The sequence below is a fragment of the Shuttleworthella satelles DSM 14600 genome (assembly GCF_000160115.1).
Lineage (GTDB): Bacteria > Bacillota > Clostridia > Lachnospirales > Lachnospiraceae > Shuttleworthia > Shuttleworthia satelles.
On record NZ_GG665866.1, the window covers coordinates 1,429,861 to 1,486,865 of the forward strand.

At 49.2% G+C, this 57,005-nt stretch carries 53 protein-coding genes, 2 tRNA genes and 1 pseudogene (2 of these 56 only partly in view); 17 read left to right on the forward strand and 39 right to left on the reverse strand.

Translation table 11 applies throughout. The features are described from left to right. The 3 genes from GCWU000342_RS06480 to GCWU000342_RS06490 all read right to left on the reverse strand — a co-directional run. A protein-coding gene (locus tag GCWU000342_RS06480; protein WP_006906545.1) for a GbpC/Spa domain-containing protein crosses the window boundary here: on the reverse strand, window positions 1–4,082 show its 5' end (the start). The gene continues 4,855 nt to the left of window position 1, outside the view; only the first 4,082 of its 8,937 coding nucleotides appear in the window; its start codon is at window positions 4,080–4,082; the stop codon falls past the left edge of the window. Between the two features lie 516 nt (window positions 4,083–4,598). Further along, on the reverse strand, window positions 4,599–4,793 hold the full coding sequence (locus GCWU000342_RS10205) for a hypothetical protein (protein WP_314057644.1): 195 nt from the start codon (window positions 4,791–4,793) through the stop codon (window positions 4,599–4,601). Window positions 4,794–5,008: 215 nt separating this feature from the next. Then, window positions 5,009–7,000 (reverse strand): GbpC/Spa domain-containing protein, encoded by a 1,992-nt coding sequence (locus GCWU000342_RS06490; protein ID WP_006906548.1) that lies wholly within the window; start codon window positions 6,998–7,000, stop codon window positions 5,009–5,011. A 560-nt stretch (window positions 7,001–7,560) separates the two neighbouring features. On the opposite strand from GCWU000342_RS06490, the gene GCWU000342_RS06495 reads away from it, so the two are divergent. Both GCWU000342_RS06495 and GCWU000342_RS06500 read left to right on the forward strand, forming a co-directional pair. Beyond that, entirely contained in the window at window positions 7,561–8,457 is an 897-nt protein-coding gene (locus GCWU000342_RS06495; protein WP_006906552.1) for a PucR family transcriptional regulator, read from the forward strand. A 217-nt stretch (window positions 8,458–8,674) separates the two neighbouring features. Beyond that, window positions 8,675–9,721, forward strand: a complete 1,047-nt coding sequence (locus GCWU000342_RS06500) for a Fic family protein (protein WP_006906553.1) — start codon at window positions 8,675–8,677, stop codon at window positions 9,719–9,721. A 309-nt stretch (window positions 9,722–10,030) separates the two neighbouring features. Here GCWU000342_RS06500 and GCWU000342_RS11050 read toward each other — a convergent pair whose 3' ends face one another. The 7 genes from GCWU000342_RS11050 to GCWU000342_RS06530 form a co-directional block, all read right to left on the reverse strand. Further along, complete coding sequence (locus GCWU000342_RS11050) at window positions 10,031–10,087, reverse strand: hypothetical protein (RefSeq protein ID WP_408640213.1); 57 nt, start codon at window positions 10,085–10,087, stop codon at window positions 10,031–10,033. 10 nt (window positions 10,088–10,097) lie between these two features. Then, window positions 10,098–11,282, reverse strand: coding sequence for a galactokinase (locus GCWU000342_RS06505; protein WP_045000417.1), 1,185 nt, complete (start codon window positions 11,280–11,282; stop codon window positions 10,098–10,100). Window positions 11,283–11,410: 128 nt separating this feature from the next. Further along, entirely contained in the window at window positions 11,411–11,641 is a 231-nt protein-coding gene (rpsR, locus tag GCWU000342_RS06510; protein ID WP_006906555.1) for a 30S ribosomal protein S18, read from the reverse strand. Between the two features lie 13 nt (window positions 11,642–11,654). Continuing rightward, window positions 11,655–12,101: a single-stranded DNA-binding protein gene (locus GCWU000342_RS06515; protein WP_006906556.1), complete on the reverse strand. Its 447-nt coding sequence runs from the start codon at window positions 12,099–12,101 to the stop codon at window positions 11,655–11,657. A gap of 39 nt (window positions 12,102–12,140) precedes the next feature. After that, on the reverse strand, window positions 12,141–12,431 hold the full coding sequence (gene rpsF, locus GCWU000342_RS06520; RefSeq protein ID WP_006906557.1) for a 30S ribosomal protein S6: 291 nt from the start codon (window positions 12,429–12,431) through the stop codon (window positions 12,141–12,143). Between the two features lie 217 nt (window positions 12,432–12,648). Continuing rightward, entirely contained in the window at window positions 12,649–12,981 is a 333-nt protein-coding gene (locus tag GCWU000342_RS06525; RefSeq protein ID WP_006906558.1) for a type II toxin-antitoxin system RelE/ParE family toxin, read from the reverse strand. After that, entirely contained in the window at window positions 12,978–13,283 is a 306-nt protein-coding gene (locus GCWU000342_RS06530) for a type II toxin-antitoxin system RelB/DinJ family antitoxin (RefSeq protein ID WP_045000781.1), read from the reverse strand. Before GCWU000342_RS06530 ends, GCWU000342_RS06525 begins: the two co-directional genes overlap by 4 nt. A gap of 507 nt (window positions 13,284–13,790) precedes the next feature. Here GCWU000342_RS06530 and GCWU000342_RS06535 point away from each other — a divergent pair. After that, the gene (locus tag GCWU000342_RS06535) at window positions 13,791–14,372 is read left to right on the forward strand and encodes a hypothetical protein (RefSeq protein WP_156784488.1); all 582 of its coding nucleotides are present in this window, start codon (window positions 13,791–13,793) and stop codon (window positions 14,370–14,372) included. On the opposite strand, the gene GCWU000342_RS06540 is transcribed toward GCWU000342_RS06535, so the two are convergent. From GCWU000342_RS06540 to GCWU000342_RS09970, 9 genes and pseudogenes are all read right to left on the reverse strand, one after another. Beyond that, window positions 14,369–14,593 carry a DUF951 domain-containing protein gene (locus GCWU000342_RS06540; protein WP_006906561.1) on the reverse strand — a complete coding sequence of 75 codons (225 nt, stop codon included), beginning with the start codon at window positions 14,591–14,593 and terminating at the stop codon, window positions 14,369–14,371. The two genes, GCWU000342_RS06535 and GCWU000342_RS06540, sit on opposite strands and share 4 nt — an antisense overlap. Before the next feature lie 75 nt (window positions 14,594–14,668). After that, window positions 14,669–15,499 carry an SIR2 family NAD-dependent protein deacylase gene (locus GCWU000342_RS06545; RefSeq protein WP_278081608.1) on the reverse strand — a complete coding sequence of 277 codons (831 nt, stop codon included), beginning with the start codon at window positions 15,497–15,499 and terminating at the stop codon, window positions 14,669–14,671. Window positions 15,500–15,568: 69 nt separating this feature from the next. Further along, window positions 15,569–16,417: a 16S rRNA (cytidine(1402)-2'-O)-methyltransferase gene (gene rsmI / locus GCWU000342_RS06550; protein WP_006906563.1), complete on the reverse strand. Its 849-nt coding sequence runs from the start codon at window positions 16,415–16,417 to the stop codon at window positions 15,569–15,571. Window positions 16,418–16,420: 3 nt separating this feature from the next. Next, window positions 16,421–17,185 carry a tRNA1(Val) (adenine(37)-N6)-methyltransferase gene (locus GCWU000342_RS06555; RefSeq protein WP_006906564.1) on the reverse strand — a complete coding sequence of 255 codons (765 nt, stop codon included), beginning with the start codon at window positions 17,183–17,185 and terminating at the stop codon, window positions 16,421–16,423. Window positions 17,186–17,677: 492 nt separating this feature from the next. After that, window positions 17,678–18,601: pseudogene (locus GCWU000342_RS10990) on the reverse strand (PSP1 domain-containing protein); the annotation flags it as partial. 3 nt (window positions 18,602–18,604) lie between these two features. Continuing rightward, on the reverse strand, window positions 18,605–19,597 hold the full coding sequence (holB, locus tag GCWU000342_RS06565; RefSeq protein ID WP_006906566.1) for a DNA polymerase III subunit delta': 993 nt from the start codon (window positions 19,595–19,597) through the stop codon (window positions 18,605–18,607). After that, window positions 19,561–20,205: a nucleoside/nucleotide kinase family protein gene (locus tag GCWU000342_RS06570; protein WP_006906567.1), complete on the reverse strand. Its 645-nt coding sequence runs from the start codon at window positions 20,203–20,205 to the stop codon at window positions 19,561–19,563. The genes holB and GCWU000342_RS06570 overlap by 37 nt, the downstream gene beginning before the upstream one ends. Before the next feature lie 438 nt (window positions 20,206–20,643). Continuing rightward, complete coding sequence (locus tag GCWU000342_RS06575; RefSeq protein ID WP_006906570.1) at window positions 20,644–22,326, reverse strand: aminotransferase class I/II-fold pyridoxal phosphate-dependent enzyme; 1,683 nt, start codon at window positions 22,324–22,326, stop codon at window positions 20,644–20,646. Beyond that, window positions 22,323–23,849 carry a D-alanyl-D-alanine carboxypeptidase family protein gene (locus GCWU000342_RS09970; RefSeq protein ID WP_006906571.1) on the reverse strand — a complete coding sequence of 509 codons (1,527 nt, stop codon included), beginning with the start codon at window positions 23,847–23,849 and terminating at the stop codon, window positions 22,323–22,325. The genes GCWU000342_RS06575 and GCWU000342_RS09970 overlap by 4 nt, the downstream gene beginning before the upstream one ends. Before the next feature lie 233 nt (window positions 23,850–24,082). Here GCWU000342_RS09970 and GCWU000342_RS06590 point away from each other — a divergent pair. After that, window positions 24,083–24,155 (forward strand) — tRNA-Lys (locus GCWU000342_RS06590). A gap of 55 nt (window positions 24,156–24,210) precedes the next feature. Here GCWU000342_RS06590 and trmB read toward each other — a convergent pair. The 6 genes from trmB to GCWU000342_RS10915 all read right to left on the reverse strand — a co-directional run bounded on the left by trmB (window position 24,211) and on the right by GCWU000342_RS10915 (window position 28,503). Then, window positions 24,211–24,876 carry a tRNA (guanosine(46)-N7)-methyltransferase TrmB gene (gene trmB / locus GCWU000342_RS06595; protein ID WP_006906573.1) on the reverse strand — a complete coding sequence of 222 codons (666 nt, stop codon included), beginning with the start codon at window positions 24,874–24,876 and terminating at the stop codon, window positions 24,211–24,213. Window positions 24,877–24,971: 95 nt separating this feature from the next. After that, window positions 24,972–25,334, reverse strand: a complete 363-nt coding sequence (locus tag GCWU000342_RS06600; RefSeq protein WP_006906575.1) for a VOC family protein — start codon at window positions 25,332–25,334, stop codon at window positions 24,972–24,974. A 112-nt stretch (window positions 25,335–25,446) separates the two neighbouring features. Beyond that, on the reverse strand, window positions 25,447–26,208 hold the full coding sequence (locus GCWU000342_RS06605) for a formate/nitrite transporter family protein (RefSeq protein ID WP_006906577.1): 762 nt from the start codon (window positions 26,206–26,208) through the stop codon (window positions 25,447–25,449). Window positions 26,209–26,514: 306 nt separating this feature from the next. Continuing rightward, a complete protein-coding gene (locus GCWU000342_RS10500; RefSeq protein ID WP_156784489.1) occupies window positions 26,515–27,513 on the reverse strand; it encodes a nucleotidyl transferase AbiEii/AbiGii toxin family protein in 999 nt (332 codons plus the stop codon). Between the two features lie 15 nt (window positions 27,514–27,528). Next, window positions 27,529–28,248 (reverse strand): DUF6577 family protein, encoded by a 720-nt coding sequence (locus GCWU000342_RS10505; RefSeq protein ID WP_006906580.1) that lies wholly within the window; start codon window positions 28,246–28,248, stop codon window positions 27,529–27,531. 72 nt (window positions 28,249–28,320) lie between these two features. Continuing rightward, window positions 28,321–28,503: a hypothetical protein gene (locus tag GCWU000342_RS10915; protein WP_006906581.1), complete on the reverse strand. Its 183-nt coding sequence runs from the start codon at window positions 28,501–28,503 to the stop codon at window positions 28,321–28,323. A gap of 331 nt (window positions 28,504–28,834) precedes the next feature. Between GCWU000342_RS10915 and GCWU000342_RS06625 the strand changes: the two genes are divergently transcribed. From GCWU000342_RS06625 to GCWU000342_RS06640, 4 genes are read left to right on the forward strand one after another with little or no spacing between them, the layout of a single operon-like run. Further along, window positions 28,835–29,431: a TetR/AcrR family transcriptional regulator gene (locus GCWU000342_RS06625; protein WP_156784490.1), complete on the forward strand. Its 597-nt coding sequence runs from the start codon at window positions 28,835–28,837 to the stop codon at window positions 29,429–29,431. After that, complete coding sequence (locus GCWU000342_RS06630; protein WP_006906585.1) at window positions 29,428–30,027, forward strand: MptD family putative ECF transporter S component; 600 nt, start codon at window positions 29,428–29,430, stop codon at window positions 30,025–30,027. The genes GCWU000342_RS06625 and GCWU000342_RS06630 overlap by 4 nt, the downstream gene beginning before the upstream one ends. Further along, window positions 30,024–30,722, forward strand: coding sequence for an energy-coupling factor transporter transmembrane component T family protein (locus tag GCWU000342_RS06635; RefSeq protein WP_006906586.1), 699 nt, complete (start codon window positions 30,024–30,026; stop codon window positions 30,720–30,722). Before GCWU000342_RS06630 ends, GCWU000342_RS06635 begins: the two co-directional genes overlap by 4 nt. Next, the gene (locus tag GCWU000342_RS06640; protein WP_006906587.1) at window positions 30,707–32,152 is read left to right on the forward strand and encodes an ABC transporter ATP-binding protein; all 1,446 of its coding nucleotides are present in this window, start codon (window positions 30,707–30,709) and stop codon (window positions 32,150–32,152) included. Before GCWU000342_RS06635 ends, GCWU000342_RS06640 begins: the two co-directional genes overlap by 16 nt. A 61-nt stretch (window positions 32,153–32,213) precedes the next feature. Here GCWU000342_RS06640 and GCWU000342_RS06645 read toward each other — a convergent pair whose 3' ends face one another. From GCWU000342_RS06645 to mnmG, 8 genes are all read right to left on the reverse strand, one after another. Next, window positions 32,214–32,654 carry a DUF3841 domain-containing protein gene (locus GCWU000342_RS06645; RefSeq protein ID WP_006906588.1) on the reverse strand — a complete coding sequence of 147 codons (441 nt, stop codon included), beginning with the start codon at window positions 32,652–32,654 and terminating at the stop codon, window positions 32,214–32,216. A 512-nt stretch (window positions 32,655–33,166) separates the two neighbouring features. After that, window positions 33,167–33,243, reverse strand: a tRNA-Arg gene (locus GCWU000342_RS06655). 151 nt (window positions 33,244–33,394) lie between these two features. Further along, window positions 33,395–33,775, reverse strand: coding sequence for a hypothetical protein (locus tag GCWU000342_RS06660; protein WP_006906590.1), 381 nt, complete (start codon window positions 33,773–33,775; stop codon window positions 33,395–33,397). Then, window positions 33,772–34,272: a DUF4446 family protein gene (locus GCWU000342_RS06665; RefSeq protein ID WP_242649980.1), complete on the reverse strand. Its 501-nt coding sequence runs from the start codon at window positions 34,270–34,272 to the stop codon at window positions 33,772–33,774. Before GCWU000342_RS06665 ends, GCWU000342_RS06660 begins: the two co-directional genes overlap by 4 nt. A 106-nt stretch (window positions 34,273–34,378) precedes the next feature. Then, window positions 34,379–35,398 carry a ParB/RepB/Spo0J family partition protein gene (locus GCWU000342_RS06670; protein WP_006906592.1) on the reverse strand — a complete coding sequence of 340 codons (1,020 nt, stop codon included), beginning with the start codon at window positions 35,396–35,398 and terminating at the stop codon, window positions 34,379–34,381. Next, window positions 35,399–36,169, reverse strand: coding sequence for a ParA family protein (locus GCWU000342_RS06675; protein ID WP_006906593.1), 771 nt, complete (start codon window positions 36,167–36,169; stop codon window positions 35,399–35,401). It abuts the gene before it with no gap. A gap of 799 nt (window positions 36,170–36,968) precedes the next feature. Further along, a complete protein-coding gene (gene rsmG, locus GCWU000342_RS06680; RefSeq protein WP_006906594.1) occupies window positions 36,969–37,694 on the reverse strand; it encodes a 16S rRNA (guanine(527)-N(7))-methyltransferase RsmG in 726 nt (241 codons plus the stop codon). A gap of 131 nt (window positions 37,695–37,825) precedes the next feature. Then, window positions 37,826–39,718 (reverse strand): tRNA uridine-5-carboxymethylaminomethyl(34) synthesis enzyme MnmG, encoded by a 1,893-nt coding sequence (mnmG, locus tag GCWU000342_RS06685; RefSeq protein ID WP_045000424.1) that lies wholly within the window; start codon window positions 39,716–39,718, stop codon window positions 37,826–37,828. Window positions 39,719–40,483: 765 nt separating this feature from the next. Here mnmG and GCWU000342_RS06695 point away from each other — a divergent pair. Both GCWU000342_RS06695 and GCWU000342_RS06700 read left to right on the forward strand, forming a co-directional pair. Then, a complete protein-coding gene (locus GCWU000342_RS06695; RefSeq protein WP_006906598.1) occupies window positions 40,484–41,443 on the forward strand; it encodes a MarR family transcriptional regulator in 960 nt (319 codons plus the stop codon). Continuing rightward, the gene (locus tag GCWU000342_RS06700) at window positions 41,427–42,185 is read left to right on the forward strand and encodes a hypothetical protein (RefSeq protein ID WP_006906599.1); all 759 of its coding nucleotides are present in this window, start codon (window positions 41,427–41,429) and stop codon (window positions 42,183–42,185) included. The genes GCWU000342_RS06695 and GCWU000342_RS06700 overlap by 17 nt, the downstream gene beginning before the upstream one ends. Window positions 42,186–42,239: 54 nt before the next feature. On the opposite strand, the gene mnmE is transcribed toward GCWU000342_RS06700, so the two are convergent. The 6 genes from mnmE to rpmH all read right to left on the reverse strand — a co-directional run bounded on the left by mnmE (window position 42,240) and on the right by rpmH (window position 47,050). After that, window positions 42,240–43,688, reverse strand: a complete 1,449-nt coding sequence (gene mnmE / locus GCWU000342_RS06705) for a tRNA uridine-5-carboxymethylaminomethyl(34) synthesis GTPase MnmE (RefSeq protein WP_006906600.1) — start codon at window positions 43,686–43,688, stop codon at window positions 42,240–42,242. Between the two features lie 185 nt (window positions 43,689–43,873). After that, entirely contained in the window at window positions 43,874–44,746 is an 873-nt protein-coding gene (gene jag / locus GCWU000342_RS06710; RefSeq protein WP_006906602.1) for an RNA-binding cell elongation regulator Jag/EloR, read from the reverse strand. Window positions 44,747–44,758: 12 nt separating this feature from the next. Beyond that, complete coding sequence (locus GCWU000342_RS06715; RefSeq protein WP_006906603.1) at window positions 44,759–46,045, reverse strand: YidC/Oxa1 family membrane protein insertase; 1,287 nt, start codon at window positions 46,043–46,045, stop codon at window positions 44,759–44,761. A 166-nt stretch (window positions 46,046–46,211) separates the two neighbouring features. Continuing rightward, the gene (gene yidD, locus GCWU000342_RS06720; RefSeq protein WP_006906604.1) at window positions 46,212–46,487 is read right to left on the reverse strand and encodes a membrane protein insertion efficiency factor YidD; all 276 of its coding nucleotides are present in this window, start codon (window positions 46,485–46,487) and stop codon (window positions 46,212–46,214) included. After that, window positions 46,484–46,834, reverse strand: coding sequence for a ribonuclease P protein component (gene rnpA, locus GCWU000342_RS06725; protein WP_044958596.1), 351 nt, complete (start codon window positions 46,832–46,834; stop codon window positions 46,484–46,486). The genes yidD and rnpA overlap by 4 nt, the downstream gene beginning before the upstream one ends. A gap of 72 nt (window positions 46,835–46,906) precedes the next feature. Beyond that, window positions 46,907–47,050 carry a 50S ribosomal protein L34 gene (gene rpmH / locus GCWU000342_RS06730; protein ID WP_045000426.1) on the reverse strand — a complete coding sequence of 48 codons (144 nt, stop codon included), beginning with the start codon at window positions 47,048–47,050 and terminating at the stop codon, window positions 46,907–46,909. 539 nt (window positions 47,051–47,589) lie between these two features. Between rpmH and dnaA the strand changes: the two genes are divergently transcribed. The 7 genes from dnaA to GCWU000342_RS06765 all read left to right on the forward strand — a co-directional run. Beyond that, entirely contained in the window at window positions 47,590–48,960 is a 1,371-nt protein-coding gene (gene dnaA / locus GCWU000342_RS06735) for a chromosomal replication initiator protein DnaA (RefSeq protein WP_006906607.1), read from the forward strand. A gap of 333 nt (window positions 48,961–49,293) precedes the next feature. After that, window positions 49,294–50,400: a DNA polymerase III subunit beta gene (gene dnaN / locus GCWU000342_RS06740; protein WP_006906608.1), complete on the forward strand. Its 1,107-nt coding sequence runs from the start codon at window positions 49,294–49,296 to the stop codon at window positions 50,398–50,400. A gap of 60 nt (window positions 50,401–50,460) precedes the next feature. Beyond that, window positions 50,461–50,676, forward strand: a complete 216-nt coding sequence (locus GCWU000342_RS06745; RefSeq protein ID WP_006906609.1) for an RNA-binding S4 domain-containing protein — start codon at window positions 50,461–50,463, stop codon at window positions 50,674–50,676. Then, complete coding sequence (gene recF, locus GCWU000342_RS06750) at window positions 50,676–51,773, forward strand: DNA replication/repair protein RecF (protein WP_006906610.1); 1,098 nt, start codon at window positions 50,676–50,678, stop codon at window positions 51,771–51,773. Before GCWU000342_RS06745 ends, recF begins: the two co-directional genes overlap by 1 nt. Next, window positions 51,774–53,702, forward strand: a complete 1,929-nt coding sequence (gene gyrB / locus GCWU000342_RS06755) for a DNA topoisomerase (ATP-hydrolyzing) subunit B (RefSeq protein ID WP_006906611.1) — start codon at window positions 51,774–51,776, stop codon at window positions 53,700–53,702. A 20-nt stretch (window positions 53,703–53,722) separates the two neighbouring features. Continuing rightward, entirely contained in the window at window positions 53,723–56,362 is a 2,640-nt protein-coding gene (gene gyrA, locus GCWU000342_RS06760) for a DNA gyrase subunit A (protein WP_045000797.1), read from the forward strand. A gap of 193 nt (window positions 56,363–56,555) precedes the next feature. After that, window positions 56,556–57,005, forward strand: the 5' portion of a protein-coding gene (locus tag GCWU000342_RS06765; RefSeq protein ID WP_006906613.1) for a fumarate hydratase. It continues 384 nt past the right edge of the window; only the first 450 of its 834 coding nucleotides appear in the window; its start codon is at window positions 56,556–56,558; its stop codon lies off the right edge, out of view.

The window sequence follows — 57,005 nt, forward strand, 5'->3', positions numbered from 1 at the left end:
ATGCTGGTGGTGTCTGTTCCGGTGAAGACATCCTTCTTGGGCTCCGTTGGGGTCGGGTTATGGGTCTTATTGGTATCAGACTCATTCACGCCGTCCTTGACATGACCCTGGTTGTCTACAGGATTTCCGTTGACATCGTCGTTGACCTTGACCTTAAAGCTTACGGTTACAGTCTGGCCGTTCTCAACCTCCTTGGTCCAGGTGACAACACCGTTGTCATTGACGCCATCGTTGTCTGCTGAGACAAAGCTGGTGTACTGCGGAATCTTATCCGTGAAGGTTACGGTCTGCTTGCTTCCCGTTGTGTTGGTGTAAGTCAGCTCGTAGCGAAGCTCCTGACCGGGTTGTACTACCTTTCCATCAATGCTGGTGGTGTCTGTTCCGGTGAAGACATCCTTCTTGGGCTCCGTCGGGGTCGGGTTATGGGTCTTATTGGTATCCGACTCATTCACGCCGTCCTTAACGTGACCCTGGTTGTCCACAGGATTTCCGTTGACGTCGTCGTTGACCTTAACCTTAAAGCTTACGGTAACCGTAGCTCCATTCTCAACCTCTCTGGTCCAGGTAATCGTTCCGTTGTCGTTGACGCCATCGTTATCTGCTGAGACAAAGCTGGTGTACTGCGGAATCTTATCCGTGAAGGTTACGGTCTGCTTGCTTCCCGTCGTGTTGGTGTAGGTCAGCTCATAGCGCAGCTCCTGACCGGGTTGTACCACCTTGCCATCAATGCTGGTGGTGTCTGTTCCGGTGAAGACATCCTTCTTGGGCTCCGTCGGAGTCGGGTTATGGGTCTTATTGGTATCAGACTCATTTACGCCGTCCTTAACGTGACCCTGGTTGTCCACAGGATTTCCGTTGACGTCATCATTGACCTTGACCTTAAAGCTTACGGTGGCTGTCTTGCCTGCCTCTACTTCCTGGGTCCAGGTGATGACCTTGCTCTGTGCGTCATAGCTGCCGTTATTTTCAGCAGATACGAAGGTCGTGTACTCAGGGATCTTATCCGTAAAGGTTACCGTCTGCTTGCTTCCGGTCGTGTTGGTGTAGGTCAGCTCGTAGCGAAGCTCCTGACCGGGCTGTACTACCTTGCCGTCGATGCTAGTGGTGTCTGTTCCGGTGAAGACATCCTTTTTGGGCTCCGTCGGAGTCGGGTTATGGGTCTTATTGGTATCAGACTCATTTACGCCGTCCTTGACATGTCCCTGGTTGTCCACAGGATTTCCGTTGACGTCGTCATTGACCTTGACCTTAAAGCTTACGGTGGCTGTCTTGCCTGCCTCTACTTCCTGGGTCCAGGTGATGACCTTGCTCTGTGCGTCATAGCTGCCGTTATTTTCAGCAGATACGAAGGTCGTGTACTCAGGGATCTTATCCGTAAAGGTTACCGTCTGCTTCTCGCCGGTCGTGTTGGTGTAGGTCAGCTCATAGCGAAGCTCCTGACCGGGCTGTACTACCTTGCCGTCGATGCTGGTGGTGTCTGTTCCGGTGAAGACATCCTTCTTGGGCTCCGTCGGAGTCGGGTTATGGGTCTTATTGGTATCCGACTCATTTACGCCGTCCTTAACATGTCCCTGGTTGTCCACAGGATTTCCGTTGACGTCGTCATTGACCTTGACCTTAAAGCTTACGGTGGCTGTCTTGCCTGCCTCTACTTCCTGGGTCCAGGTGATAACCTTGCTCTGTGCGTCATAGCTGCCGTTATTTTCAGCAGCTACGAAGGTCGTGTACTCAGGGATCTTATCCGTGAAGGTCACGGTCTGCTTGCTTCCCGTCGTGTTGGTGTAGGTCAGCTCGTAGCGAAGCTCCTGACCCGGCGCAACAACCTTGCCATCAATGCTGGTGGTGTCTGTTCCGGTGAAGACATCCTTCTTGGGCTCCGTCGGGGTCGGGTTATGGGTCTTATTGGTATCCGACTCATTCACGCCGTCCTTGACATGACCCTGGTTGTCTACAGGATTTCCGTTGACATCGTCATTGACCTTGACCTTAAAGCTTACAGTTACAGTCTGGCCGTCCTCAACCTCCTTGGTCCAGGTGATGGTTCCGTTGTCGTTGACGCCATCGTTGTCTGCTGAGACAAAGCTGGTGTACTGCGGAATCTTATCCGTGAAGGTCACGGTCTGCTTGGTCCCCGTCATGTTGGTGTAGGTCAGCTCGTAGCGAAGCTCCTGGCCGGGTTGTACTACCTTGCCATCGATGCTGGTGGTGTCTGTTCCGGTGAAGACATCCTTCCTGGGCTTTGACGGAGTATGTACCTTTACCGGCTTTGACTTAACTGTGTAGGTATTGTTAATGGTCAGATCAAAATCATTGACATAAGTCGTTTCTTCCTTAGTCACCGTTCCGGTGATGATCGGCGCCGGAACCTTGGAATCCTTGCCCAGATCACTGTTGATCTGTGCCAACAGATCCGCCTTCGCAGTGAACACCATCCGCCTTGTTGTCGGATCATAGCTGATATCATAATTCGGGCTTGCCTGCCTAGTTCCCGCCAGGTCAACCGCATATCCCTCTGGTAAAGTATCGTTGAATACCAGAGATTCGGCTTTTTCACGGCCGGCGGGGAAATCAGCAACATTCAGGGTGAACTTTACAACAGAGTTTTTCGGAACGGTCTTGTTGTTTATGTCTGCATTATTCTGATCTGTCACCGTCTTCTCAACAGGCGGCTGATAGTAAAGCAGATCATAGTGATAGCTTACATCAAGGGGAGGGCACTGAGGTTCCTTGGGCGGCGTTGGTTTCACTGGTTCTACCGGCTTATTCGGGACAGCGAGTGCTCGAATCATGGAATTAAAAGCGAACCAAACAACGCCTCTTTTACTTGCGCCGATATCCAGTCTGACGTCCGGGCCATTTGCTTTCCCGACAATAGCTCCATACCATGTCGGCTTGCCTCCCTCGACTTTGGTATCGTCCCATTGTGATACCGAGAATTTTGAGCCGTTGCTCTTGTGCTCATTGTCGCTGCTGGCATATGCTCCTCCGTCCAGCTGCGGCACAATAGAGGAACCGGTGATATAGATATACTCGCCATTGAAGCTTAGAACCTTTTCCACCATGGATTTCCCAACAGCTGATGGCGCATTATAGATTGTCCCCAGTCCATTATTCAATGATGAAAAGCTGAGCAAGGCACCGGTCATATCCATTTTCTGACCGTTTTCATCATAGAAATTTGCCACCATATTGATATCTCCTTCTCCATAGAAGTTAAGATACCAAATGGTAACCGTCGGATCCTTCTCAATCAGAACCGGCATCACGTCAAGACCGGGAATCCCGGTGTCAATCAGGGTGTATGTATACTCTACCTTAGAGATCTTCTTCCCATTATAATAGGAATTCTGCAAGTTCGTATACTCCACCTTCAGCGGCTTATTCTTTTGTAAAATAGTTCTTGTCTCTACAGCAGTTGTCACACGATTTATATAGCTGAAATCATTGTAACACTGCGTTTCATCTCTCCCGAGCTTACTCTTGATATTGGCATGATAATATGACTGCCACTCATACTGCGAGAATTTTTTCCCATTCAGGAAACGCATGTTAGCATTTGGTTCACTCTTGAAGGTAAGAAGCTGAGCTGCCGGTTCGCTTAAATATCCGTCCTCTTGTCTCCTTTTCTCCAGTTCTTCCATTGCCTTGTTATATATGACCATATCCTCATCATATTTCTGCTTGGCAATATTGTACTTGGCTAATTCTTCATCATACTTTTTCTTGGCAGCATCATAAGCCTTCTGCTCTTCATCGCATTTGGCAATAGCCTTCTTCGCTTCCTCCAGCTTCTGGATCTGCTGCTGATAATCGGCTTTGATTTCAGCGATTTTGGCATCGACCTCAGACTTGGAATGCGCCACGCCCATATCCTGATCCTGGCCCTTTGTGACAGGCACTCCGGCATTTCGCGCATCGGCAACAGCCTTGTCCAGCGCAGTCCGATCCACATTCGTTTCCAGTCCCTTGACGGAATCTGCTGCAGAAGTCTGCATCATCGGTGCCACTGTCGTAAACAGCATCAGGCACGATAAGGCGATCGCGGACAACTTTTTGCTCGCAATTCTGAGCCTTCCCTTCATACTCTTCCTCCTCTCGTCGTTCACTGACTTCCTTCACAAAAAAATAGGCAAAAAAACGCACCTAAGCTCTAAGTGCGCTTTTTCGCCTGTCAAATAATCTTATTTCAGAACCCAAAAAGGGCAGTATCCTACCCTGTCTGTCTGTCTGTCTGTCTGTCTGTCTGTCTGTCTGTCTGTCTGTCTGTCTGTCTGTCTGTCTGTCTGTCTGTCTGTCTGTCTGTCTGTCTGTCTGTCTGTCTGTCTGTCTGTCTGTCTGTCTGTCTGTCTGTCTGTCTGTAAAGATTGTGTTTTGGTTTTTCATATCTGTCAATCCTTTTCGCCAAAGACACGAAATGTTTCTTTCTTCATCCCACTGTTTAGTAGGAATTATAGTGTAACATAGATTGTTCACAAAATCTATCAATTTTAGGAATACTCTGTTTTCAGATTTTTTTCAAAGTTTTCTCTGTTTTTTCATAGTCTCCCTTTTCTCAACAATTGTCCCGTTTTGTCCAATATTCAAGGTCATTCCAGTCATCATCTTTCCATGCTGTAGTCATCAAGATTTACCCCATGCACAGTGCCGCCTGTTGCTTCCATTTCAGCAATGGATTTTCTCAACCTGGCTATATTAGCCAGACTATAAAACGGATCGCTTTCTGCAGAGATTTCAAATGGGATTCTGCGCTCTCTGACCACTGTTTTAGCAAATGCACAAACTACTGTTGTCATAGTCATTCCGACATCAGAGCATAACGCTTCAAACTGTTTTTTTAGTCCTCGTCCATATGGATATTTATACTTGTCTGCTCCATAAAGTCATCTCTTTTCCTAATCAAATCATATCTATATAAAGCAGGAGGCCCGACTTTCGCCGGGTCTCCTGTTCAAATCCGATCCTCAGGATCCCTGTACGTTCACCTCAAAATCTTCATATATTTATATTCCTACGCCTGCTTTTTCCTCTTTACCACAAGCGTGCCCGCAAGCACTCCGCCTGAAGCAAGGAGCAAGAGAATCATAATAGGAAGATTCCCCAGATCACCTGTCTTCGGTCTCTGCAGCTCAGGCTTGTTGGGATGATTCGGCACCTTCGGAGTCGGGGTGTGTACCTTTACGACATTGGACTTGACAGAGTATACATTGTTGATCGTCAGATCAAAATCATTCACATATGTCGTATTCTCTTTTGTCACCTTTCCCGTAACAATCGGCGCGGGAACCTTCGCAGTCTTGGTCAGATCGCTGTTGATCTGGGTCAGCAGGGCTGCGTTTGCGGTAAAGACCATACGCCTTGTCGACGCGTCATAGCTGATATCATAGTCGGCGCTTGCCTGCCTTGTCGCCTCGACATCCACTTCATAGCCGCTCGGCAAAACGTCACTGAACACCAGAGAATTTATTTTCTCATGTCCGGCGGGAATATTTGTCGTATGCAGGGCAAACTTTACAACCGAGCCGATCTGAACGGTGCCATTGTTGATGTCTTGATTATTTCCATCCAGGACATTCTTCTCTACCTGTGACTGTACATAGAGAATGTCATAGTGATAGGACACCTGCTCCGGTTTCTGCGGTTCTTCAGGCTCTGTCGGTGGTACTGGCGCCACTGGCTTAACGGGCGCAGGAATCGCCTTGATATCTGAATTAAAAGCAAACCAGACAACGCCCCGTTTACTTGCTCCAATATCCACGCTCACCGATGTTCCCTTGGCTTTTCCGACAATGGCTCCATACCACGTGGGCTTCCCGCTTCCGCTTGTAGAATCATCCCACTCACTGGTTGAGAATCTTGACCCCTTCGCCTTGCTGTCATTATCATTGCTTGCGTAAGCGCCTCCATCCGCCTGCTTCGTCACCGACGAACCGGATATGTAGATATAATCGCCATTAAAACCCAGCACTTTTTCTATCATTGGTTTTCCGACCGCTGATGGTGCGCTGCTGCTTGTCCCTGTACCGTGATTCAGAGATGAGAAGTTAAACAGAGCCCCGGTCATATCAATTTTGTGTCCTGCCCCATCATAGAAATCCGCCGTCAGGTTAATATCAGCCTGTCCATAGGAATTGAGATACCAGATGGTAACCGTCGGATCCTTCTCAATCAGAGCGGGCAGATCATTTACTCCGGAGATCCCGGTGTCTCTCAGGGTATAAGTGTATTCTACCCTGGCGATCTTCTTGCCATTGACATACGAATTCTGAAGATTCGTGTATGCCACCTTCAAGGGCTGCCCCTTATGCAGCATCACTCTTGTTTCTGCGGCATTAGCCACACTATTGATATAGTTGAAATCGTTCGTGGCCTGTGTCTGGTCAATCCCCAGCTTGCTTCCTATATTACTGTCAAAGAAGGTCTTCCATTCCGTCTGGGAGTATGCCTTTCCTCCATTCAGGAACTGCATGCTGGCACTGGGCTCACTCTTGAATTGCAGAGTCTGGGAGGATGGCACGCTCATATAGCCATCCTCGTTCTTCTTTTTCTCCAACTCTTCCATCGCCTTGTTGTAGGCGGTCAGCTCATCATCATATTTTTTCTTGGCGATATTGTACTTGGCCAATTCTGCATCGTACTTCTTCTTGGCCTCATCGTACTTCTTCTTGTCCTGACTATATTTTTGCGCAGCCTTCTTTGCGTCCTTTAATTGCTGCACCTGCTGCTTATAGTCCGCCTCGATTTCCGACCTCTTGCTGTCGGCTTCCGCCTCGGATTTCACCACGCCCTTGTCAACGTCAGCATCCTGCACGATCTCAGCACCGGCATTTTTGGCATCGGAAACACTTTGATCCAATTCCGTTCGGTCTGCTTTGATCTCAATTCCCTTGACGGGGTCTGCCGCATAGGTCGGCAACACCGCTCCAACCGTACCAAACATTACCAGGCATGACAAAGTAATCGCTGACAGCTTTTTGCTGATCGCTCTGCTCTTTCCTTTCATACTTCCTCCTTGTCTTTGTCCTTCTGCCAATTTTGAGTTTCTATCATATTAAAGAGGATAAAGAAAACACCGATCCGTGTATTCTTTTGCCCCTTAGATATCTTAATTCCAGACGGGACCATCTTATTGGTGCGCCTGTACAGATTATATCTTGCTCTTCATGCCTGTCAATCCCTCTAAACTATCAGCACCAAAGCTCTTTCACGGAGTCTTTCCATGGCACTGGCCAACAGGAACTATAGAATAACATAAATTGTTCACAATTTTCCACAAATTTATGAAAAAGTTGCTTTCCTGTTCATGTTTCTCCGGTTTCTGCACGAGCCATGGAAAACGGCAGCGGTCAGCGATGGAAATTCCCTCCGCGCAAACCAGCTGCATAAGCCATGGGAAGCCGCCTGCATGAGTTGCCTGCGCAAGCTATGGGAAACTTGCCGAAAAGGTTATACTGGTATTTAACCTGCAGGCCTCCCGATCTTAAAAGAAAGGGACATCTGCAACAGGACGGCTGTGGCCTGTCTCCTCTGGCAGGATCCCTCTCGCAAAATAAAGGATGACAAATGATGATGAATGATTCTGGCGAAATTTCAAATCTTCTGGACCAATTGCAGGAGAGCACAGGTCTCTCCCTCTGTCTGGATCCCCAGGCCCCCGCTGATCCCCAGGTCACAGCCGGTAAGCTGCGGGATCTCCTGCGCCTGACCAAATCCAGCCGGGACAAGCACTACTTCCTCCGCCGCTATCTGTCCAGCCAGCTGGACGAAGACGAGATTCGATCCGGCTTTGCCCGCCACCACATGCAGGCCTCCGCCAGGCGGGCCCTTCTTCTTGTGACCTTCCCCGAAGATCTCAACGAGGAGACGAGGAGTATTCTCTCCTCTATCTTCCCGCGCAGCCAGGTCTCCCCCCTTTCCATGGGAAGAGATCGGATGCTCCTGATCGTCAAAGACAAGCCGTCCTCCCTTTCTCCCATGGTCTCCGCCCTGCTTGACACCATGGCTTCCGAGGCCATGATCCCGGTCAAGGTGGTCTACGACAACCAGACAGTGACCCTGGCGGATCTGCCCGCCGCCTACCAGGATCTTGTGACCAGTCTTGCCATCGGCAAGACCTTCTACCCTGCCGAGCAGGTCTATGAATCCGCTTCTCTGGGCCTGGCCCGTCTCATCTTCCGCCTTCCGGAGGATGTCTGCCAGCGCTACCTGCAAGAGCATTTTCTGGACTATGATTTCGGTCGGATGGACGCGGACACCCTTCGGGCCATCCACACCCTCTTTCACAATAACCTGAGCCTCTCTGAGACGGCGCGACAGCTTTTCATCCACCGCAACACCCTGGCCTACCGTCTGGACAAGTTTCAGAAGGCCTCCGGCCTGGATGTCCGCAATTTCGACGAGGCCATCACCTGCCGGATCGGCATGATGATCTGGCAGAAACTGCATCAGAAGTCACGGTGAACTTACACCGCCACCAAAACACTTAAATATTGGGATTCATGTCAAATCCTGTAACCGGGCATATCAGCCCAATAAAATTAGCTATTCCATTCTCTTTTGGGGGTGCAGAATTTACTTTTTCATTTTTGGTTTATGTAGGTTTTCCCCTTAATTATTGATTTATACCTTAAAATAAGGCATATTTTAAGGTATAAAAGAAATGTAAGGGAGAAAGCCAATGAGAAATTTTAATTACTCTAAAATTAAAGATAAAAAATGGGACTCTGAAGTGCTTGGTTTAGTCGCTTCAATTTATAAATATCAGGGTAAACAGGAACTTTATTTGAAACAAAAACCGGAAGAATTAAATAAACTGATAGAAATAGCAAAGATTCAAAGTACCGAAGCTTCAAATGAAATCGAAGGAATTGTAACAACAAGCGTGAGACTTAGACAATTAGTGGAAGAAAAGACAACTCCAAGAAATAGAAATGAACAGGAGATTGCAGGATATAGAGATGTACTAAATATTATTCATGACAATTTTGATGCTATTCCAATTTCAAAGAATTATATTCTACAAATGCACAAGATTATGTTTAGCCATATGAATAACCCGATGGCAGGACAAACAAAAAATGTACAAAATTACATCAGTGCAACTTATCCGGATGGGCATACAGAAGTTTTATTCACACCACTTTCACCTTTTGAAACTCCTGAGGCGTTAGATAAGATATGTAATGAATATAATAAGGTTATTGGTAACTTGGAATTAGAACCTCTTATTACTATACCTATTTTCATTCATGATTTTTTATGTATTCATCCATTTAATGACGGTAATGGTAGAATGAGCAGATTACTAACAACGCTTTTATTATACAGGAGTGGATTTTATGTAGGTAAATATATCTCACTTGAGGCACTAATTGCTAAAAATAAATCTGCTTATTATGATGCATTGGGACAGGCTGGAGGCTATTGGCATGAAGAAAACGAGGATATATTACCATTTTTGAAGTATATATTAGGAACAATTCTTGCTGCATATAAAGAGTTTGAAGATAGATTTTCTATTGTAGAAGAAAAACTTCCGGCCGTTGAACTAGTAAGGAAAGCAACTTTACAGAAACTTGGAAGGTTTACTAAACAAGATATTAGAGAACTTTGTCCATCACTGAGTGTAAGCTCAATTGAAGGATCATTAAGAAAACTAATATCTGAAGGTGAACTTAAAAAAGAAGGCGTAGGAAGAGCCACAAAATATATTCGACTAAAATGAAAATCTCTTAAAAGTGGTGAGGATTGATAGTGTCAAGTAATGTTCGCAAAAGCCTTCGGACTCACGTCAGAATCCGGTAAATATCAGCCTGCGACATGAAAGTTTGTCGCAGCTTAGCAAAATGAGGCTCTATGTCAGATGTTGGGGCGGGATCCTTCGGGAGCCCGCCCTAATACTGTGTTTGGGCGGATTTAGGTGTTCCATGGTATGTCAGCATCTTTTATGGCTCTAAGACAAATATTGGGGCGAAGATATCAGCCGGATATCTTCGCCCCAACTTTATTCTAGGACATAGTCCATCTCATTGATTTACTGCACTTCAAGTAGCTTCTTGCTGACTCTCGCCTGTACATCAATATAGTACACAGTCTCGACGTCATTCAGACAATGTTACCCTTCCCGCTCCGTCGCCGATCTCTACCGCATAGAACTCGGCTTCGATCCCGGTCTTCTCCCTGTAGGCGCTTCCGACCCAGTCGATAAACGGGTCAATGGCGTCGTTCTTCACCAGGCTGACCGTGCAGCCGCCAAAGCCCCCGCCGGTGATCCGGCTTCCGATGACGCCGGGGATCTTCCAGGCCTCATCCACGAGGATGTCGACCTCCCGACAGGAGACCTCGTAGTCATCTCGAAGCGAAATATGAGAGGCATTCATCAGCTGCCCGAACATCTCGATCTGTCCTGACTTGAGAGCCTCAACCGCCCGGATGGTCCTCTGGTTCTCATAGACCGCATGCTTCGCTCTTCTGCGGCAGACAGGATCCCAAATCAGGTCTGCATGCTCTTCAAACTCCTCCTGGCTCAGCTCGCCCAAGGCTTCAATATCCAGCTCCACCTGCAGCATGCTCAGCGCCCTGGCGCACTCTTCTCTTCGGTCATTGTAGGCCGAATCCACCAGGGAATGCTTAACCTTGGAATTCGTAATCAAGATCTTTGCATCCGGCAGAGCAATCGGAGCGTATTCGTAGGACAGGTCGGAGCAGTCCAGGAAAATGGCTGCGTCCTTCTTTCCCATAGCGACGGCGAACTGATCCATAATGCCACAGTTGCAGCCGTTGAAATTGTTCTCAGAGTACTGGCCGACCAGGGCCAGATCGATATTGGTCAAAGAATCAAATCCGAAGAGATCTCTGACGATCACCCCGGTCAAAACCTCCAGCGAGGCGGAGGAAGAGAGACCTGACCCATTGGGGATATTCCCGTAAACGGCCATATCAAATCCGGTTCCCGGCGTCAGCCCCTTGACCTTTTTCATGGCCCAGACCACGCCCAGGGGATAGTTGGCCCAGCCGTATTCCTCCCGATAGGACAAATCGGATAAGTCCGCCTCCATCGGCGGGCGGTCTTCCATATTCAAGGAGTAGAAGCGGATCTTGGAATCCTCTCTCTTTCTGGCGATTCCATAGGTCCCGATGGTCAGAGCGCAGGGGAAGACATGTCCGCCATTATAATCCGTGTGCTCTCCGATCAGGTTGACGCGGCCGGGGGAGAAATATCCCCGGATATCGCCGCCTGCCCCAAAGAGACCCTCAAACTTTTCCTGTAACTTTTTCTGCTCCATTCCCCGCTTCCCTCTTTCTGCTTCCGCTGACATCAAGTAAATTCTACACATCCCTCTGAAAATTGGCAATGAAAAAGAGCCTCCCGGCCGGGCCGAAGAGACTCTCTTTTTTGCAAAATCGCTTACAATCAGTCCTCAACGTAGGGCATGATTGCAAGATGACGCGCACGCTTGATCGCTGAAGTCAGCGCTCTCTGATGTCTTGCGCAGGTGCCGGTAATACGACGGGGAAGGATCTTCCCTCTCTCTGAGACATACTTGCGCAGCTGATTGGCGTCCTTGTAATCGATGGCAACCTCACTGCCGCAGAATACGCAGACCTTTCTTCTTCTATGTGCGGGTCTTCTATTAAAAGCCATGACTTAACCTCCTCTAGTTAAATGGAAGCTCCTCTTCAATGCCATCAGGGATGTTCATAAATCCGTCCCCTGCATCTGTGGTCGGAGCCTGCTGCGGCGTTCCCAGATCGGCGCCGGCATAAGAACCGTTCTGCTGGGCTGCGGCCTTGGACTCCGCGAATTCAATGTTGTTCGCGATGACCTGGAAGCCGTAGACCATCTGACCTTCCTTATTCTGGTAATTGTCGTTCTGAATCTCGCCGTCTAATACGATCTTTGTTCCCTTGCGGAGATACTTCTCAACGAACTCTCCGAGCTTGCCGAAGGCCGTGCAATTGAAGAAATCCGCGGTGGGCTGACCATCGCGCTTAAATCTTCTGTCTACGGCGATGGAAAATCTGGCAATCGCATTGTTATTGGCGCCGCCGTAACGAACCTCGGGATCTCTTGTCAAGCGTCCCATAAGAATGAGTTTATTCATCTGATCTCCTATCTGCAACGAAAAACTTCGCTGCGCTAATTACTGCTCGTCCTTGCGAACAAATAAGAAGCGAAGAACATAATCCATGATGCGGATATCGCCTTCCAGCTGAGCGGGAACACTGGTCTCCGCCTCAAACTGAATGTAGTAGTAGAAGGCCTCACCCATATTCTGGATCTCGTAAGCAAGCTTCTGCTTACCCTTCTCCTCTACGTCTGTCACAGTGCCGCCGGCGCGGGTGATATAACCCTTCGCCTTCTCGACGACAGCTGCCCTGGCATCATCTTCGATCTTAGCATTAACAACGAGTGCTAATTCATACTTTGCCATTGCGTCTAACCTCCTTCTGGTCTTGTGGCCCCGGCGCTCATGCCCCGGAGCAAGGAATATTTACATATACCACGAATTGATATTTTAGCATGGTAGTCAACAGGTCGCAAGAGCCAGTTTATGCGCCGCGGCACCACGTGGCCGCCACAGCCGCGTATAAGCCAGTTTTTGCGACGCGCACTGAGACGTATCACCCGAGTGACACTGTATATCAGCGTCACTCGATTCCGTCCTGAATAATGTGTTCAACATCCCGGCCGCCATAGAAAATACGCACAATCGTAACGGACTTCGATTCGTTGTCTACTCTATAATAAACGACGTAATTATCAACCGACATTTTCCGCGTGCCCATAGACACCCACGGTTCCCAATCAACCTGCTCGTGTTTCTCAGGAAATAGATCCAACTTTCGGATCTCCTTGCGGATATGGACAATTTGATTCTGCGCGGCCTGACCTGCCAAAAGTACATGCGCGATGTAATTGAAGATGTGGCGAAGATCGTCTAGTGCGGCCGGGGAATAGATCACCTGATATTCCCCCCTCATATGCCAAACTCTTTCGCAAGCACTGCGTCTACTTCATCAACCGTATATGCTTTGCCACTTTTCAGGGATTCAATTCCCTTAGTTAACTCGGCATTCAACTCTGCGCGAGACATCCCGCCAATCGCTACCGGCTTTGCTACAGGCAGGCAAAGATCAAATGGCATGCCATTGTGAAGAACGATCTGACTATATAACATTTGGATTGCGCTCGAAGGAGAAATACCCAGCTGGGAAAGGATACCCTCAGCATTATCCTTCAGTCCTGTATCAATACGAGCATAAACAGCAGATGTCTTTGCCATGTGTCTCACCATCCTTTCGCTTATGGTTATAGTATTGGCCATCTTCTCTGCAAACGCAAGCATTTGCAAGCGATTATGTCTCTCAGATCAAGCTTACACTAAGATCAGAAACGGCAACAGCCGAAATCTTTCCCTTAACTTGGGGAAAGCTTTCATCCCGCCAGCAATTCATTGCCAATATTCTGTGAGAGATTTTTGCGTTTTGACGCATTTTTATCCATTAGAGTTCATTTTTCATGTCTGCTCACACTTCGAAGACGTATCTCTTATAGGACGGATGCGGGACTTTTTCCTTCAAAAATGTCAAAGACAGCTATCTCTTTTATTTTACACCCATCGAATCATAAATTTAGGGCTGTTCTTTTGCGTTAAATTCAAATATTCTTTGTCTATGAGATCAGAGCCGCTTGCACACGCTTATGGTATGCGATGGCTGGGATACCGGAAACGTTAGATATGTAAATCTAGATTATGCATATTTTACTGATTATACGGGAACATTATTCCATGAATAAAAAAACTCTCTTTGTGCTAACTGCGATTGGTTTTCTTGCCATCGTCTCTATTATTTTCATTCATTTAGGAAGCCCAAAAACCTCTGCCCCTCAATATCATAGGAACGGTGGCAATGACGATTTTCTATGCAACAGAACCGCCGCCGTTCTTTCTGTGGATTTAAAGCAAAGACAACTGCATGTCCGCTTGGATGAAAGCGAAGCAGATGAAATCCTCTCCCCCGATCAGCATAATTGCACTCTTGCCTGCACACAGCCGGGATCTGTCCTGGAAAAGCTTCAACCTGGGGATCGTATTCAATTTTCCTTTTTTTATAATGCAAGGGGCGAGAGTCCTATCCCTCTTCATTCCGTCCAGAAGCTTTTACATGACAGCGGACGAGTGATTCGTATCTCCAACAATAAAACGCTGATCGAAATACAGACTTCAGAAAAAACTATCACTCTTCTATCCTCAAAAGACAATCAAGCTCTGGCAACCATTGAAGCAGGAGACGATGTCAGCTTTGAATACTGGTATTCATTTCATGGAGATGCTGTAGAATCTCTTCTGGCCGTCAAAAAGACCTCTTAAACTTCCGCCCTTCCCCGATCGGCAACAAGGGGCTTTCTCTGTTCCTTCACCTTCCGTATGTTTTTCTCCACCTTGTTTCTGGGCAGCATGAGCAAATGCCCGCAGCCCAGACACTCCATGCGAATATCCGCCCCCACCCGCAGAAGCTTCCAGTCCTTGCTCCCGCAGGGATGGGGCTTTTTCATGGTGACAATGTCACCGACACGCAAATCCATGGGCATACATGCTCTCCTCATCTGTTTTTGTCAGAGCCATTGCTCGTCAAACTCGCGGCTATCTCCATCCCGCGAATCCGCTCAAAGCGCGCGGACCTCGGACGCTTTCGATACCCTGATCTTTCCCAGAATCTCCCCGATGGAGCCGTGGATCACCAGGTCCGCCAGCTCGTCCTGTCCGGTGGCGTCCCGGTTGATCAGCACCAGATGATTCCCTCGATAATAGCGGATGAAACCAGCTGCCGGATATACCGTCAAAGAGGTTCCCCCGATGATGAGAAGGTCCGCCTCCCCGATTGCCTCCAGCGCGCCATTGATCACCGATTGATCCAGGCCCTCCTCGTAGAGGACCACATCCGGCTTGATGATTCCCCCGCAGACAGGGCAGTGAGGGACAGGCTTCTCAGCGTCCCTGTGCGCCAGCAGATATTCTCCGTCGAAGAAATGCCCACAGGACATACAGTGATTCCGGTGAATCGACCCGTGCAGTTCGAATACCTTCCTGCTGCCAGCCCGCTGATGCAGTCCGTCAATGTTCTGAGTGATGACAGCGGACAGCTTGCCAGCAGTCTCCAGCTCCGCCAGCTTTTTGTGGGCGGCGTTTGGCTCGATGACCCCAGACGACCGCTCTCCCCTGGCAGGTGTTCCGATCCGTCCGGACGATTTCGGAACCGCAAGGCCGTCCACAAGCAGCTTATCAAAGTAGAAACGATAGAAGTCCTCCGGCTGACGCATGAAAAAGGAATGACTTAAGATCCTTTCCGGCGGATACTTGTAGTGCTCGTGATAGAGACCGTCCTGACTGCGGAAATCCTTGAGCCCGCTCTCTGTGCTGACTCCTGCCCCCCCGAAAAAGACGATCTTAGAGGCGCCGTCGATCAGCGCCTGCAAGCTCCTGATCTTCTCGTCCAGATTTTGCTCGCTCATACCGCACTCCTTCCCGAGGCTTCCTGATATTTGCTTCTTCAGCCTCCGCTCCGTTCAAGTCTCCTTCAGCAGGGCCGCGTAGACCTCTCTCTTGGAAATCCCCCGATCCCTGGCCACGGCCTTCATGGCCTCCTTCCTGTCCAGTCCCTGATCCAGGTAGATCTGCATATGGCTGTCCAGATCCATCTCCTCCCAGCGAGCCCGGTCCTCAGAATCCGTCTCCTCCCAGGATTTGCCCTCGATGACCAGAACATACTCGCCGCGGGGCTCCCTCTGGCGGTAATAGTCCAGGCTCTGCCCCAGGGTCATCCGCGCTTTCTCCTCGTGCTTCTTGGTCAGCTCCCTGGCAACGGTCAGCTTTCTCTCCGGGCCCAGGGCCTCTGCCAGGTCCGCCAGGGTCTGCCTGAGACGATGCGGAGCCTCATAAATAACCATGGTTCTGGACTCGCTCTTAAGCTCCTCCAGGATTCTCTTCTTTTCCTTCTTATCTCTGGGAAGAAATGCCTCAAAGGCGAAGCGCCTGCAGGGCAGGCCGGAAGAAGTTACTGCCGTGATAACTGCCGCGGGACCGGGGATGGCATAGACCGAAATCCCCGCCTCATAGCACATGCGGGTCAGTTCCTCCCCCGGATCAGAGATCCCGGGCGTCCCCGCGTCCGTGATACAGGCGATGGTCGCGCCCGCGCGCATTTTCCCGATCAGGGCCCTGGCCTTGTCGATCTTGTTGAACTCGTGATAGGCCGTCATGGGAGTGTGGATCTCGAAATGCCGCAAGAGCTTCATGGAATCGCGCGTATCCTCCGCCGCGATCAGGTCCGCCTCTTGTAAGACACGGACCGCCCGGTAGGTCATATCCTCAAGATTTCCGATGGGCGTTGCTACCAGATAGAGACATCCTGCCATTGCTCACTCCTCTGTATCCCCGTCAAAATAGAGCTTCTTCACCTCATCCGTGTATATGCCCTGCCCCCGATAAATCACCAGGGGAGGCTCCGTCTTAAGCCAGCTTCGTCCCCCTCTGACCCCCTCCAGCAGAACCATATTGGGTTCCCGGTCCGCGTAGGGATAAACCAGGCGCATGCGCTTTGGCTCCAGTCCGTAGTCGTGCATCCGTGTCATGATCTCCACCAGGCGAAAGGGCCTGTGGACAAAATAAGAATGGCCGCCGGGCCTCAATAGCCTGGCCGTCTCCCGAACCACATCCTCCAGGGAACAGAGCAGCTCATGCCTGGCAATGGCCATGGGACCCGATGGATTGGTCAGACCATGCTTATTTGTCATATAGGGAGGATTGCAGGTGACCACATCAAAGGAGGCCGGGCCGAAGATCTCGTGAGCCCGCGTCAAATCTCCCTCCACAATCTCAATGCGGTCTTCCAGGCCGTTGAGACGGGCGCTTCGCCGGGCCATATCACAGGAATCCGCCTGAATCTCAAGCGCCTTGTATTCCGCCCCTCCATACCTGGCTTCCATCAGAATCGGAATGACACCGGTGCCGGTTCCAAGGTCCAGAACCCTGTCGCCCTCCTTATTATTGGCAAATGCCGCCAGAAGGACAGCATCCATCCCAAAGCAAAAACGACTGGGGCTCTGAATGATCTGATAGCCCTTTCGATCCAGACTGTCCGCCCGCTCGCCCTCACGCACAAGCTCCTGCTGCCAACGCTCCATCTTACTTCCTGTCTCTATTCTCTCCCCCGCGGCTTCGACTACACTATAGCAAATCCCTCAGCGGCCGCTTTTATCTTACTCTTCGTCTCCGCTCTCCTGCCTGCGCCTGTAGGCGCTCCTGGAATAGCCTCCGTTCGCGCTCGGTCTGTTCGTCCCTCCCGGATCGCGTGACCCCCGCGCGGATTCGTCATATCTCTTTGGACCCGCTCCGCCGGCCCGCTCTCTTTTCTGGCCTCCCCTGTCCGGATAGGCCTTTTCCTGTCCGCCGCGCCGGTCACCGCGGGAATATCCCCCATCGGGATTCTGGTTTCTCCGTCTGCCTGTCCCGGCGCCTTCCCGCATGCGATTGCTCCCCTCGGGGCGATTCCCCCTGCCCCGTCGGCCCTCTTTGGCATGGTTTTCCCGTCTGTCCTGGTCAGAAAAGCTCCTCTGCTCTCTGCTGTCGGATTCCTGCTTCTCCGAGCTCTCCTGCAAAGTTCTTTTTGCCTGTCTGTCTTCTGCCGAACCTCTTCCTGCCTGACCGCGGTTTCCCCTTTGCTCTCGATTCTCCCGTCCCTCTATCCTGTCCCTATCAGCCCGGCTGCCCGGCTTCCTGCGCCCCCTGTGCGCCACAAAGGTCAGCTCCTCCGCCGGATACTCCGCGATGTCTTTCTCATCGGCATTTTCAACGACGACCCTGGCGGTCTGGCGGAGGACATTGATATTCTGAACATAGCCCTCCTGCCCGTCCGGAATCGTGACAATATCGCCGACACGGGGCATCTTGGCATTGAGATACTCGTAGGTATCCTCCTCGTTTTTCAGACAGCACATAAGCCTGCCGCAGAGACCGGAGATCTTGCCGGGATTCAAGGACAGACTCTGCTCCTTGGCCATCTTAATGGAGACCGGAACGAAGTCCGTCAGCCAGGATTTGCAGCAGAGTTCTCTGCCGCAGGGTCCGATCCCTCCCATAATGCGGGTCTCATCGCGGACGCCAATCTGGCGCAGCTCAATTCTGGTGTGAAAGACAGAGGCCAGGTCCCGAACCAGGCTGCGGAAATCCACTCTCTCTTCCGCCGTGAAATAGAAGAGCAGTTTGCTGTTTTCGAAGGTGTATTCCGCGTCTACCAGCTTCATTTCCAGCCCATGCTCACGGATTTTCTTCTTGCAGATAACAAAAGCCTCTTTCTCCTTCTCCCGGTTCTGCTCCTGCCGTGCCAGGTCATCCTCCGTCGCCTTGCGGATGATCTCTCTGACCGGATGCCGGATCTTGTCGTCAGGAATTTGCCGGGGATTCATGCGAATCTCCCCCAGCTCCCTGCCTCTGGCTGTCTCCACTAAGACCTGATCACCGATCTTTAAATCCCGATCACCCGGGGAAAAATAATAGATCTTACCGGTGCCTCGAAAGCGCACACCTGTAATGCTTGCCATATTCTATCTCCGTTCTCCCCGCATGCGCTCCATGAGCTGCTGCAGAATTAAGTCTGTATTCACGTTCGCGGCATCCTTCCTTCGGCAGGATTCGACCCCCTCGAAGATCTCTTCCAAATGCCGGTAAGAAAGCCCGTCTGCCAGGCGTTTGACCTGATAGACCTGATCGGCGAAGATCAGTCTGTCGGCCTGTCCTGTCGCCTTATATAATAGCACATCGCGGTAGAAGACCATGAGCAGGTCCAGATAATCCGTCAGGGGCTCCTTCTTCGCTTCCATCTCACGAATCCAGGCGATCCGGTCCGCATAGGTCATCTCGGAAATGTGCCGGATCAGAGAGAGGACCATCTCCTTGCGATCGGCAAATTCCTGGGACTGGGCCAGAGCAATGGCCTTTCCCATATTTCCCTGGGCGAAGGCCACACTCATATCCGCCTGATAGTCCGGTATCTCGTAGCGCTTCATGAGCTCCCCGCGCACGAGAGCATCCGGCACCGGCTTTGTCTCCAGCAGGATACAGCGGGAGCGAATGGTCGGAAGGAAGGCCTGGGCATTTGTCGTCAGCAGGAGAATAACCGCATAGGAAGGCGGCTCCTCGATCGTCTTCAAGAGAGCATTCTGCGCCTGCTCATTCATCTTCTCCGCCTCATCGACGATATAGACCTTGTAATCGCTGTTGTAGGGCCGGATGACGATGTCGCTGTTGATCTGGCTGCGAATATCATCCACGGAGATGGTAGCCGGCTTCTCATGGGTCAGGTAGATAATATCCGGCTGATTGTGACTCATGGTCTGCCGACAGTGATGGCAGTGTCCGCAGGCGTCCGCCCCCTTCTCCTCGCAGAGCAGGGTCTGCGCGAAGGCCTCCGCCAGCATCCGCTTCCCGGATCCCTCCTCTCCGCTGATGATATAGGCATGAGAGACCTTCTGATTTTGCAGGGCATTCTGTAAATGCCCTTTCAGCTCTTCCTGTCCGATGATGTCCGCAAACCGCATAACTTCCTTCTCTCACTCCCCGCCGCCTGTCCCCGAATAAAAGCGGCGATCTGCCTTTTTGTCTCCTCCAGGTCAAGATTTTCAAAGCGATGACTGATCCCGGCCCGGCGCAATCTCTCCTCCGAGAAATCCTCCTGGTCCGCCAGAAATCGACGGCAGAGCTCCGCGTACCTGGGTTCTTCCTGCTGCCTCTCCCTGGCCAGAGCTCTGGCCAGCCGCTCCCCGTCGTCCAGCCAGACATAGATATCACTGACCGCTTTCTCTCCAAAGTAAGATCGTATCTTATGATAGGCCTCCGGCGTCGTAATCAGAAGATAATCATGGCTGATCAAGTCTATGCTGCCGTCATCTGCGGTGAAATAGCTCCACTCCCCGCACATGGTCTGATAACTGCGCCGCTCAATAACCCTGCCGGCATCGATCAGGTCCTGCATTCCTCTCTGATCAACGAAATGATAGTCGACGCCTTCTCTCTCCCCCTCCCGCATCGGACGCGTGGTGTAGGGAATGACCGGCGTCAAATCAAGCGTCGGATCCTCCAGCAGCTTCTTATAAATACTGTCCTTACCTGAGGCGGACTTGCCCAGAATACAGAAAATCTCAGCCATAATTTCCTTCTACTCTCTCCCTTCGTCTTTCTTCCGCTTCCCCTTAGCCTCCTGCTACGGCTCCATGGCACTTCCTTCCGCAGATCCTCAGCCTCCCTGCCGCGGCTCCATGGCACTCCCTTCCGCAGATCCTCAGCCTCCCTGCTGCGGCTCCGTGGCACTTCCTTCCGCAGAGCCTTAGCCTCCCTGCCGCGGCTCCATGGCACTTCCTCCCGCAAATCCTCAGCCTCCCTGCCGCTTCCTCCTGGCCCTCCTGCTGCTACACTCTAAGGGTGACCGCCTCCTCGGCAGGATTGTAGAAGAATCTCTCATCTCAGGGCTTAGGTTTCCCATCTCTCAAAACCCAAGCTCTTCTCATCTCAAAGCCTAAGCTTTTTCACCTCAGTTCCAAACTTTTTTCTCTCAGGATCCCGGATTTTTCATTTCAGTTCCGAGCTCTCATCTCAGAACCCGGGCTTTTCCCTCTCTCAGGCCCTGCACCTTCAGCCCATCCTTCAGCGCTCTCTTGAGATAGAGGATGACACACTCTGTGATCTCTTCTCCGCTGTGAACCAGTGGGATCCCGGGCGGATAGAGGAGAATGGAGTCCCTGCTGACGCGGCCGGCGCACGCCTTCAGTTCCAGATCCTCCCACTTCTCCTCCAGGGCCTGCCAGGGCTCCAGAAGCTTCCTGCGCGAGCCATAGACAATCCCGTAGTCTATAGCGCCGTCAACTCTGCCAACACTGTCATTTTTCCCGGCGCCATCAACTCCGTCAACACTGTCACTTTTCCCGGCGCCATCAATTCCGTCGGCACTGTCATTTTCCCCGGCGCTGTCATCTTTGCCGGCGCCGTCAACTCTGCCAGCACTGTCACTTTTCCCGGCGCTGTCATCTTTGCCAGCGCCATCAATTCCGTCGGCACTGTCATTTTCCCCGGCGCTGTTATCTTTCCCGCCGCTGTCGACTCTGTCACCTCCTGACTGTTCCCCCCATGTCTTATCCTGCAAATTCTCCGGCATCGCGCCAGTCTCCCTCAAAATTCCATCGATCTCAAGCAGAGCCCTCTGCAGCCGCTGCAGCCCCTCGCTGGTATCCATAAGGGAGGTCATGGCCAGAACATAATCGAAGGATGCCATTTCCAATTCCAGCTGATAGTCCTTCCGCAGCCATTCCATCAGATCCTGCCCCGTGAGATCGGTTCGCGCGCAGGAGATGACGATCTTGCCCGGATCATCCGTCCGCAGAATCTCAAGCGCCCGCAAGCTCTCACAGGCCCTGTAAAAGTCCTTCAGATCGCGGGCATTTGCCTGAAAATAAGCCTCCCCTTCCCGGCGCAGAAAGCGCAGGGCCGCCGCCGCCTGCCCCATGAGAATATAGGAGGGAGACGAGGTCTCCAAATAGTCGATCATATCCGACACCCGCTCCCGGTCAGCCCCTGAGCCGTGCGGCAGGAGCAGGGCCGCCGTCATCGTATAAAAGGGCAGGGTCTTGTGGAGACTGGTCACCAAAAGATCCGCCCCCTGATCCGCCATGGAGGGCGGAAAATAGGGGTGGAAACCGAAATGGGCTCCATGGGCGGCGTCCACCAGAAGCAGGGCTCCGTGGGCGTGCGCGACCCGCGCGATAGCGAACAGGTCTGACACCACCCCCTCATAGCTGGGCGAAGTGATCGCCACAAGCTTGACCTTCCGTCCCACCTCCTCCGCGGCGCGCAAGGCCTCCTGAACGGACGCGGCCTCTATCGGCCCCTGAAGGCCATTCGACAGGGCCCGGGGATAGACATATTCCACGGACAAGCGACCCAGAATCGCCCCGTGGTAGATGCTCTTGTGACAATTTCTCGCCATGAGCAGGCTATCGCCCGGCTTCAAATGGGCCAGAAGGCTGACCAGATTCCCCAGAGTGGATCCCCCCAGCAAAAGGCGGGCTTCCTCCACTCCGTAGAGCTCCGCCAGGTCTCGCTCAATATCCGCGATCATCCCGCTGGCATCGTGAAGATCATCGAAGCCCTCGATCTCTGTGATATCCATCAGATTCGGATCAAGGCTCCGGGGGAAACGGCGTTTGTGGCCCGGCATATGAAAAGGGTAGGCCTGACTCTTTCCATAGGCAAGCAGGGCCTGATCCAGGGCTCTCATCGGCGCCCCCGATACCTGTGCACCCGGTTTTTACGCGCCCTTCTCCTTGCCCTTCTGCGCCTGTTCAGAATCAGGAGGGCAAGCGCCAGGAGGACCAGAATCAGAAGCACTGCCAGAAGGATTGGCGCAATTACGGTTCGAAAGCCCTTGCCGATCCCGTCAGAGAGGCCGCCAAAGAAATTCCCGATTGCCCTTCCAATCCCGGAGGCTCCAGACGCCTTGTCCTTCTGGTCAGGAGTATTTTGAGCCTTTAAGGACTGACTTAGCAGGGATCGGCCTCCCAGGGACAGGGTCAGCTGATAAACCTCCTCTCCCCCCTTGTCCGAATTTCCCGCGTTTCCCGCGCCTGTACCCGCCTGTCCGCTGCTCTGATTCCCAGCGTTCCCCGCGTCTGCGCCCGCCTGTCCGCTGCCCGCATTTGCCGAATCGGTACCCTGTCCGTTTTTCTTCGGCTCAAGCTTAACGGCCAGATCCCGGACAGCGGCATCCTTTGGCAGAAGAAGGGTTCCCTTTGCCTGCCAGGACAGCCCCTGCCTGCCGGACGCTTTGATCGCCTCATCCACCTTGGACTGCAGGGTCTCATCCTCAAGAGAGACCTTGTGGAAATTCGCCAGCCCCCAGTCCATCAGGGCAATCGTGTCCTTGTAGCTGTCATTTCCTTCCGCGCACATGCTCACACAGACCAGCTTCCGGCCATCCCTCTCCACATAGGTGACCAGGGAATGCCTGGCCTCATCGGTATAGCCTGTCTTCCCTCCCTGACAGCCATCATAGAGGAACTTGCTTGTCTTGTTGGCGGAGAGCATGGCATGGGTATTGTTGAGGGGCGTTGGCTCCGCGTGTTTGTTGGTTGGCGGGATCTCATAGCGCCTGGTCCCGACCATCTTGCGAAGGGTCTCGTTCTGATAGGCTTCTCTGGCAATCAGGGCCAGGTCATAGGCGCAGGTATAGTGCTGATCATCGTGCAGGCCGCTGGAATTGACAAAATGCGTATTGACGCAGCCCAGCTCCTTCGCCCGGTCGTTCATGGCCTGAATAAACGTGTTGTAGTCTCCCCCCATATCAGCGCCCACATGCTCCGCGATCGCGTAGGCGCACTCATTGGCAGAGGCAAGCAGCACCCCGTAGAGAGTCTGCTCCATGCTCATCTGTTCCCCCACATCTCTGGCAATGTGGGAGCTGTTGGTCTCGTTCTTGAAAACCGCGTCCGAGGAAAAGGTGACGGTCTCGTCGAGCTTGCTGTGCTCCAGGGCCAGAAGAGCCGTCATCAGCTTGGTCGTCGAGGCCGGATAGCGGGCCGTCTGATCCTCCTTGCCATAAAGGATCTCTCCGCTGTCCAGATCCATGAGGACGGCGGACGCCGACTGAACCTCCGGCTCCTGGGGCCAGGCCGCAGATGCCGCCTTTTCCTCCGCATAAACGCCCTTTGGCAGGGCGAACTGTCCCGCGGCCAAAAGAAGAGCTGCCGTCAAAATCAATATTTTCCTGCTGTATGTCGTCAGTCGATGTAGATTCACTGTCATCCTCCGCATCCCTGCAATGTTACTCCCTGAATCCCTGCGAAATCCATTGCTCCCTGAACCTCCGCAAAATTCATTTTCAGTATAGCGGTCTGCCCTTCGAACTGCCATTCGTCTCTTCGTCTGAACACGCTTTGTTCACAATTTGCCCGATATTTGGTCTTGCATTCCAAATATCTCTCCCATATAATATTCTTTGTCGCTGAGACAGATGGATTCTTATATCCGTTTGCTATGGGTCATTAGCTCAGCTGGCAGAGCACCTGACTCTTAATCAGGGTGTCCAGGGTTCGAACCCCTGATGACCCACTGAAAAGTCCTTATCTTGCAGAGATGGCTGCGGGATGGGGGCTTTCTTTTTATCTCAGTCCCGGCGTCTGTGCAGAAGCATCTTGCAGATCGGGTTCCCTTTAGAGGAAAACTTCTCCTCATACTCCGTCATCACATTGCCAGCACTCATCTTCTCATCCCGGTGCAGGTCGTAGGTCTTCTCCTCGATTTGAAAGGCAGGCGAGACCGCCGCCGTCTCCAGAGAATAATCAAAGAGCTCCCGGTTATCGGTCTTGAATTCAATGCGGCCCTCTTCTGCCAAAATCTGATCATAGCGGACAAGAAAGCCCTCTGATGTCAAACGCCGATTCGCATGTCTGGCCTTGGGCCAGGGATCTGAGAAATTCAGGTAAATGCACTCGACTTCCCCCGGGGCAAAGATATCCGGCAGCTCCCGGGCGTCGATACAGAGAAAACGCAGATTCAAGGGCATTTGTCCCTCCCGCTCCAGGGCCTCCATCTTCTGCAGGGCCCGATAGAGAACGGAGGGATAGCGCTCGATCCCGACATAGTTGATCTCCGGGTGCAGGCGGGCCATATCTATGATAAAGCGGCCCTTTCCCATGCCGATTTCCAGCTCTATGGCCTGTCCGCGCTCAAAGAGCTCCTGCCAATGTCCCTTCTGTTTCTCCGGCTCATGCACCACAAGCTGGCTATGCGCGACGGCCTCATCCGCCGCCGCGATTCTGCGCAATCTCATCTCTTTCCCTCGATCTCTTTTGGCCGCTTATGCCTCTTTCTTACGGCCCGACCTTCCTCTGTCGATTCCGGCTGCCAAAGCGCCAACCGCAAGCGTCAGGATTCCCTCGAAAGCAGATGAATGGCAAAACCGTTGATCTCCTCTGTCAGGTAGATCAGACGCAGAGACCCGTCTTCATCATACTGGGCGGAATCCTGGTCAAAGGAATAGCCCTGTGCCTTTAGCTCCCGGATCGCCTGGTCCATATTTGGTGTATAAAAGCCCAGGTGCCCCTTGGTCCCCCGCCCCTTCTCCTTCATGAATTCTATTCTGTTGCCTGCGCCAAACCATGAGATCGGGGTCTCCTGCCCCTCCTTCATACCGAGTACATCACGGATGAAGCCGCGCATGGCGTCCATCTCCTCCGCGGTCTCCGGATTGATTCCAACATGTACCAATGACAGCGCGATTGTCTTCATTTTCCGCCCCTCCTGGTAAGGCAAATTTTGTGTTCCACGATAAAATCAATTCTGTCCATAGGAATCTGCTCTTTTCTATATCGGAAAGCTCCGGACACAACTCGAGCAGGTTTCACTTGTCCCTTGATCCAATGAAGTAGGGGGCAGCGACAAAGAGGATGCCGCCTATCATATTTCCCAGCGTGACGACCAGGAGGTTGTAGCACCAGCCTCCCAGGCTGACGGCCTGACCGGCCGGATTCAAGAGAGCAGAGGTCAGCAGGGTCATGTTGGCCACACTGTGCTCAAAACCGGTCGTGATAAAGGCGAAGAGGCACCAGAAGCACATGAGGATCCTGGCGCTGTCACTCTTGACCCGAAAGCCGCACCATACCGCCAGACAAACCAGGATATTACAGAGGATTCCGCGGCTTAAGAGGGGAATGAATCCGGCGGACATTTTAGCCAAAGCTCCCTTGACGATAAATGCCGCCACCGCTTCCGTCTGCAGGCCGCTGGCGAAAAAGAGCAGAGCTAAGAGCATCGATCCCGCCAGATTGCCAAGCCAGCATACGACCCAGAGCTTGATTGTATCCGCCAGACTGACCTTACCTTCCATCACGCCCGAGGACATCACCATGGTATTCCCGGTAAAGAGCTCTCCGCCCGCTATTACTACCAGGCTCAAGGCAACTCCGAAGGAAAGTCCCATCACAAGCTTCGTGGCCGGGTTCCCGTTTAAAAGACCTCCGATGGTAAAGATGAGCAGGATTCCAAAGCCGATATAAGCGCCTGCCAGCATGGACAAGAGAAAGTAACCCAGAGGATTCTTCTTTAATAAACTCAGCTTAACTGTCGCGGCATTGGCCATCGCCGCAAATTCTTCCTTATACATATGCGTTCCTCTTTCCTCAGGCTAATTTCAATCAGACTATTTTTTTCAGGCTAGTTTTCATCAGGCTAATGTGCACCCTGTGCATCTTTCCCTGATTACGGGCACCGTCTTCTCCTCCAAATAAGCGATCAGTCGCGCTTGTGTCTTTTTATCGTAGGCGGACCGGTTTGCCACAACTTCCCTTCCCTTTTCATTATACAGGAATCCCGGATATCCGTCCTCTGTCGCCAAAATCGGACCAGATTTAGCATACCCACAAAACCTAGATTTATCGCAGGTGAGTTCCTCCTTATTGCCCCTCTTGTTTTACCTCGTTCCGTCAGTATTTACACTCTCCGTGAAATATCCCACTGGCTGAAGCAGCTGGAATGATTTTACCAGATAAGCATATGCCAATAGATCCACATTGCGGATATACCCAATCTTTTTAGCCCCTTTCATTGTCAGCCTGTCCTGACTGTATTGTCCCGGATCAGTAACCCTTGTGTATTCCTCTTGTCCTGTCAGAATGCATGCTGCCAGATACATCACCTCACAGGCCATCATCCCTGCATTTTCTCCATTGATCCTTCCCCGGAAAATATGCCCTTGTATAGAGTTGATGCCGTCAATGAAACCCTGATAATCATCCGATCGAATTCCACCACGCCCCATAATACATAGACAGCTATCAATCGTGTCCAGCAAAACCTCCTCAACAGAGCTACTCAATCTGCGGTATCCCATTTCGACCTGCGCGACATGGCGATACACATCGGCGACCGTTTGGAAGTCATCCGTTTCTCCGCTGAGTGTCCAACAATCAAACATCTGCTTGATGATCTCAAGTTCCTTATCTTTCCCAAAAGGTATTCCTATCGTATGTAGTGCAAATGCCGTCAACTTATCGCCAAGGATACCGTTTTTGTCTGGCACCGTTACAATCATGTCCCTTCCCTCACTCAACAGCAAGTGGTTACGAATTGGCCTTTCTATCGTCCTCTTGTAAGGATTATGCTCAAACAGCACATCCAGCAGAATATGGATCTCCTTACCTGTCCGTGGTGATTGAAACAGAAAACGAAAATGACGTTTCTCAATGTTATTGCTTCCCTTTCGGACATGCTCCTCCACACTCAAGAAAGGAAATATCTTAGCTGCTTTCGCAATATAGTTATCTATATCTGTGCCAGGTTCAACGATGATATCAATATCTGTGCTTAATCTCCGAGGCTCATCTAAAAGAATAAGAAGAGCTGTGCCTCCCTTAAAAACAAAAGGCAGATTAACTGTCCGAATCGCCTCCAGAAGACCAAATGCAAATATTGTCCGTTCCCTCTCTCATTCAAGCTCCGCCATAATCTGTTTAATCTCCGCAGCCCTGTTCCTTCTTCTTGCGTAACGGAGTATCTTTGGTCTTTCAACTCTATAGGTCTTCATTGCCTGTTCCACAACAGACGCATATTCTGCCACACTGTATGTACTGCGAATCAACTTATCGCAGTATATATCTACCAGCATTTTTTCCATCGTGATGATATGAGGGTGATTCGCAGACCGCGGTGCCTCTGATACAATGTCTGTTACAATGATGCAATTTGAAGCCCAATACAGATTAAAATTTTTCTTCGAAGGCTTATACATGACATTCATGTATCCGGCTTCCTGCAGAAGCCGAAACACAAAGACACTTGTATCCTTTTCAAGCTGAATAAATATTGTATTCTGGGCGACCAAATGATTTAGGAACTCATTTAAAAGAACTGTTTCAAAAATCGTAAATTTTATATATGGGAACTTCACAGTCACTTTATTCAGAAGCTCATTCGAAAGATCCGAATAGACAGGCTGATATTCCGGTAACACATCCCCTTCCTTAACCATATATTCGCCAAAGCCAGTTCGGGTGATTCCGCCAGATTTCAACATGCCGCCAACCGCCCACTGATAAGAACCGTTATTTAACGACGGCTTAGCTTCCCTGAGCATAGAGACCAGTTGCTGTCGACTATACTTCACTTTCGGCTCCATATTTTGCGTTGTCTTGTCATACCAGGGCATTGATCTCACCTCCTGTCAGTAAATACTTCGACAGATTTTACGCTGAGATCTATTATAAAGTGGAATACATCCTCAATCAACATATCCTGGCACTTTTTTCATTTTTTGCCAAAATATATTCCAAGAACGTGTCGTCGGCCTTTTGGCTTTTATCATCTTCAAGGCGGCGGTGATACAGGCAAATCCGGGTATGGCTTCCCCCTGGATGATGGCAATCACAAGCGATCCCAGTCCGGAGAAAATACCCTTGAGCACGACGATCTCACAGGTGCTTTTTGAGGAGATCCTGCTTTGTCAAAGGAAGGGTGCTCTCCCGCTCCTTCCTGTGAAACAGAGACAAAATGCCTGTGCCGATCCCGGCTCCAAGGTACAAGAGCGCAGCTATCTCTGGTCCTCCAAAAATTCGATTGGCTCCGCAGTCTTTCGCCCACATTGTAGCATGGACATGGACCGAAGCTGGGATAAAAAGAGGTATTGCTTTCGCAGCTTTTCTGTCGGCTTGTCGTCTGAAATTATCTGTTGACAATGATGTTAGGTTGTACTAATATTGTTATCGAGGATATCCTCGATAAAAGAGGAGGAAAATTTGTCTGGGAAAAGACTATCAAAAGACGCGAGGGAAAAACAAATTCAAAACGCGGCAAAAGAAATTTTTTTGAAAAAGGGTTTTTTCAATACAACAATGGATGATGTCATTCTGTGCTCAGGCATGTCGGTCGGAGGGGTTTATCACTATTATAAAAATATATATGAGATTTTTTATGACATCATGTCCCGGGGGCTTGACTATGGCGAGGAGAGAAGCCTTTTAAAGACAGGAGGAAAGCATACTTTAGAGACCTTTGTGGTCTATATGCTGGATAAAATTTTTGACAACAACGAGTACAAAGATTTATTCACCATCCTTCTGGAGGGAATCGCAAGAGATCAAAAGCTGTTGGAAATATACAAAAAACTCAACATTAAGTATATTGACATACTGCATCGGGCCTTTAAAGACAGCGACATCCCGAATGATGTATTAGAGGATCCGTTTTTAATATTCTTCACGCACTCCTTGTTGATGGGCTACACCTCGTTTGGACCTTTAGGGGGAAAAGAAGCCTTTCAAAAGAACAGAGCTATCGTAAAAAGTATGATTTTACTCTATTTAAATGAATCTCAAGGGAGGAAAGACAAATGAAATTAAAAGACGTTATTATTGTCAGCTTACTTGGAGTTGTGGGTTTTGTAATTAGTATGATCTCAGGAGTGATCACGCAGGCCTTTGGAACATATGGCGTTTTTGTACATGTCTCCATCGGAAGCTTGTTATGCGCTCCCGTCTATTTTGTCATGTGCCATAAAATTCCCAGAAGAGGAACGGTTTTTATTTACTATCTGTTAGCGGGGATTATCTATTCCATTATGGGATTCATTCCCATGCTTCCAATTATGGCTGCAGCCGGCCTTTTTGGAGAATTATGCATCGGCAGCAGGAACAACTATACAAGCGATGGCAGGATCAGTCTCTCCTATGTAATCTCTCAGGTGATTTACGCTCTTCACGGTTTTTTCTTCATTCTCTTCTTAGGCGTAGAGGGATTGGCAAAAACCTTCCCGAATTTATTTACGGCGGAAAAGGCCCAGATGGTAAAGGATACCTTCTTCAACGCAAAGAATATGGCAATCATATTGGCTGTGGAAATCATTGCGGCTGTTTTGGGAACACTGCTCGGCAAATATATTTACAATAAATTTTTTAACCGGGATATCAAAAAAGAAGGAATTCTGTCTTGAGCTTTACAGATCACACCAAAGAAAACCCAGGCATCAAACCACTTTCAATCGGCATTCTCATGATGATTTATACAGGCATTGTGTTCTTCAGCACAATGCCTGTATATTGGATGATGCTGATTTTCAGTTTTGGATTGCTCATTCTCTTGAAAAGGAAAAAAGCAATCTCCCTGTTCTTATTTTATATTGCTCTCTTCGGACTGATTTTACTCATTTCAGGCCAACCCGCGATTTCAGGATGGATCGGATCGATCTATACCATGGGCCTTATTATTCTTAAGCTATTCCCTCTATGGATTTTAGCGGCTATCCTATCCGGCTTTCGCACATCGACAATCATATATTCCTTAAGGCGCCTTCATCTGCCGTATTCATTATGCATTGGGGTGGCTGTTTTTTTCCGTTTTATCCCAGAATACCGAGCCTATTTATCAGAAATAAAGGAGGGCTTAAAGGTCAGAAACATGGGCTTACATCTTTTAAGACCCATTCACAGTGTGGAAATTTATTTGGTTCCCCTGATTTACAAGGCCTTTGAAACAGGGGAGCTTCTATCCTGCGCTCTGATTACAAAGGGAATTGAATATGATTGTAAAAAAACCTCTTATGAAGATCTTTCTTTCGGCTGGATAGACTACGGCATTATCTTCGTCGGATTTGTGTTTTTGGGGATTACGATATGGCAAAAAGTATAAAAGTTGATATCGAGAAATTTTCATACGGCGAAAAGACGATTTTACAGGATATCCATTTTTCTGTAGAAAAAGGAGAATTCATCGTTATTACTGGCCTGTCAGGCTGTGGGAAAACCAGCTTACTGCGATTGTTAAACGGCCTGATTCCAAACCTGTACGACGGAGAGGTCAGCGGAACAATAAAGATATTGGATAGGTCGCTTTCTGACTATAAGAAAGGAGAAATCGCGAAATATGTCGGCAATGTCTTTCAAAATCCCAACGATCAATTTTTTTCGAGGGAAGTGGAAAATGAAGTGGCCCTTATTGGCGAGAATATGGGAATGGCGCGCCCGCTGCTGCGCGAAAGGGTGCGAGATGCCTTACAGGAGCTCAATATTACCGATTTAAAAGACAAAAATGTGAGGGAGCTCTCCGGAGGGCAAAAGCAAAAAGTAGCGATTGCTTCAACCCTTGTATTTGACAGTGAGATTATTTTTTTCGATGAGCCCTCGGCAAATCTTGACTATAAAGCAACAAATGACCTCGAAAAAATCTTAAAGCATTTGAAAGAGCAAGGTAAAACTGTAATTATCGCAGAACATAGATTGTCCTATTTGAGCCGCCTGTTGGACCGCCTGATCCTTTTGAAGGATGGCAAGCTCCGGGCGATTTTTACAGTTGAAGAGCTGACAGCTGATGTTGAACGAGAAAATAATCTGCGTTCTTTTCATCAACAGGATTTAAAAGCGACGATGGAGGCCCCTAATAATGATCCGATGATTCACATTGAAGACGTTTCTGTCTCTAATCACGAATACTGTTTGAAGGAGCCTGTTAATTTCACCTTAAACCAGGGGGAATGCATGGCGTTAATCGGTGAAAACGGGATCGGTAAGACAAGTCTTGCAAAAGAGCTGACAGGGCTGATTCCAATGCGAAAGGGGAATACATCCTATGGACAATCTGCTAGAAGCAGGTTATCTCATGTGGCAATCAGCCTGCAAAATTGCAGCAACATGTTTTTTTGCGAAACGGTTGAAAAGGAATTAATTCCGAGGGATAAAAGCAGAGATCAAAGGTATTTGGCAGAGGTCAAAAAATATCTGATTGAAATGGAACTATGGGATAAAAGGCTCTTGAACCCCCATGACTTATCAGGCGGCGAAAAACAGAGATTGGCTCTTCTTATCGCTCTGCTTAAAGATTCTGAATTTGTTATTTTGGACGAGCCCACGACCGGACTGGATTATCGCAGGATGACGCTTGTCGCAAACGCTATCAAAGAAAAAATCAAGAGCACCCCTGTCATGCTCATAACTCACGATATTGAACTTATGTTTCAGACCTGCAACACTGCCTATCTGCTTTCTAAAAATGGAAACAAAAAGATAGATGTCCCGGGGAATGAACGTATAATATTAGATTTCCTGGAGCAAAATACATTTTGAGACTTCCCAGAAGTCATTCCCTCGCATATAGTCGTATGAAGCATCCGTCATAAAACGTATGCTATTTTCTCTTGCCTTTTGATAAAAGTCCGGTTCCGATGTTTTGAACGTCTTCAAGCCTATTGTCTTCCTCCTCAGAATCTGACAACAGTCCATGCAGCAAAATGATACTCCAGGAATCGAAATCCGACAGAATAACCTCTGCTTCTGGTATATCAATCTCCATACAGGCAAACCGTTCGCCTTTCCAGCCGTTTCCCCATCGTTCCCTGCGAAGATCAGGTTTCTTACGCTCTCCCTCCCACATATACCAAGCCCAGACAGGATAGGAAACGCCTTCCGGCGGATTTCCGATCCGTGTTTTCATCTCCTGTGCCAACCAGTCATATTGCTCCTGACAATCATTCAGCATGGACTTTGTAAAATTGCAGTGATATACCCCCGTCTCCTGTATGAGTTCATATACTTCTACCGGCTGAATTGTCCACAAAACCACTGCCATACCTCCGGCATCATTATTCCAGTGCCTTCCTCGCCATCTCTTTATATTCCTTCACCACCAGATCAAGCCATCACTTTAACTTTTATCCAAACTTAGTCATCCTTATTTTTCTTTGTTTCTGATTTCTCCTACAAGTTCATACACCGTCGTACAGGGACACATCTTCGACGGAAGCCCATATCCATCCTTAAGATACTGATCAAATTTTCTCTGTGCCATAAGTAACGCCTTCTCCTCATCCCCATTTTCAGTAAGCCGACGGTATATATCGTTAGCCGTCTTGGAATACTTCTGCCCGACTCGCTTCTCATAAATATCGTCTTTTCCGTCAGACGCTTCGGAAGGTACTTTCTCTACACGAAAATCCTTGATCGTTTCGTTGAATGACGAGAAATATTTCACAACATTCGCACGAACTTCCGGATCATCAACAAAGCCTCCGCAAATATTCCATTATTATAAATAAAAGCGGAAGTCCATGAATTATCTTCAATGACTTCCGCATGATTTTCTGGCGTCCACGATGTGATTCGAACACACGACCTACCGCTTAGGAGGCGGTCGCTCTATCCAGCTGAGCTACGCGGACTTATGAAATTAGAACTTATCTTTACTTCATCAGATAAGAACTAGTCGATTATACCACAATTTTCTCTTCATAGGACAATATCTTTTTCAAAACAAGACAGGAACATCGTCCAAAACATCGTGGACGCTCAAGCAAGGCTCACGGCCAAGAATCATTTCCTGCTCTTGCGAAACTGAAGCTTCCAGCCCACAATCCATCCCAGGACAAGCAGATAATTTTCAATCGCACCGACTCCATTAACCAAACTTCTCTGATCAAGAAAGTGAACAAGGTGATTTGTTCCTATCCCAATTCCACCGACAATAAGAGCCAGAAGAACCGTTTTTAAAAAGTAAGCGTCATATTTAAGATTTACAGCGATCAGGATAATCATCACTGCGATATCCCAAACGGCTATTTCTCTCTGCCATCCGTAAGAGACACGATAAGCTGAATGACTTGCCATATCATCAGGAAAAAACAGTTGCAGTACAACCGCCCCCGACATTGCAGCTATGGCAAAGACAAACATGACTCTCAAAAACTTATTCATGCGCTTTTTTCACCTTCTTTGCCCAGCGCCTTATGAAGCGCCTCTGCCTCCTCTTTCCCCAAAGTTGTAATGGATCGGCCGTCAATGATCTCCTTAATATAGGAATAGCAGCCTTCGTGGCTGTGCACCACATTTATGATAAACCCGTTGTCCTCTCTAGTCAGCATTGCCAGGGAGAAACTGAGCTTGCCTCCCATCTGATCCAGGGCATTGTACTTGATCAGGCCGTATTTCTGGAATGTGACGGCAGCCTTGTCCGAGAGATTCTTGATATTGCGCTCATTGGCGGCATTAGCCTCGACCAGCTCATCCGCCTGGTCCATGCGAAAGACAAGGCTTTCTTCCAGGGATTTTGCATTCTTTCCCCTCATAAAAACATCATACTTCTTCTGTAGCTTATGGATCTTAACCAGACTGACCAGAACCAGAATTAAAAGAACCAGAGCCAAAAAAATTAGGCCCATCACAACAAAGGGATTGACGAAATACTCTAACATATATAACCTCAGCATTCTCACTGGAAATCCCCTCTGCATACCATGCGAGGGGACAATACTTATAGAAACAGAAATTCGAAAAACATGGAGCTGCTGTTGATGCCTGTCACTGCTTCCGGAGTTGGATCAAATCCATAATTCTCTGCAGTTCATCCTGAGAGTAATATTCTATCTCCAGCTTGCCCTTCTGATGATCCCTGGGGCAAATCCGTACCTTAGTTCCCAGAGCGCTTTTCAGATTTTCCTCCATCGTCTGATAGACCGCCATCATTTGTTCCGTCAGCGCTTTCTGCGTCTCAGACTTTCTTGAAACCGGCTTCTGCAGACGGCGAACCTCTCTCTCTACATCGCGGACAGACATCTTCTGATCGAATGCCTTTTGTGCCAGATCAAATTGCAGATCCTTATTGCCCAGTCCCAGAATCGCTCTTGCATGCCCGGTCGAGATCATCTCATCAATGACCATTTGCTGTACCCTGGGATCCAGTTTGAGCAGGCGCATGGAATTGGTGACTGCTGTTCTGCTCTTGGAGACTCGCTCAGCCACCTGATCTTGTTTCAGATGAAACTCATCCAACAATCTCTTGTATGCCTCTGCTTCCTCAATCGGGTTCAGATCTTCACGCTGAATGTTCTCGATGAGCGCGATTTCTACAATTTCCTGTTCTGAAAGATTCCGAATAATAACCGGAACTTCCTTCAGGCCGGCAATCTTGGCAGCTCTCCAGCGCCTCTCTCCGGCAATGATTTCATAGTAATCGTCTCTCTCCTGGACGAGCAGAGGGGAAAGCACGCCGAACTGACGGATGGACTCCGCCAGCTCTTCTAATGAATCCTCATTAAACCGTTTCCTCGGTTGTTCTCGGTTCGGCTCCACCTTTTGAATATTGACAAGCTCTACTCCTTCTCCCGCCTGATTCTCTTTAGCCTTTCTGTTTGCGGCAGTTTTCGTCAGCTTCTCACTCTCAAGGTCGCTCTCTTGCTTTCGACCGCTGCGCTTTTTGACTGCACTGGGTTTGTTTGCCGCCTTACCGCCTGTCCGACTTGTCAGCTTTCCCTCAGCAACTGTCTTATTTGGGATTAAAGAGTCCAGGCCTCTTCCAAGACCACTTTTTTTTGCAGCCATCTAGATGTCCCTCCTCTCAATGACCTCCCTGGCCAGATTCCGGTATGATTCTGCTCCGGATGAACGACTGTCGTAGAGATGAATCGGCAGGCCGTGTGACGGCGCCTCCGCCAGGCGAACATTCCTGGGAATAATCGTGTTATATACTTTTGTATTGAGATTTTCGCGAACAGAGGCCACTACATCTGCTGACAGATTTGTTCTGGCGTCGTACATAGTGAACACCACCCCATCGATGGTCAGATCCGGGTTCAGCCGTTCCTGCACCAATTCAACCGTATGAATCAGCTGACTGATTCCCTCCAGGGCATAATATTCACACTGAATGGGAACGAGTACGCTGTCCGCCGTAGTCATGGCATTTACGGTCAGTATATTGAGGGAAGGCGGACAATCAATCAAGATATAGTCATAATCGTCCCTGATGTAATCTACCGTATTGCTGAGTATGTATTCCTTATCCTCGACTTCGAGCAGTTCAACTTCGGCTCCTGCCAGATTTACATTTGAAGGAAGTACGGTGAGATTTTCCACTCCATCCACAGCCTGCATTGCCTGTCGAATTCCGCACTCATCAAGCAGTACTTCATAAATCGAATTCTCCAGATGATCCTTGTCAATTCCAAGTCCGCTTGTCGCATTCCCCTGTGGGTCGCAATCAATCAGAAGAATTTTCTTCCCTGCTTCCGCCAGGCAAGCCGCCAGATTAATCGCGGTTGTCGTTTTTCCGACGCCTCCCTTTTGGTTGGCAATCGCAATAATTCTGCCCATACAATCCCCTCGTCTTTCTCTGTATGTTTCACGTGAAACATATGTCTATTCTACAGCGAAGTTCTTTCCTACGAAAGTACAATATAATAATCGCCATCTACTAAATATAGTCGGCCTCTCAAAATTGAACTTTAACACGATGTTTCACGTGAAACATCGTGTTAAAGTCTCCTTATTCGAAAGAAATCTCGCAAATCTATCTGTGTCCCAGAATGAGAGCACATCCTTTTATCGTTGTCACAATATCCTTTTGATTAGCATGCACTAATTATCTACTATCAACATCGCTCTTCCTAATCAATTTGATTTACTATATCAAGCACCATGTCCTGTCATTCTTCTATGCTAATATCATACTTCTTGGATAAGCGTTTATGCGTCTATCCAATATCATACTTCTGCATGGGCATCATACTCTCCATCCATATATCATTCTTCTGTATGGATCTTATACTTTCATCCCTATATTATGCTTCTGTACGGATCTTATACTTTCATCCCCATATCATGCTTCTGTACGGATCTTATACTTTCATCCCTATATTATGCTTCTATACGGATGTTATGCTTTCGTCCCTATACCCTTCCTCTGTATGGATTCACACTTCGCCCTTAGATCCACAGTGTCAATCCCTATTTCCGCATGATGCTTCTGTAAATTTTCAGCAAGCAACGGCCTTAGATATCACCGGTAGTTGGGCTAACAGGCACGCCGCCAGCGCTTGTGTTAATCCGAGCCTCGGGCATATGTTTCACGTGAAACATCTAAGGAATATTGATTCCATTGTTTATACTTTCTCTATTTCTCCTTGAGTGGGTTTTTCGATGGTGTCCCGGCTTTTCTCGGATATGTTTTTGGCGTTTTTTTCGTTTTGCGAATCATAACCAGAGATCTGGAAAAATCAGAGTTGGGAAGGGTAAACTGTTCTACCCGCTCGATTTTTCCTCCCAGCAAGCGAATTCCAAACTTTCCCTCATTGAGTTCCTCCTCAATTTGTCCGGACTTATAGGCGATGAAATCACCCCCCTCCCTCACAAAAGGAAGGCAATACTCAGAGAGAGTAGAAATATTCGCGACGGCGCGAGAGACGACATGATCATAGGATTCCCGATATTTCTTTTGCCTGCTCATTTCTTCGGCGCGCCCATGAATTGCTTCAATATTCTTGAATTCTAATCGATCTATGACCTCCTGTAGAAAACGAATTCTCTTGTTCAGCGAATCCATCAGAGTTATCTTCAGATCAGGGTATACAATCTTAAGCGGGATCCCCGGAAATCCGGCGCCGGTTCCCAAATCGAGAAGTTTTCCTTCTAGGCCAGAACATATGTTTGATATTGAAAGGGAATCCAGAAAATGCTTACTGACAACCTCCTGGTACTCTGTGATTGTTGTCAGATTCATCCGCTTGTTCCACTCAATCAGCATGTCATAGTAGGTCAGAAAGGACTGATATTGATGCTCACTCAGCTGATAACCCAGGCAATTCAGCCCTTCCGTAAATTTACTGATATCGTATTCCATATATTCCCCGCTTTACATAATGACATGACTTCTGCCGACTTAGATTTGGATTAATCTAGCAATTCAAACTTTTATTCTCATGCCGTTTTTAAATCTATATCCGATCGGGTCTATCCTCCAGCCAAGTGATATCAGCTCTCTCGATATTTCCCCTGCTTGATATAGACCATTAATACAGAAATATCTGCCGGCGAGACCCCGGATATCCGGGAAGCCTGGCCGATATTTTTAGGTCGGATTCTGGATAACTTCTGCCTGGCCTCGATTCGAAGGTTATCGACTTTCTCATAATCGAGTTCGCCCGGAATCAACTTCTCCTCTAATTTCTTAAAACGCTTTACCTGTTTGATCTGTCGGTCAATATAGCCCTGATACTTAACTCCAATATTGATCTGTTGGCAGACATCCTCCGCAAGCGGAGGACGGTCCGGGTCCAGATCTGCCAGCTTCTGATAGGAGAGCTCCGGTCTGCGAATCAACTCCTCCAGGGAAGCAGATCCATCCTCCGGGATAGGAGAGGAGTCCCACGATCGAAGAAGGTCATTGTTCTGTCGGCTTCCTCCCAGGCGGATTCCCTTGATCCGCTCCCTCTCCCTGTCAATCGCCAGCTTCTTGGCCCGTACCCTTTGATAGCGGTCCTCTGAGATCAATCCGACCTGATAGCCGAGCGGCGTCAGGCGAAGGTCTGCATTGTCCTGACGGAGCAAAAGACGATACTCCGCGCGAGACGTCATCATCCGATAGGGTTCGAAGGATTCCTTAGTCACCAGATCATCAATCAAAACACCGATATAGGAAGAAGACCGATCCAGGATCAGCGCTTCTTTTCCCTGAATCTTCATCGCCGCGTTGATTCCAGCAATCAATCCCTGAGCGGCCGCCTCCTCATAACCGGAGGAACCGTTGAACTGCCCGCCCGCAAACAGACCCGGGACTTCCTTACATTCCAGAGAGGCATCCAGCTGATTGGCATCGATGCAGTCGTATTCAATGGCATAGGCATTTCTTGTAATCTTCGCGTGTTCCAGCCCCGGGATCGTGTGATAAAAGTCGTACTGCACATCCTCCGGCATGGAGGAAGAGGCCCCGGAAATGTACATTTCACTGGTATCCAACCCCTCGGGCTCTACAAAGAGCTGATGGCGCGATTTATCCGGAAACTTGACTACCTTGTCTTCAATGGAGGGACAGTAACGGGGGCCGATACCTTCGATCAGACCGGAATAGATGGGAGACCTGTCAATGTTCTCCCGCAGGATCCGGTGTCCCTTTTCATTGGTATATGTCAGATAGCAGGTGACCTGTTCCTTCTGCACGCTTGCCGGATCGGTCGTGAAAGAGAAGGGCTCCACCGGACTGTCTCCATACTGGGGCTGCATCCGGCTGAAATCAATGGAGGACCGCTCAATACGGGCCGGTGTTCCTGTCTTGAAGCGCCGCAGCCTAATGCCGAGCTTCTCCAGAGAAGCCGTCAGATGATTGGCGGATCGGAGCCCACCGGGACCGGTATACTCAATAACATCTCCATAGAGACAGCGAGCCTTAAGATAGGTCCCGGTTGCCAGAATTACCGCCTTGGACCGGTAGCTTGCGCCGGAAAAAGTTCTGCAGCCTGCCGCGCGTCCATTTTCTGTCAGAATCTCAGTGACCTCAGCCTGTCGCAGGGTTAAATGGTCTGTGGCCTGCAGGGTCTTCCTCATCTCAACAGAGTAACGGTATTTGTCTGCCTGACAACGCAGGGAGTGAACGGCAGGTCCCTTGGAAGCATTGAGCATTTTGGACTGAAGGAAGGTCTTGTCAATATTGATCCCCATCTGACCTCCCAGGGCATCAATTTCACGAACCAGATGTCCCTTGGATGACCCTCCAATATGGGGATTACAGGGCATCATAGCCACAGAGTCCATACTGACTGTGAAAATGATGGTCTCCAATCCCAGTCTGGCACAGGCTAAAGCGGCCTCACAGCCGGCATGACCGGCCCCAACCACTATGACATCATAATTTTCTGAAACGTGACTCATGCGAATTTCCTTCTCGCTTATTTCTTTCTCGCTTGTTTCGCGCATTTCTCTACTGATTTTCTCGTTTATTTTTTCATGTATTCCTCGTATCCTCAGAGAAAAACCATGAATACAGCTATTCAAACCGAATCTGAATCAGTTATTATATCCACAGGACAAACCAAGGGATGCCTTCATCAAAACCAAATCCGAATCAATTCTTATATCCACAGGACAAACCAAGGGGATATATTCATTCGACTTGGATTCGAACAACTTCTTATCTACACGGAAAAGACCTGTAAAATATACCCTCTGAAACCGGATTTAATCCAAAGTCCAATTGTAAAATCAGGTTGAACATTAATATAAAAAGCCCACAAGATACCTCTTTGATAGAATGTAAGTGACAATACTTCATTCACAAGGGGAACTCCCTACGGACCACTTATATTCTACTACAACAGGACATCGGAGGGGCACAGCATCTTATATTGTGTACCGGATTTTGATCGGTCAATTTTCCAGAAAAACTTCGTTGATTTCCGAAAAGGATAAGAACAGCGAAATCAGGCACCAGCTGTTGCATTTTGTTTTCCCAGGGAGTGTTGCGCTTAACCTGAAAATCCTGCTTTCTCAAAAATACGCTTTTAACAACATTAGATTTAACCATATGAACGGTATTGGTTTTGATTTTATTAACAACACTAATTTTAACTCGATTGTTGTATTATAACATATAAAAAGTTATAATACATAAAATTGGTTATAAAATGGAGATGACGAATGGATTACATTAATAAGGTTCTGGGAATAAAAGTCCTTTATAAAAATGCTGATCTGGGGCATTATCCGAATTTTATCAGCACAAGATATCGCTTACAACTGGCATCTTTGGACGGTCAAAAAGTAATCCTTCTCTATCCTAAAACAGAATTAGAGCAGATTGAAACATTAAAAAAGCATCTTGATCGTATACGAACCAATGAAAACCTGCCGATTGTGTTAATTCTAAATGAACTTACTTTTCGCCAGAAGGAATATTTGATTCGAGAAAAAATACCATTTGTTGTGGAGGGAAAACAGATTTATTTACCCTTTATGGCATTGTATTTACAAGAGCGCTGTGACGCTGAAAAGCAATCTCGTGAAAAAATTTTGCCCTCTGCACAGCTGCTTTTCCTCCATTTTCTTTATCTTGGTGGACAAGAATTGCCTATGAGTCAAGCTGCAAAAAATCTGAACCTGACACCGATGTCGATCTCCAGAGCGTCGAAGCAGCTTGTGGAGATGAAGCTTTTAAACGTCAGAAAATCAGGGATTCAGAAGATTTTGTTCTCTAACGAGACTCCGAAATTGCTGTTTCAAAAATCAAAAGGATACCTGTTGAATCCTGTAAAACGAACCGTTTACGTCCCAAATGAATTGGTTGGCGCAGAACTTTTGAAGAGCGGGTATTCGGCACTGGCGGAATACTCCATGTTAAATATGCCAAATGTCCCGTACTTTGCTTCAGATACAATTTCTAAATGGCAGAAAAACGCAGCGAACACTCTTCAAGATTCGAAAACCCAGGTTGCAGTAGAACTGTGGAGATATGATCCGAAGAAATTGTCAAATAACAAAACAGTTGATGTCCTTTCGCTGGCATTATCTTTGGAGGATAATCCGAACGAGCGTGTGGAAGAGGCGGTGGAAGAAATACTAAATAATTTTTGGAGGGAAATAGATGGTCACAGGGCTTGAGATCTTCAAAGAATGGTTCAGAGGAAATGAAGAACAGTATGTCATAATCGGCGGAACTGCGTGCGATATCCTGATGACGGAAGAGGGCCTGGATTTCAGAGCAACAAAAGATATTGATCTGGTTTTGATCATAGAGGCAGTTGATGCGGAATTTGGAAGAAAGTTTTGGGACTTTGTAAAGCAGGCTGGATATGAACATTGCAATAGAAGTTCTGGAACACCAGAATTTTATCGCTTTCGCCACCCAACCTCCAGCCAATATCCGACAATGATTGAACTATTCACGCGAAAACTGGACGCGATTCCGCTTTCGGAGGATGCAGTATTGACTCCGCTGCCAATGGATGAAGATATATCCAGTCTTTCAGCCATCCTTTTGGATGATAACTACTATAATTTCCTGAAAATGGGAAAAATCACTGTTGACGGAATTACTGTTTTGGACTCTGCCTATCTGATCCCGTTCAAGGCGAAGGCTTGGATGGACTTGACGGACCGCAAGACAGCTGGGAATCATATTGACAAAAAGAATATCCGAAAACACAAAAATGATGTGTTCCGGCTGACAGAATTGCTTGATCCAACAGCGCAAATTGTGACACCGCACGGCGTCTATGCGGATATACAGGAATTTGTCCGCAGGATGAAGGGAGAGAACATTGATGTGAAACAGTTAGGATTGGCAGGAAGAACAAAAGAAAAAATTCTGGATGAAATCAAAGCTATGTATGTGGAAAAATAATCAGCGCTTGCTGAAGACACTGGCAAAGTCGCTATTCTCATCGACCTTTTCGTATTACTTCCCCATGCAGAATTTAGAGAATATCTCGTCCGCCAGGTCATCCTCCAGCGTCTCCCCCGTGATCAGGCCCAGCTGTTCATAGCAATTCATCAGGTCCACAGTCAGAAAATCTTCCGTTATCCCCTGATCAATTCCCTCAAGCACAAGATCCAAAGCCTTTCTGGCCTCCTGCAGAGCATATGTATGGCGGGCATTTGTGATGAGGATCTCCTGATTTTCCCGGACCTGACCTGTGAAAAACATTCTCTCAATGGCAGAAGCCAGGAGATCCAGCCCCTCCTCTCTGCGGGCCGAGACAGACAGGATGCGATCAGGATTCAGCTGTGGCAGGACCTGCTGAATCTGCTCCGCCGACAGAATCGAAGTCAGATCCATCTTATTGAGCAAGATAATGCTGTGTTCCAGATAACCGTGAGAGGAGAGCTGATTCAGCATTTTGCAGTCCTCATTCTCCAGGGGCAGAGAAGCGTCCATGACGAAGATAATTAAATCCGCCTCCTCCATGGATTTTCTGGCCTTCTCTACACCGATCTGCTCAATCCGATCCTCCGATTCGCGAATCCCCGCTGTGTCAATCAGACGCAAAGCCAGGTTGCCCAGGCGGACTCTCTCCTCCAGCGTATCTCTGGTCGTCCCCGGAATGTCTGTGACAATAGCCCGATCCCGGCCGGCAAGCGCATTGAGAAGAGAAGACTTACCTGCGTTCGGTCTTCCGACAATCGCGGTTAAAATCCCATCTCTGAGATAGGATCCCTCCTTGCTGGAAGCCAGAAGTCTCTCCAGGGCCGCAGATAAATTCTCTACCTGATTCCTGAGCTTATCGCTGTACCCATCCAGATCATAGTGTTCCGGATCATCCAGAGCCGACTCAATAAAAGCGATCTCATAGAGAAGCTTTTCCCTCATGTCCCTGATGCGGCAGGAGAGAGCGCCGGACAGCTGCTCCATGGAATTGCGAATGGCAAGCTCGCTTTGCGCGTGGATTAAGTCCATGACAGACTCCGCCTGTGCCATATCGATGCGTCCGTTGAGAAATGCCCGTTTGGTAAATTCCCCAGGCTCCGCAGGCCTGGCGCCGCAAGAGAAGAGGAGCCGCAGAATCTTCTGGAGGATCAGGATCCCCCCATGGCAGTTGATTTCCACCAGATCTTCCCTGGTATAGGTCCTGGGAGCGCGAAAAACGGAGACAAGAACCTCATCAATAAGGCAGACCTGTCCGGTATCCTTCGTCCCTTCTCCCTCAGAAATCCCCCCTGTTTTCCCCTTGTCCTCAACAATATGCCCATAGGAGATCGTGTGACTCTCCATTTCTGCCAGCGCTTTCTTTCCCCGAAAGACAGAATCCGCAATGGCAATCGCGTCCGGACCGGAAATTCTTATAATGCCAATACCGGCGTTGGACATCGCTGTCGCGACCGCAGCAATGGTATCCCCTTGAAACATATTCTCTCCTTGGAAAAATTTGTACCATTATAGCATGAAAAAGGCATCGGTCTCCATGGAAGCGCCCTGCCCCAGGATCCGATACCCTTCTCTTAACTTTTGAAATCCTGGAGTTGGCACTCCATTCATCCTCTGCTGACATGAATGAAAAGAGGATGACATATTTTCCTAAACCAGGACGATTCTCACAGAGATGATTCAGTGTGCCCGTCCTTTGGACTGATAACCACATGGCGATAGGGTTCCTCTCCCTCGCTGTGCGTATCCACCCCTTGAATCCCCTGCAGAGCCGAGTGAATGATCCGTCTCTCATAGGGATTCATTGCCTCAAGCTCCTCCGCCCTGCCGGACCGCTTCACGCGAAAGGCCACATTTTTGGCCAGGTTTTCAAGTGTTGCCATACGGCGGGCCCGGTAGTCCTCCGTATCGATCTTCACCCTGCTGTAGACGGAGGACTTGCGGTTTACGGCCAGGTTGGTCAGATACTGGAGAGAATCCAGCGTCTGCCCCCTCTTACCGATGATCACACCCATCTCAGGGCCCGACAGATTAATATTCAGAGTGTTCTCGCTGATGTCAAAGTGATATTCCGCCTTGACATCCATTTTCATTGCCGCAAAAAGATCTGTCAAAAAAGCAGACGCGATTGCCTGGATCTCTTGCGGATCTGCTGTCTTTCTGCTGTAGTCCGCCTTCTTTGCGCTGCCGCGATCAGAAGCTGGAGTCACAATTTTCTCATCCTCCTTCTCCTTCTCAGCCTGGTCCCCGCTATACTCGTCGACCTGAGAAGAAGTCGTCTCCTCTGCGTCCGGCTGATCCTTTTCCTTGAGAATTGAGAACTCCGCCTCAGCCTCTTTCGCGACCTCCCTGGTCACCTCTTCCTGGTCCTGGTTGATTTTGGCCCGGATGACAGCATTCTTACTGCCCAGACCAAAAAGTCCTGTGGACCCTTTTTCAACAACGGTGTAAGAAATCTTTTCACTGGTCACACCCAATTTAACAGATGCCGCAGTCAGCGCATCACTAATGGTTTTGCCGGTAAATGTCATATACTCCATATGGCGCCTCCATTATTCGGACTCTTTATCCTTCTGATTATTATTAAACTTCTGAACTCGATTGGCCTTGGCCGCCAGGGAATTTTTACCGGCCCTGGCCCGATTCTCAGCCGCCTGATTTAAAGCGTTTTGCTTCTCGGAGGAAATGCCTGCCTTGGAAGAGAGGCTTCTTCTCGCGTTGGTCGTAGCCGCATTTCTGATCTGATCCCTGCGGGCCCCGCGCTTGGCTGCCTTGGCCTCGGCCTTCTCCTTATTCTTTTCAATGATCTGCTGCAGATCCATCTTCTCAAAGTGCTTATTGAGGAAGTACTGCTGAATGACACGGACAACGGAACCGATGATCCAGTAGAGGACAAAGCCGACCGGAAGAGTAAATCCGAAAACCAGTGATACCAGCGGCATCATGGTATTCATCATCTTCATCTGCTGTTCCATCTGATCGCTGCCGGCTCCCGCGGCAGTAGGCATCAATTTCATCGAGAGAAACTGGAAGAAATAAGAGGCGATCGGAATCAGAAGGGCTACAATCACCAGTCCCCAGTCCTTCTGATCGGCGAAGAATCCCTGCTTGATCAGATTCCAGGAAGTCTCTGAGATATTCAGATTAAAAAAGTAGTTGACCCCCATCATCGCACTGTGTGTGGAATCAATGGCGGAAGTCAGAGTCGGGAAGGAAGTGTGCAGAGCGGACCAGCCGGAATCGCCCAGCTTGTAGAGAACATCGATGATATAATTACTCATCGCTGTCGGATCTGTCGTCTGAAAGTTGACCTGTACCGTATTGATCTTTGCGTTCTTATAAATGGTCTGCATGACATCCGCATACCCGTCTACGCTCATGATCTGACCTGCCAGACCGGAGAATACGCCCTTGACATTGTCAATGTAGGCCGGAATATTGTAGATGACGCGGTAGAGACCAAAGAGGATGGGGAGCTGAATAATCATCTGCAGGCAGGAGCCCATAGGACTGATCCCGTATTTATCATAGAGAGCCTGCTGCTCCTCCTGCTGGGCCATCATGCTGGCCTGATCTCTTTTGCCCTTGTATTTCTTCTGAATCGCCTTGGTCTCAGGCGCGATTTTCTGCTGTAGGATGGAGAACTTTTGCTGACGCACGGTCAGAGGCAGAAGCGCCATATATATGATGATTGTGAAAACAACAATCGTCACCCAGATGTCCTTGATTCCAAAGACATTGCTCAAACCGATATAGACCCCGTTCATGATCCATCCCAGAACCCTGGCAATTGGTCCAAGAATCTGGCCCTGATAGGCGGTCAAATACATTGAAGCCATAAACCCTCCAATTCAATGTTTCATCCTGTATGATCCGATGTTTTCTCATATCGCACTCAGCATGTGCGTTGCTTTATGATTCAACTCCAGGCTTATTTTCTCATATCAAACTTATTTTCTCATATCAAATATGAAAAATGAGCGATACGCCTGCCGAAAGTCTTTATTATCCTTTATTATTCTTCTTCGGAAAGGAAATCAGCTTATAACGCCGTCTGATCTCTTCCCTGTCCCGTGGTACCGGATCAATTCCTCCGTGAGAGAAGGGATTGCATCGCAAAACACGATAGGCTGCCAGGAGCCCCCCGACCAGGGCCCCGTGCCGTGAAATTGCCTCATAGCCATAAGCAGAACAAGTCGGACTATATGGACAGCGGCTTCTCTTCATCGGTGATATGTACTTCTGATAAATTCGAATCAATCGAAGCAGAAGTTCTCTCATACCTGATCTGCCTCCGTAATCAGCTTCTGAAGGCGCGCGATATGTAAGAACGCGGATTCCATCTGATGAAAGTCAGCATCCCCGGCCTGCTTACGCGCGACAACTACCATGTCCCAGCCGATCTGAAAGGAAGCTTCATGCAGTCGATAGGCTTCTCTGATCAATCTCGTCAAATGATGTCGAACCACACTGTTTCCGACCTTTCTGGAAACAGAGATTCCCAGGCGATTTCGCCCCAGGTCATTGGCCCTCACATACAAAACAAGGAGACGGTTCGCCCTGGAATTGTGCTCTTTATAGACCTTCTGAAAATCAGCGTTCTTCTTCAGCGATTCGCTAAAAATCATAAAAGCTCCCATAAAGTAGAAAAGACCACATGAAGATGTGGTCCTGCATTCATAACATATATTGATCTATGATCAAGCTGAAAGCGACTTTCTACCCTTAGCTCTTCTTGCTGCGAGAACCTTACGTCCGCCTGCAGTGCTCATTCTCTGACGGAAACCATGAACTTTCGCTCTCTGTCTGGTCTTCGGCTGGAATGTCATCTTACCCTTATGCATTCAGACACCTCCTTCACTCAAAATATGATAAAACATCATTACAAATATAAGGGCCTTTCCTCAAAATGTCAAGAAAAAGTGGATTTCCTGTTGTTTCCACAGTGGATCAACAGAGCTTCATCGCTAAAGACCCGCAAAACCCCACAGGAAGATGAAGAAACTTCTGTTGATAAGTGCATATCCTTCGGAATCAATACTGTGGATAAGTTTAACGTTATTTCCATTCTTTTTTTCTTCTTCTGACGGGCCAAATAAGCTCATATGGCCTGTTTTTTCCTTTTCTTCTATTTTTTACCCAAAACTGTCATTTCATTGAAAAATGAGCCGTTTTAGAGTAGAATAACTAGGTAGTATGCCCTGGATCAACCAGGATCTTTGATAAGGATCTGCCAGACCTTTTATGAGGATCCGTTACAGGGAAAAATAAAGAATTGAATCAGTTTCTTCCTATTATAATAGGTTATATCGGATGAATTCTATCCATCCTCTGTAAGGATATATGATTCTCTGATGGAATCGAAGAAGTGGGGTAAGACCAAATGGATCTGTTGACCAAGAAATGGGCACACATTCTTAAAACAGTAAAACAAGAATACAATATCACAGACATTTCTTTCAAAACCTGGCTGGCCCCCCTGGAGATTTTCTCTGTTCAGAAGGATACTCTGGTCATTCTCTTTCCAACAGACGAATCCAACCAGATGAGTCTGAACTACATCAGCAAGAAATATGAGCTTCCCCTCAAGGTCACAATTGCGGAGATCACCGGAAAGGAATATCACTTACAGTTTATTCTTCCGGGGCAGGCAACGAACTTAAAGCCCAGTGACGTTGTCAGCCAGGGACACCGTCTGGCGGATCGTGAGAATTTTCTCTCCTCACACCTCAACCCCCGCTATACCTTCGATACCTTCGTTGTCGGGGCCAATAACCGCTTTGCGCAGACAGCTTCTCTGGCCGTTGCGGAATCTCCGGGACAGGCCTACAACCCCCTCTTTATTTACGGAGGTCCCGGGCTTGGCAAGACCCATCTCATGCATGCCATCGGCAATTTTATTCTACAGGACAGTCCTTCCAAGAAGGTTCTCTATGTCACTTCCGAGGATTTTCTGAATGAAGTCATCGAGTCCATCCGCAATAACTCCTCCGGTTCAATGTCCCGTTTCCGTGACAAGTACCGGACGGTGGATATTCTCCTGATCGACGATATTCAGTTCATCATAGGCAAGGAGTCCACGCAGGAGGAATTCTTCCACACCTTCAACGCCCTGCATTCCGCCGGCAAGCAGATCGTTCTGACCTCGGATCGACCTCCCAAGGAAATGGAGACCTTGGATACCCGGATTCGCTCCCGCTTTGAATGGGGCCTGATGGCTGATGTCGGCTCTCCCGACTATGAGACCCGTATGGCCATTCTGCGAAGACGCTGCGAGATGGATCGTTTTTCCCTGCCCGATGAGATTCTGGATTACATTGCTTCCAATATCAAATCAAACATCCGTGAGCTGGAGGGAGCCCTCAACAAGCTGATCGCCTACTCCAACCTGGAGAAAACGACAATTACAATGGAGATTGCCAGTCGGGAGCTGCAGAATATCATCTCCCCGGATACCCCCCGGGAGATCACTCCTCAGCTGATTATCGAAATGGTCTCTGAACACTATCAGATCTCTGTTGACCAGATGATCTCCAAGAACCGGTCTTCGGCTGTGGCCAAGCCCAGACAGATTGCCATGTACCTCTGTAAGGACATGACTTCCTCTCCTCTGGAGGCGATCGGTTCTCTTCTGGGAGGACGAGACCACTCTACCATTATCCACGGCGCCAACAAGATCGCTGATGAATATAATTCCGATGAGGAGCTCCACAAGCAGATTGACGCCATCCGTAAGAAGCTGAATCCCAGTTGATTCTCTCACTGCGCGAAGATTCGATCGCCGTAAACAGGCAACCTGTCCACAGAAATTGTGTGTAAAACACAAACACTTCTGTGGAAGGAAATGGACTAAACCTATTTTCTTCTGGTCCATCCACAGAAACTTCGATTTATTCCGATTTGGATCCCCGGTCTGTCCACAGGAGCAGATCCTCTCCATTGCCTTTAAAATAGGGAATGCGCGACATAGTCACATATCCACAGCCCCTATTATGAATACTTAATTTTTTAATTATATATATAAAAGCGACAATTCAGAAAAAAGACTTATTCACTGTATTCATCGTCGCCAGGAAAGGAGTTTTTTATGAAGATCACATGTTCCCAAGCAGAGCTGGTCAAGGGAGTCAATATCGTCACGAAGGCGGTTCCCACCAGAACAACGATGCCGATTCTCCAGTGCATCCTAATTGATGCCTCTGCAAATCAGATCAAGCTAATGGCCAATGACATGGAAATTGGAATCGAGACAATCATTGATGGAAGGATCGAGGAGAGGGGGATTATCGCTCTCGACGCCTCCATTTTTTCCAATATTGTAAAGAAGCTGCCGGACAGTCAGGTAGTGATTACAACGGGCGAATCCTTTCAGGCCAATATTTCATGCGAGAAGGCTAACTTTAATATCAATGGGATGGATGGTGAGAACTTTGCCTACCTTCCTGTCATTCCCAGAAATGAGCCGGTGGTGATCTCTGAGTTTACGCTGAAGGAGGTTATCCGTCAGACCATCTTCTCGATTGCCGACAATGAAAACAACAAGCTTATGGCCGGAGAGCTCTTTGAAATTCACGGCAGCCGCATGAGAGTCGTATCTCTGGACGGACACCGTATTTCCATCCGCAATATTGAACTTAAATCCGAGTGTCCGGATTATAAGGTGGTTGTTCCCGGCAAGACGTTAAACGAGATATCCAAGATCATTCCGGGATCCTATGAGGAGAATGTGATGATATACATCACAGAGAATCACATCATCTTCGAGTTCGGTCAGACAACTGTGGTATCGCGTCTGATTGACGGAGAGTACTTCAAAATCGAGCAGATGCTCTCCTCTGATTATGAGACGAAAATCCGTATTTCCAAGAGAGAACTGCTCGAGTGTATCGACCGCGCTACCCTGCTGGTCAATCCGGGAGATAAGAAGCCGATCATTATGAATGTGACGGATGGAAATATGGAGCTTAACATCCAGTCCTTCATCGGTTCCATGAATGAGAATATAGCCATTGACAAAGAGGGCAGAGATATTCTGATCGGATTTAACCCCAAATTTTTCATAGACGCCCTGCGAAATATCGACGACGAGGAGATCACGATTTATATGGTAAATCCAAAGGCTCCCTGTTTTATCAAGGATGATGATAATAAGTTCCTCTATTTGATTCTGCCCGTGAACTTTAACGCGGCCTGAGTATGTATTGGTGACAGGAAAAATGATGGCGATGGCGGAACAGGAGAGTAAGGAGTAAAAATGCAGGAAGTTGCTCTTCGCGAGGGTGAAGACTTTATCAAATTAGGTCAGATGATGAAGAAGGCCGGCATTGTCAGTTCAGGACTGGACGCCAAGTTTCTCATTCAGGACGGTCAGGTTCAAGTGAACGGTCAGGTCGACAGCAGGCGTGGCCGCAAGCTTTATGAGGGAGATCAGGTAACCTTTGAGGGCCGGACCTTTGTGGTTGTCAAGTGATGTATATCCAGTCAATTGAACTGTCCAATTACAGGAATTACAGGTCGCTTGAGATGGAGTTTGACAGGGGGACAAACATCCTCTTTGGAGATAACGCCCAGGGAAAGACAAATATCTTAGAGTCCATCTATCTCAGCGGAACCAGCAGATCCCATCGAACCGCCAGGGATCGGGAGTTGATTCGTTTTGGACAAGAGGAAGCGCATATCCGCACAAATGTGCGCAAGAATGATCTGTCCTACTGCATCGATATTCATATCCGCCAGGCCAAGAGCAAGGGAATTGCCATCAACGGCGTGCCGGTCAAAAAGGCGAGCGACCTCTTCGGGCTTCTGGGGATCATTTTCTTTTCGCCGGAGGACTTGAACATCGTAAAAAACGGTCCGGTGGAGCGCAGGCATTTTATCAACGCGGAGCTGTCTCAAATTGACCGAATCTATCTGTCGGATTTGAGCAATTACAACAAAGCGCTCAATCAGCGCAACAGTCTTCTCAAGGGAATTCTTGATCATCCTGAACTGAGAGAAACTCTGGATGTCTGGGATGGGCAATTGGTCAGCTATGGCAAGAGGCTAATCGCCCGCAGGCGGGAATTTATTGCAGATTTGATTCCGATTGTCCGGGAAATCCACCGAAAACTCTCAGGGGGGATCGAAGACCTGCTGCTTGCCTATGAGCCGAATATCGACGATACCTTCTTTGAGGATGAGCTCTTTCGCGCTAGGGACAGGGATATGCGGATGGGAACGACGACGGTCGGTCCTCACCGGGATGATCTGAAACTCTCGATTGCTTCCGTCGATATCCGCAGGTTTGGGTCTCAAGGGCAGCAGAGGACCTGCGCCCTCTCTCTGAAGCTGGCCGAGATTCAAATGATGGAGGCCAAAAGAGGGGAAAAGCCCATCCTGCTCTTAGACGATGTTCTCTCCGAGTTGGATTCAAATCGGCAGAATTATCTTCTGGAGTCGATCAATGATATACAGACCATCATCAGCTGTACCGGCTTGGATGAGTTTGTGAAAAATAAATTCTCTGTCCACCGGGTCTATGAGATTTCGAACGGGCAGGCATTTCTTCGAGAGAAGATTGCGAATTGAATGGAGGAAGAAATGGCACAGCAGGAATACGGAGCAGATCAGATCCAGATTCTGGAAGGGCTTGAGGCAGTTCGAAAGAGACCCGGTATGTATATCGGCTCCACTTCGGCCCAGGGTCTTCATCATCTGGTCTATGAAATTGTGGATAACTCTGTGGATGAGGCCCTGGCAGGCTACTGTCATCACATCCGCGTCACGATTAACAGGGGAAACTCGGTGACTGTGGTCGATGATGGGCGGGGCATACCCACCGGAATTAATCACAAGGCCGGTATTCCGGCAGTGGAAGTCGTATTTACCATTCTTCATGCGGGCGGCAAATTCGGCGGCGGCGGATATAAGGTTTCCGGCGGCTTGCACGGGGTGGGAGCCTCTGTGGTCAACGCGCTTTCTCTCTGGCTGGAGGTCGAGATTCGCCGCGACGGAAAAATCTGGCGGCAGCGCTATGAGAGAGGGAAGACGATGGGTTCTCTCAAGGTGGTCGGATCCTGTGATCCCTCGGAGACGGGAACCAAGGTCACCTTTCTTCCGGATGACAGGATTTTTGAGACGACCGAATTCGATTACGGCGTCTTGCGGAGGAGATTGAGAGAGACTGCCTTCTTGACCAAGGGCCTGCGGATTTCTCTGCGAGATGAGAGAGAAGAAGAGGTCCGCGAGGACTCCTTTTACTACGAGGGCGGGATCAAGGAGTTCGTCAGCTATCTGAACCGCGGGGACAAGCCCCTTTATCGGGACGTCATTTACTGTGAGGGAACCAGCAACGGGGTCTACGTCGAGGTTGCCATGCAGCACAACGACGCCTATAAGGAGGCCTGCTATTCCTTCGTCAACAATATTATTACGCCGGAGGGAGGCACCCAGGTCACCGGCTTTAAGGCGGCGGTGACCAATGTATTCAACTCCTATGCCCACGAGAACAAACTGATCAAGGATACGGAGAAGCTTGACAGCGATGATATCCGCGAGGGGCTGACATCGGTGATCAGTATCAAGATTGAGGATCCCCAGTTTGAGGGACAGACCAAGCAAAAGCTGGGCAATTCTGAGGCTAGGGGCGCGGTACAGGCTGTCGTGACCGAGCAGTTGACCTATTTTCTGGAGCAGAATCCACAGGCGGCCCGTCTGATTGTGGAGAAGTCCCAGCTGGCGCAGAGGGCCAGGGAAGCCGCGAGAAAGGCCCGCGATTTGACCAGGCGCAAATCTCCTCTGGACGGGGCGGCTCTGCCCGGTAAGCTGGCCGACTGCTCTTCTAAGGATCCTGCCGAGTGCGAGATTTTTATTGTCGAGGGAGATTCTGCGGGAGGCTCCGCCAAGGAGGCCAGAAACCGCAGAACCCAGGCGATCCTTCCCTTGAGGGGTAAGATTTTGAATGTCGAGAAGGCCAGGGAAGACCGGATCTACGGCAACGCGGAGATCAAGGCCATGATTACGGCATTCGGGACAGGAATTCACGATGAATTCGACATTGAAAAGCTCCGCTATCACAAGATCATTATTATGACCGATGCGGATGTGGACGGAGCTCATATTGCGACGCTGATGCTGACCTTCCTCTACCGCTTTATGCCGGAGTTGATCCGCCAGGGTAATGTCTATCTGGCAACCCCTCCCCTCTACAAGATTGAGAAGAATCGCAAGGAGTGGTATGCCTATTCCGATGAAGAGCAGAACAATATTCTGAATCGGATCGGCAGGGACAATTCGATTAAGATTCAGCGCTATAAGGGATTGGGAGAGATGGACGCACAGCAGCTCTGGGAGACGACCATGGATCCGGATACCCGTATTTTAAAGAGGGTGCAGGTGATTGACGATGATGAGGCGGAGATTAATCTGACCTTCTCTACCCTCATGGGTGAGGAAGTCGAGCCCCGCCGTGAGTTCATTGAGGAGAACGCGAAGTACGCGACCCTGGATATTCAGTAAGGAGGAATACAATGGCAGAAATGGGAGATGATATCTTCGACCAGACCGTCCGATCTGATACGATTCAGGAGGTCGACCTGAAATCAACGATGGAGACCTCTTACATCGACTACGCCATGTCCGTCATTGCGGCCAGAGCGCTTCCCGATGTCAGGGACGGGTTAAAACCGGTGCAGAGGCGTGTTCTCTACTCCATGATCGAGCTGAATAACACACCTGATAAGCCGCATCGAAAATGCGCCCGTATTGTCGGCGATACCATGGGTAAATATCACCCGCACGGGGATTCCTCCATTTACGGAGCCCTGGTCAATATGGCCCAGCCCTGGTCCATGCGCAATATCTTAGTGGACGGACATGGTAACTTCGGATCGATTGACGGCGACGGGGCCGCGGCCATGCGGTACACAGAGGCCCGTCTGTCCAAGATATCCATGGCCATGATGGCGGATATCAACAAGGACACCGTGGACTTTATTCCCAACTTTGATGAGACGGAGAAGGAGCCGGTCGTACTGCCTGCCCGCCTTCCGAATCTCCTGGTCAACGGGACAACCGGCATCGCGGTCGGTATGGCGACCAATATTCCCCCCCACAATTTGAGGGAAGTCATTGCCGCCTGCGTCAAGATCATTGACAATCGGGTGGAAGAGGACCGGAGCACGGACATTTCCGAGATCCTGGGAATCGTCAAGGGACCGGATTTTCCCACCGGGGGCATCATCCTCGGCAGGGCCGGCATTGAGGAGGCCTATCGGACCGGCAGGGGAAAGATCAAGGTTCGCGCGGTAGCCGATATTGAGCCGATGGACAACGGCAAACACCGGATCATTGTGTCTGAGATCCCCTATGGGGTCAACAAGGCCCGCATGATCGAGAAGATCGCCGACATGGTCAAGGACAAGCGCCTGGACGGGATCACCGCCCTTCGGGACGAGACATCCCGCGAGGGAATGCGGGTTGTGATCGAGCTTCGCAAGGATATCAATCCCAATGTCATGCTCAATAAGCTCTATAAGCAGACCCAGCTGCAGGATTCCTACGGGGTTATCATGCTGGCTCTGGTCGGCAATCAGCCCAGGATTATGTCCTTAAAGGAGGTTTTGGATCACTACATTCTCCACCAGGAGGATGTAGTTACCCGTCGGACCAGGTTTGATTTAAACAAGGCCCAGGAGAGAGACCATATCTTACAGGGTCTGCTGACGGCCCTGGACAATATCGACGAGGTCATCAAAATCATCCGGTCCTCGAAATCCGTCGCTATTGCAAAAGAACAGCTGATGGGGCGGTTTGCCCTGTCCGAGGCCCAGGCCCAGGCTATCGTTGATATGCGTCTTCGCGCCCTGACAGGTTTGGAACGGGAGAAGCTGGAGGCGGAGCACAGGGAACTGATGGAGAAAATAGCCTATTTTAAGGGAATTCTGGCCGACCATAAGAAGCTTCTGACCGTGGTGAAGGAGGAAATGCAGGAGATCGCCGACAAGTACGGTGATGACCGCCGCACACAGATCGGTTTTGACGATGATGATATCAGCGCTGAGGACCTGATTCCGGTTACGCATCCCATCATCACCTTCACCAAGTTTGGCTATATCAAGCGCATGTCCGCTGACAATTTCCGGGCCCAGCACCGCGGGGGCAAGGGAATCAAGGGAATGGAGACCATCAAGGATGACTACATAGTGGAGTTGATTCAGACCAGGTCTCACAATTTCCTGTATTTCTTTACCAACAAGGGAAGAGTCTATCGTCTCAAGGCCTACGAGATACCGGAGGCCTCCAGGACTGCCCGGGGAACGGCGATTGTCAACCTCCTGCAGCTGATGCCGGATGAGACCATTACATCTATGATTCCCGTTGTTCCGGGGGAGGACGAGGATAAGTATCTCTTCATGGCGACCCAGAGGGGAATCGTCAAAAAGACCAGACTCAGGGAATATGAGAATATCCGCAAGTCCGGTCTGGCCGCTATCAACCTGCGCGATGAGGACCGTCTGATTGAGGTCAAGCTGACCGACGACACAGACGAAGTCATGCTTTTCACCCGCTTCGGCCAGTGCGTCCGCTTCCATGAGTCGGATGTCAGAGGCACGGGAAGAAGTACCATGGGTGTGATCGGAATCAATCTGTCCGACCAGGACTGCGTTATCGCCATGCAGTTGGCCAGCCAGGGAGAATCCCTGGTACTGGTATCTCAGCGGGGTCTTGGAAAATGTACGCTGACAGAGGAGTTCCCCTCGCATCACAGGGGTGGCAAAGGCGTGAAGTGCTATAAGATCACCGAGAAGACCGGAGATCTGGTCGGCGTTAAGTCAGTCGATAAGGACAACCAGCTCATGCTGATTAATCGGGCCGGCACCATCATCCGGATTAATATCGCGGATACAGCCCTCTTAGGCCGGATTACGTCCGGGGTCAAGCTGATTGATCTCAAGGGAGACGACGAGGTGGCAAGCATTTCCGTTGTACAGAGGGAGGATCTCCCCTTAGAGGATGAGGATACCTCTGAGAGTATGGGAGATGGCTTGCCAGTCGACAGCGATCAGGCGAGAGAAAATCAGGAATCGGCGGATGCGGATCATTCCCTGGAGGATCTTCTGGTCAGAGCAGAAGAAGATCAGAGCGCGCGGGAAGATGATTCTGAAGAGGAAGAATAAAGAAGGCGAAGGAGAGCAGAAGCAGGTCTTTTGCTCTCCCTTTTGTTTAGAGAATGCTCGAAGATGTAAATTTCATAGTTTATGATAATAGAATGATGGATGAGAGAGCCTTCTACAGGAAAAGACATTTGATAGAATCGTTGTAAAATAGGCCTGTGAAGGTCGATGTTGTCGCAGCAGCTATGGAGTGCTTATGATCAGGGAAATACCAGTTCATCAGATCAGCCGGAATATTTGTCAAATGTGCATAGAAGCCAATATCAGTCTCAGTTCGGATATGCAGAAGGGACTTGCCTGGGCAGGGAAAGAGGAGATCTCCCCTCTGGGCAAAAAGGTCCTGGAACAGATGGAGGAGAATCTTGAAATTGCGGGTCAGGAGCAAATTCCCATCTGCCAGGATACCGGCATGGCGGTGGTCTTTCTGGAGGTCGGACAGGATGTACATCTGATCGACGGGGATTTAAGAGAGGCAGTCAACGAAGGTGTTCGGAGGGGATATAGGGAAGGATACCTGCGCAAGTCGGTTGTGAGAGATCCCATTTTAAGGGATAATACACCGGCGGTCCTCTATGTAAAGCTGGTCCCGGGAGATCAGGTTAAAATTACGCTTGCCCCAAAGGGTTTCGGGTCTGAGAACATGAGC

Coding starts and splice junctions, on each gene's coding strand:
- GCWU000342_RS10205 (WP_314057644.1), bottom strand. CDS start 4,793: ATGACAACAGTAGTTTGTGCATTTGCTAAAACAGTGGTCAGAGAGCGC.
- GCWU000342_RS06490 (WP_006906548.1), bottom strand. CDS start 7,000: ATGAAAGGAAAGAGCAGAGCGATCAGCAAAAAGCTGTCAGCGATTACT.
- GCWU000342_RS06495 (WP_006906552.1), top strand. CDS start 7,561: ATGATGATGAATGATTCTGGCGAAATTTCAAATCTTCTGGACCAATTG.
- GCWU000342_RS06500 (WP_006906553.1), top strand. CDS start 8,675: ATGAGAAATTTTAATTACTCTAAAATTAAAGATAAAAAATGGGACTCT.
- GCWU000342_RS06505 (WP_045000417.1), bottom strand. CDS start 11,282: ATGGAGCAGAAAAAGTTACAGGAAAAGTTTGAGGGTCTCTTTGGGGCA.
- rpsR (WP_006906555.1), bottom strand. CDS start 11,641: ATGGCTTTTAATAGAAGACCCGCACATAGAAGAAGAAAGGTCTGCGTA.
- GCWU000342_RS06515 (WP_006906556.1), bottom strand. CDS start 12,101: ATGAATAAACTCATTCTTATGGGACGCTTGACAAGAGATCCCGAGGTT.
- rpsF (WP_006906557.1), bottom strand. CDS start 12,431: ATGGCAAAGTATGAATTAGCACTCGTTGTTAATGCTAAGATCGAAGAT.
- GCWU000342_RS06525 (WP_006906558.1), bottom strand. CDS start 12,981: ATGAGGGGGGAATATCAGGTGATCTATTCCCCGGCCGCACTAGACGAT.
- GCWU000342_RS06530 (WP_045000781.1), bottom strand. CDS start 13,283: ATGGCAAAGACATCTGCTGTTTATGCTCGTATTGATACAGGACTGAAG.
- GCWU000342_RS06535 (WP_156784488.1), top strand. CDS start 13,791: ATGAATAAAAAAACTCTCTTTGTGCTAACTGCGATTGGTTTTCTTGCC.
- GCWU000342_RS06540 (WP_006906561.1), bottom strand. CDS start 14,593: ATGCCCATGGATTTGCGTGTCGGTGACATTGTCACCATGAAAAAGCCC.
- rsmI (WP_006906563.1), bottom strand. CDS start 16,417: ATGGCAGGATGTCTCTATCTGGTAGCAACGCCCATCGGAAATCTTGAG.
- GCWU000342_RS06555 (WP_006906564.1), bottom strand. CDS start 17,185: ATGGAGCGTTGGCAGCAGGAGCTTGTGCGTGAGGGCGAGCGGGCGGAC.
- holB (WP_006906566.1), bottom strand. CDS start 19,597: ATGCGGTTTGCGGACATCATCGGACAGGAAGAGCTGAAAGGGCATTTA.
- GCWU000342_RS06570 (WP_006906567.1), bottom strand. CDS start 20,205: ATGGCTGAGATTTTCTGTATTCTGGGCAAGTCCGCCTCAGGTAAGGAC.
- GCWU000342_RS06575 (WP_006906570.1), bottom strand. CDS start 22,326: ATGAGAGCCCTGGATCAGGCCCTGCTTGCCTATGGAAAGAGTCAGGCC.
- GCWU000342_RS09970 (WP_006906571.1), bottom strand. CDS start 23,849: ATGACAGTGAATCTACATCGACTGACGACATACAGCAGGAAAATATTG.
- trmB (WP_006906573.1), bottom strand. CDS start 24,876: ATGAGATTGCGCAGAATCGCGGCGGCGGATGAGGCCGTCGCGCATAGC.
- GCWU000342_RS06600 (WP_006906575.1), bottom strand. CDS start 25,334: ATGAAGACAATCGCGCTGTCATTGGTACATGTTGGAATCAATCCGGAG.
- GCWU000342_RS06605 (WP_006906577.1), bottom strand. CDS start 26,208: ATGTATAAGGAAGAATTTGCGGCGATGGCCAATGCCGCGACAGTTAAG.
- GCWU000342_RS10505 (WP_006906580.1), bottom strand. CDS start 28,248: ATGCCCTGGTATGACAAGACAACGCAAAATATGGAGCCGAAAGTGAAG.
- GCWU000342_RS06630 (WP_006906585.1), top strand. CDS start 29,428: ATGAAATTAAAAGACGTTATTATTGTCAGCTTACTTGGAGTTGTGGGT.
- GCWU000342_RS06640 (WP_006906587.1), top strand. CDS start 30,707: ATGGCAAAAAGTATAAAAGTTGATATCGAGAAATTTTCATACGGCGAA.
- GCWU000342_RS06645 (WP_006906588.1), bottom strand. CDS start 32,654: ATGGCAGTGGTTTTGTGGACAATTCAGCCGGTAGAAGTATATGAACTC.
- GCWU000342_RS06660 (WP_006906590.1), bottom strand. CDS start 33,775: ATGAATAAGTTTTTGAGAGTCATGTTTGTCTTTGCCATAGCTGCAATG.
- GCWU000342_RS06665 (WP_242649980.1), bottom strand. CDS start 34,272: ATGTTAGAGTATTTCGTCAATCCCTTTGTTGTGATGGGCCTAATTTTT.
- GCWU000342_RS06670 (WP_006906592.1), bottom strand. CDS start 35,398: ATGGCTGCAAAAAAAAGTGGTCTTGGAAGAGGCCTGGACTCTTTAATC.
- GCWU000342_RS06675 (WP_006906593.1), bottom strand. CDS start 36,169: ATGGGCAGAATTATTGCGATTGCCAACCAAAAGGGAGGCGTCGGAAAA.
- rsmG (WP_006906594.1), bottom strand. CDS start 37,694: ATGGAATACGATATCAGTAAATTTACGGAAGGGCTGAATTGCCTGGGT.
- mnmG (WP_045000424.1), bottom strand. CDS start 39,718: ATGAGTCACGTTTCAGAAAATTATGATGTCATAGTGGTTGGGGCCGGT.
- GCWU000342_RS06695 (WP_006906598.1), top strand. CDS start 40,484: ATGGATTACATTAATAAGGTTCTGGGAATAAAAGTCCTTTATAAAAAT.
- GCWU000342_RS06700 (WP_006906599.1), top strand. CDS start 41,427: ATGGTCACAGGGCTTGAGATCTTCAAAGAATGGTTCAGAGGAAATGAA.
- mnmE (WP_006906600.1), bottom strand. CDS start 43,688: ATGTTTCAAGGGGATACCATTGCTGCGGTCGCGACAGCGATGTCCAAC.
- jag (WP_006906602.1), bottom strand. CDS start 44,746: ATGGAGTATATGACATTTACCGGCAAAACCATTAGTGATGCGCTGACT.
- GCWU000342_RS06715 (WP_006906603.1), bottom strand. CDS start 46,045: ATGGCTTCAATGTATTTGACCGCCTATCAGGGCCAGATTCTTGGACCA.
- yidD (WP_006906604.1), bottom strand. CDS start 46,487: ATGAGAGAACTTCTGCTTCGATTGATTCGAATTTATCAGAAGTACATA.
- rnpA (WP_044958596.1), bottom strand. CDS start 46,834: ATGATTTTTAGCGAATCGCTGAAGAAGAACGCTGATTTTCAGAAGGTC.
- rpmH (WP_045000426.1), bottom strand. CDS start 47,050: ATGCATAAGGGTAAGATGACATTCCAGCCGAAGACCAGACAGAGAGCG.
- dnaA (WP_006906607.1), top strand. CDS start 47,590: ATGGATCTGTTGACCAAGAAATGGGCACACATTCTTAAAACAGTAAAA.
- dnaN (WP_006906608.1), top strand. CDS start 49,294: ATGAAGATCACATGTTCCCAAGCAGAGCTGGTCAAGGGAGTCAATATC.
- GCWU000342_RS06745 (WP_006906609.1), top strand. CDS start 50,461: ATGCAGGAAGTTGCTCTTCGCGAGGGTGAAGACTTTATCAAATTAGGT.
- recF (WP_006906610.1), top strand. CDS start 50,676: ATGTATATCCAGTCAATTGAACTGTCCAATTACAGGAATTACAGGTCG.
- gyrB (WP_006906611.1), top strand. CDS start 51,774: ATGGAGGAAGAAATGGCACAGCAGGAATACGGAGCAGATCAGATCCAG.
- gyrA (WP_045000797.1), top strand. CDS start 53,723: ATGGGAGATGATATCTTCGACCAGACCGTCCGATCTGATACGATTCAG.